This window comes from Salinispora cortesiana, assembly GCF_000484695.1.
In the GTDB taxonomy this organism is placed as follows: domain Bacteria; phylum Actinomycetota; class Actinomycetes; order Mycobacteriales; family Micromonosporaceae; genus Micromonospora; species Micromonospora cortesiana.
Window position 1 is genome coordinate 1 of sequence record NZ_AXVR01000038.1, and the last position, 48,952, is coordinate 48,952.

Here is a 48,952-nt window from a genome sequence, read left to right on the forward strand (position 1 = left end):
CAAGCTAGCCACCTGCACGCCGGTCTCCGTGGCGCTCCGCGCCGACCTGGAGCTCGTCGCCGCCGAGGGGCGCGCCGCCAAGGACCACCTGCTGGAGGCGAACCTCCGCCTGGTCGTCAGCATCGCCAAGCGCTACACCGGCCGTGGGATGGCCTTCCTCGACCTGATCCAGGAAGGCAACCTCGGCCTGATCCGCGCGGTCGAGAAGTTCGACTACACCAAGGGCTACAAGTTCTCCACCTACGCCACCTGGTGGATCCGCCAGGCCATCACCCGCGCCATGGCCGACCAGGCCCGCACCATCCGCATCCCGGTACACATGGTCGAGCAGGTCAACCGCATGGTGCGGACCCGGCGCGAGCTGTCGGTCACGCTGGGTCGCGAGCCCACCGTCGCGGAGGTGGCGCGGACGCTGGACATCCCGGAAATCCAGGTAATCGAGCTGATCTCCTACGACCGGGAACCGGTGAGCCTGGACCAGACCGTCGGCGAGGACGGCGAGAGCCCGCTCGGCGACTTCGTCGCCGCGATGGACTCGACGGCCAGGACCGAGGACACCGCCAGCCGTGGCGAGTTGCGCCAGGAGATGCGGGGGGTGCTCGCCACCCTCTCCCAGCGGGAGCAGGCGGTGATCCGGCTCCGGTTCGGGCTGGACGACGGGCGGCAGCGCACCCTGGACGAGGTCGGTCGGGAATTCGGCCTCTCCCGGGAGCGGATCCGCCAGATCGAGAAGGGGACACTGCACAAGCTACGCGCCCCGGAGCGGGCACAGCGCCTGGAGGCGTACGCCTGCTGACCCCGCGACCAGCTCCGGAACCGTCCGCTCAAGGCCACGCCGCCCGGACTCGGGTCAGAGCCGGCGGGGGCCGGTGTCGGGGCGGACGGTAGCGGAGACAAGCCGTACGGTGGCGTGCAGCACCGACAAGCCGTCCGGCCGGGCCAGCACCGGGTTCAGCGTCAGGGTGCGGGCCCGGGGCTGCTCGTCGGCGAGCCGCCCGACCCGCAGCAGCAACTCGGCCAGAGCCTTTCGGTCCACCGGCGCCGCCCCACGATGACCGCGTAGCAGTGGGGCCGCGCGGGGCTCGTCCACCAACTCCGCGGCGTCGCGGTCGGTCAGCGGCACCGCCCGCCAGGCCCGGTCGCCGAGCAGCTCGGTGGCGACACCCCCCACGCCGAAGCCCACCACCGGACCGAACGCCGGGTCCTCCACCAGCTCCACCACGCAGGCCACTCCGGGCGGGACCATCGGCTGGACCAGGACATCCACGCCAAACTCCGCCGCCATCTTGGCGTACGCGCGTCGTACCCGCGCCTTGTCGGGCAGGTCGAGGCGGACCGCGCCGAGGTCCAGCCGGTGCCGCAGACCGGGGGCGGCGGCCTTTATCGCCACCGGGTACCCCAGCTTTCGCGCTGCCGCGACGGCCTCCTGCTCCGACGCCACCAGCACCGACTCCACCACGTTGATCCCGTACGCGGCGAGCAGCCCGGCCGGGTCGAACGCCTCCGGCCGCAGCGCCGCCTGGGCCGCGTCCCGGTCCACGTCAGACAGCTCCGGGTGCGTGCCGGTGGGGCGACGCAGCCATCCGGCGTACACGGTCACCTGCCCCAGGGCACGCACCGCCTCCTCCACGCTCGGGTACGCGGGCACCCCGGAGGGGGCCCGTCCGGCCAGGAACGTCGCCACGGTGGGCTTGCCGCCGGCAAGCACCGCGGGCAGCGCCGAGGTGAAGTCCGTCTCGGCGTCGGGCAGCTGGCCCGGCAGCGGCGGGGCGAAGACCGCCACCAGCGCGTCCACCCCGTCGTCGGCCACGGCGGCGCCGAGAGCGGTGGCGAAGTCGGCCGCCCCGGCGTCCGGCCCGACATCGCGGGGGTAGCCGTCGGCGACGGTGAGCCCCACCGCGGTGGCGGCGGAGGCGGCCAATCCGGTCAGGGCCGAGGAGTTACCGACGACCCCCACCCGGTCGCCGGCGGGCAGCGGCTGGTTGGCCAGCAGCACGCCGACATCGAGCAGTTCGGCGACGGTGTCCACCCGAATCACCCCGGACTGGGCGAAGAGGGCACTGATCGCGGCGTCGTCCGGACCCGGCGCCTCACGGCCCACCACACCGGGATCCGCCGCGCCCAAACCGGCAGCGTACTCATCCGGGCCCGTTGCCGGGCCGGGACCAGGTGCGTGGGCCGACGGCGCCAGCGCAACGATCGGCTTCTCCCGCCCGATGCCGCGGGCCAGTCGGGCGAACTTGCGGGGATTGCCGAAGGTCTCCAGGTACAGCAGGATCACATCGGTGTTCGGGTCGTCCTGCCAGTACTGCAACAGGTCGTTACCGGAGACGTCAGCCCGGTTCCCGGCCGACACGAAGCTGGACAGCCCGAGTCCCCGCCGCTCCACCTCGGCCAGCAGCGCCACCCCGAACGCCCCGGACTGGCTGAACAGACCAACCCGGCCGGGGACCGGCAACCGCGGGGCCAGCGTGGCGTTCAGGCGTACCTCGGTGCTGGTGTTCGCCATCCCCAGGCAGTTCGGGCCGATGATCCGCATGCCCGCCGCGTGCGTCGCCCGAACCAGCCGGCGCTGGGCGACCGCGCCGTCCGCACCGGCCTCGGCGAAACCCGCGCTGATCACGACCAGGCCATGCGCTCCGGCGGCGGCCGCATCGGCGACGACCGTCTCCACCGCCGCCGGCGGCACCGCCACCACCGCCAGGTCGATCGGCAGACCCGCCGCGGCGGCCGACGGGTACGCGGGCAGCCCGGCCACCGTTCGCGCGCTCGGATGCACCGGCACCACCGCACCGGTGAACCCGTAGTCGCGCAGGTGCCCGAGGACCGCCGCCCCGACCCCCTGCCCGGTGGCGCTGGCCCCGTAGATGGCGACCCCCCGGGGCGCGAGCAGCCGGGCGACCGACCGGGCCTCGGTGCGATGCTCGCGGCCCCGCTGCACCTCAAGGGTCGCCTCGGTCGGCGCGATCGGGAAGCTCAGGTGCACGACGCCATCGGCGAACTGACGCCGCACCTGATAGCCGAAGTCGGCGAAGACCCGGAGCATCGCGTTGTTGGCCGGCAGCACCTCCGCCACGAAGGTCGGGATGCCGACCCGCCGGGCCGCGTCGGCGAGGTGTTCCAGCAGCACCGATCCGATGCCCCGGCCCTGGTATGCGTCCTCGACCACGAAGGCGACCTCGGCCTCGGTGGCGGCTGGGCCCAGCCGCTCGTACCGGCCGACCGCGACGATCTGGCCGCTGGCCAGCACGACGAACGCCTCCCGGTCGTGGTGGTCAACGTTGACAAACCGCCGCAGGTCGCGCTCCGGTATCCGGGGGTACGGCGAGAAGTAGCGCAGGTAGCGGGTGCGCTCGGAGAAGCGCGAATGCATGGCGACGATGCCCGGTGCGTCCGTTGGCCGGATCGGCCGCAACTGGACGGTAGTGCCGTCGCTGAGCAGCACGTCCACTGGCTGTTCACCTGTGGTCACGCGAGCGTCCTTCCTCCCGGCCGCGTTCGGGCCGGTGTCGTCGAAGGTCAGCGCGACCGGCGGGTGACTCGACACGGGCCCTAGTCGCGCGGGTCGTACGGGTCAAGCCCGAGCAGCGGGAACACCGCCTTGCGCGCGGCCACGATGGCCCGGTCCACCGAGTTCGGCTCCCCGGAGGGCTGCCACGGCTCGTACGACGGGTTGGCCTCGTCGGTCATCCGCAACGGCACCTCCTGCCCCGGACGGCGGAGCTGGGCGAGCTCGCGCCAGGCGGGCGGACAGAGCGTCGCCGGCGCGAGCGGTTCACCAGTGGCCACCGCGAGCAGGTGGGTCCAGGCTCGGGGCACGACCTCGACCAGCGCGTATCCACCGCCGCCGGTGGCGACCCAGCGGCCCTCGCAGAGCTCGTCGGCGAGCGCCTGCAAAGCGATGTAGGTGGCACGCTGCCCGTCTACCGACAGACGCAGGTCAGCTAGCGGGTCGAGCCGGTGCGCATCCGCGCCACACTGGGTGACCAGGATCTCGGGCGCAAACGCGCGCAGCACCGACGGCACGATCGCGTGGAACGCCCGCTGCCAGCCGGCGTCCTCGACCCCCGGTGGCAGCGGCACGTTGACCGCGGTTCCCTGGGCCTGCGCACCGCCGGTCTCGTCGGGAAACCCGGTGCCCGGAAAGAGCGCGAGTGGAGTCTCGTGCAGGCTCACCGTGAGCACCCGTGGGTCATCCCAGAAGGCCTGTTGCACCCCGTCGCCGTGGTGCACGTCCACATCGACGTAGGCAACCCGACGTGCGCCCAGGTCAAGCAGGTGGGCGATACCCACGGCGGGATCGTTGTAGACGCAGAAGCCGGCGGCCCGGTCGGGCATCGCGTGGTGCAGGCCGCCCGCCACGTTGACCGCCCGGCGTGCCGTGCCCTGCCAGACCGCCTCGGCTGCCGCGACGGTGGCCCCGGCGACCAACGCGCTGGCCTCGTGCATCTTCGGGAAGACCGGATTGTCCGGGGTACCCAGCCCGAACCCGGTAAAGAGCGGATCCTGCGGGGCAGCTCGTACGGCTTCCAGGTACGCCGCGTCGTGCACCCGGTTCAGCAGCTCGTCGTCGGCGGGTTTCGGCTCGACCAGCCGCACCCCGGGACGCCCGAGCACACCCAGTTCTCGGGCGAGCGCGACGGTCAGCTCGACCCGTACCGGGTCGAGGGGGTGGTCGCCGAGGTCGTAGGAGAGCAGTGTCTCGTCCCACACCACCACTGTGTCGTCCGACATGGGCCCTATCGTCGCACGAGGACTCCCCCGGCCTGTCGCACGCGCTGCCCACGCCGCCGGTGTCGGCGCGGCGTGGGCAGCCGGTACCCGAAGAACATGAGTGGCCACCCGTGGCGTGGGCATCACGCTGGTGACGTGGGACCTCGGGTCAAACCGGGGGCGGACCCGGGCTCCTGCACCGTCGCGACGGGGCGGGACGGATCGGCGACCCAGTTACTCCAGGACCCGACATAGAGGGCGGCATCCGGGCGACCGGCCAGGTGCAGGGCGAGAACGGCCTGCGCGGCGGTCACACCGGAGCCACAGTAGACCCCGACCGGCGCGGCGGCGTCCACTCCGGCGGCGGCGAACCGCTCCCGCAGCACGTCGACGGCGGAGAAGCGGCCCTCGGTCACGTACTCCGGTGCCGGCAGGTTGACCGCGCCCGGCACGTGCCCGGCAACCGGATCGACCGGCTCGGTCTCCCCCCGGTAGCGCGGTGCGGCACGGACATCGACCAGCGCCCCCGCCTCGGCGGCGGCCAGCCGGGCGGCCTCGGCCGCGACCAGCACCGGCAGGGCGCCGGAGCGCACCTCAACGTCGCCGGGGCGCGGGGTGGGTACGTCGGTGGAGGTGGGCAGCCCCGCCGCCACCCAGGCGGGGTGGCCGCCGTGCAGCAGGCGTACCCGCCGGTGACCGGCCCAGCGCAGCGTCCACCAGGCACGGGCGGCGGACATGCCGTCCCCACCGTCGTAGACCACGACCGGGTGCCCGGCCCGGACGCCGGCGGCCCGCAGCGCGGCCTGGAGGGCAGCGGGGTCGGGCAGGGGGTGCCGGGCGGGCCACACAGTTCGGTGTCCAGGTCGACGAAGACCGCCCCGGGCAGGTGCCCGGTGGCGTAGTCGTCACGCCCGGGTGGGCCGGTCAGGCGCCAACGGACGTCGAGCAGGGTCGGCGGGTCGTCACCGCGCATCTCGGCGGCGAGTTGGTCGACCTCGACCAGCAGGATTTCGGTACCGGACATGACGCCCAGTCAACACCATCCGCTTGCATAGAATCGCCGGGTGGATGTGGTGGCTGCCTGCCGGGCCTTCGTGGCCGTCAGCGGCCACGGCAGCTTCACCTCCGGCGCGGCTGCGGCGGGAATCCCGCAGTCGGTGGCCAGCCGGCGCATCGCCGCCCTGGAGGAACACTTCGGCGCCCGGCTCTTCGACCGGTCCTCCCGGGCGGTCCGATTGACGCCGTTCGGGCAGGACATGCTGCGCACGGCGCGCCGCCTGGTCGACCTCGCCGATGCGATGACCGAGGACGCCGAGCGGGCTCGGTTGCGCCCGCTCCGAGTCGCCGTACCCGACAGCTGCCCACCCCACCGCCTGGCCGCCCTGGTGGCCGCCGGGCGGCGGCAACGGATCCAGCTGGAGGTACGGCCGACCGACCCGGCGGGGCGCGAACAGCTCTGTCGGACCCTGGAGGTCAGCGCCGGGATCGTCGCGGTTCCGGCCGAGGCGTCGCTCTGGCGGATTCCGCTCGGGCTGGCCTCCCGGACCGTCTTCCCCGCCCGGATGGTGTTCCTGGAGACCCTGCGCGCCGGCCGAACCGGCGCGGCGGCGCGACGGCGAATCCTCATCCAACCCGAGGACGACGTTGCCCACCTGCGGGATCCGCTGACCCGCGCCGGCCAGTCCGTCGGTCTGGCACCGACCCAGGTGGCGGTCACGCCGTCTCTGGTGGATGCCGCCGCCCAGGCTCTCAGCTCCCCTGACCTGCTGCTCTGTTCAGAGCAACAGGCCGGGGACTTCGGGCTGCACTGGTGCACCCTGGCTGATCCCCGGCTCCAGCGCGGCTACGACGTCGCCGCCGGCGCGCACAAGGACCTCGAACAGCTGCGCTCTGCCCTGCACTCGGAGATCGCCCGTTGCCTGGGTGCCCAGGCCGACCCCCGGGAACCCACCGGGGGCCGGCTACCGGACCGGCCGCCGACCGGGGAGCCGAGGTGAGCGTCTCCGCTGTGCTGCGCAACGCGCGCGAACTCCTCGCGGAGGCGGGGCTGCACGGAGCCTTCCTCGTCCGCAACCTCGACACCGGCGACGAGATCGGCCTCGACGCGGACACCCCCTTTCCGGCGGCGTCGCTGGTGAAGGTGCCGCTGGCCGTAGCTGTCCTGGAACGGGTGGCGCGCGGAGACCTTGACCCGGCGACGCCGATCGACATCACACCTGGCCTGATCACCACACCGGGCACCACCACCGGGCTGAGCCGGTTTCGCCACCCGGCCCGGGTCGCCCTGGACGACCTGCTCTACCTGAGCATCGCCATCAGCGACGGGGTCGCCGCCGACGCCCTCTTCGACCTCACCCCACCGGCCGCGGTCGCCGCCGAGCTGCGGCGACTTTGCATCGAAGGCATCGCCGTCCGACACCGGATCAGTGAGCTCACCGACACGCCAAGGGAACGGCTCCGACCCGATGAGGCGCACCTGGCTCAGGCTCTCGCCATCGGCACCGCGACCGCCGGGAGCGGCCACCCGGTCGCCCAACTCGACGTCACCCGCGCCAACACCGGGTCGGCCCGGGCCTTCGTGGACCTGCTGCACGCCCTCTGGCGGCCCACGACGATCGGCGAGGCCACCGCCGCCCGGGTACGCGAGCTGATGGCCGACAACCTGCTCCGGCAGCGACTCGCACCCGACTTCACCTCCGACGCCGCGCGCTGGTCCTCAAAGACCGGCACTCTGCTGCACCTGCGACACGAGGTGGGGGTGGTGGACCACACCGACGGGCAGTCATACGCCGTCGCCGCGTTGACCGCCTCCCGCGTACCCGCCGTCGCGCAACCGGGCAGCGAGGCGACCATGGCGCATGTCGCGCGGGTGCTGCACGGCTATCTACGCACGGGCGCCCCGCCGTGGTGGGGTTAGATTCCCAGCTGGGCGATGACCACCTCGGTGGCCTCGGCGATGAGGGCGTTGTCGAAGCTGGCGTCCGGTTCGTCCCGGCTGGACAGCACGGCGAGGACGATCGGCGCGCGGTCCGGCGGCCAGATCACCGCGATGTCGTTGCGGGTGCCGTACCCGGCCGCTCCGGTCTTGTCCCCAACGACCCAGCCGTCGGGGACGCCGGCGCGGATCAGTTCCCCGCCGGTGGTGTTGCCCCGCAACCAGGCGTTGAGGATGTCCCGGTCGGTGGGTTCGAGGGCGTCGTCGACGGCGTACTCCCGCAGGTCCTCGGCCAGGACTCGGGCGGTGCTGGTGTCTCGCGGATCGCCCGGGGTCGCCTCGTTGAGATCGGTCTCGTATCGATCCGCGTCGGTGACGTTGTCGCCGATTCCCCTCAGTTCCTGCTCGAACCGCTCCGGCCCCCCGAGGTGGTGCAGCAGCAGGTTGCCGGCGGTGTTGTCACTGTAGCGAACGGCGGCATCGGCGATGGCCCGCAACGTCATGCCCTCGGCGACGTACTGCTCCGTGATCGGTGAATAGTCCACCAGGTCGTCCGCCGAGTACCGCACCACCTGGTCCAGTTCGGCGTCGGTGGTCGCGTCGAGGACCTCGGCAGCGGCCAGCGCCTTGAAAGTCGAGCCGTAGGCGAACCGCTCGTCGGCCCGGTAGCGGACCGTCCGACCGGTGACTGTGTCGACCGCGTAGATCCCCAGCCGGGCGTCGAACCTCTCCTCCAGCTGCCGGAACTCGTGGTTGAGGTACGCGGCGGCCGAGGTACCGACGGTCACCGCGCTGCCGGGCGACCGCTCCCCGGTCGGGTCCGCGGTGGCGCAGGCGGACAGCGGGATGAGTGCCGTCGCCCCGGCAACTGCGGCGATCACCCGCCGTGTCGAAATCGTCATCGTGACTCCCTACTTGTCGTTGACCCGACCACGAAGAGCACCGATCGGGCTGGACACGACCTTGACAGGGGCTTTGGGATGCCGTCGAAGACGGAAGGAGTGAACTTCATGCTGATCTGGCATACGTACTTCGCTGTCGTCCAGCCTCACGCCGATGGGTCCGGCCTCAGCGGCCGGCACCATCGGCGCGGGTAACATCGATGTGTCTCACGCCGAATCCGTGGGCCTAGTGACCGCGAAACCCCAGTTGGAGTCGGCGACCGCCATGGTCAACCACAACCTGCGGTAGCGGGTCACGTGGATGAGTGGGGGTCGTGCGTGAGACACTTGCCGTCCGATTTGTTTCTCGTTAACGGGTGATTGAGATCATCGCGCACTCACTGGTCGACACGACCGAGATGTACCTACGGACCATCCTCGAGCTCGAGGAGGAGGGTGTGCCGCCGCTGCGTGCCCGCATCGCCGAGCGGCTGCGCCAGAGCGGTCCCACGGTCAGCCAGACCGTCGCCCGGATGGAGCGGGACGGCCTGCTCACCGTTGAGGGCGACCGCCACCTCACGCTCACCGACACCGGCCGTGACGCGGCGGTCTCCGTGATGCGCAAACACCGACTGGCGGAGCTGCTTCTGGTCAACGTGATCGGCATGCCCTACGAGGAGGCCCACGAGGAGGCCTGCCGGTGGGAGCACGTCATGAGCGACGCTGTCGAGCAGCGGGTCTACGACCTGCTCAACCGGCCGACCCGCTCGCCGTACGGCAACCCGATCCCCGGGCTGGAAGCGCTGGGATCGGCGGGCCCTTCGGCCACGGAGCCCGCCGAGGGGGAACGCAACCTGGCGTTCCCCGGCCTCTCCGGCACGGTCGTCGTCCGGCGCATCTGCGAGAGCCTGCAGAGCAACTCGGACGTGTTGCGCCAGCTGCACGCCGCCGGGGTTGACCCCGGTGCCACGGTGACCGTCGCCCAGGAGCGGGACGGCGTGTCCATCGACCGCTACGGCGACCGCGTCCGCCTCCCCCGCGAGGTGGCCTCCCGGGTCTTCGTCGCCGCCAGCTGACCACGGCTTCCGGGCAGCCACGCACCGCACCGACCCGGCCGCCTGCTCCGCATCGAGGGCTCAGTCGAGGTACGGGCAGTGGCGGCAACCGCGACCGCAGCAGGTGCCACGACGGGCGAGAAAGCCGGCGGTAAGCACGAACAGACCGGTGGTCGGGTCGGGGTAGCCGGCCTGACCGGCCGCCAGGGCAGCGGCGTGGGCGGCGCAGATCCGCTCGCGTTGCGGGTCCTCGGGCGGCAACCGGGACGGGTGTGGCACGGTCAACGGCCGATTCGCCAACGGTTTTCGCTCCCCACCCACGCCGGGCAGTGTAGGGGCCTGGTGGCTAAGCGAACCAGGCCGCTGCCTGCCCGTGCGCCTGGGCCCACGCCAGTGGCTTGCCGTCGAGCGCGAGCACATTGTTGAAACCGGCACCGGGTGGGTTGGGCAATCCGTCGTAGGGCAGCGCTCGCGTCGACTCCGCGGCGATCCAGTTGCCGGGCAGCCCACGAACCAACTCGACGAAGGCGGTACGTCGGCGCTGCGGCACCTGGTACAGCACGGTCGTGTGGAACACCACCAGGGTCGCCTCGGGCGGGGCCAACGCGGCCACCGCCGGCAGGTCGTCCACCAGGTCCCCGCGGACAAGCAGCGGCGGATCGGCCGCGGCCAGATTCGCCGCTGCCCGCAGCCGTGCCCGCCGGTGGGCATGCTCCGGCCAGATGAGAGCGTCCAGCCAGGCAAGATCGTTCGCGTCGGTCACGTCCAGCGGATTGAGGTCCAGCCCGGCCCGCCACACCACGGTGGGTAGCCGGCTCGGGGGCAGGGTGCCGGTGAGCGTGCAGTCGAGGACGGGGCGGCCGTCGCCCAGGAGCTGGCGGTCGTAGCGGTACGCGTACCGGTCGGGGTAGAGACAGAGCCCCGCCGACGCACCAACCTCCAACAGTGCGAGCGGTTGGGGTAGCGCGGCGAGCAGCGGCAGCAGGACGGCGCACCGCCCCGCCTCGTTCGTCTGGGTCGCCCTGCGCCGGATCTCCACCTCGATCGCCGGCCAGTTCGCCAGAACGTAGGCGTGAAAGGCCGCCGGGTCCTCGACCGGACCACCGAGCAGCCGAACCACGCCGAAGAGCAGATTCGGTTGCCGTTTGGCCGGCGGAAGCCGCTCGATCAACGCGAGCAGATCGGCGTCACCGGACACCGCCAGCGCCAAGCGCTCGTACGCCGGTGACACGCCACACGCCTCCCGGGTGGCGAAGGTGCGATAGGTATCGGCTGCCGTCACGCCCTCAGGATCGCACCACAGCGGAGAGTCCGGTGCCCCGCACCGACCGCCGCCACGTGCGACCCCGGGCACCCTCGCCCGAGGTCACACGTGCACATATGTCAGCTACAACCGCTGGTGGAACCGCAGCCCTCGCAGACGTAGCAGCTGCCGGCCGGGCGCATCTTCGTACCACAGGTGAAGCAGAGCGGCGCGTCGGCAGCCTTACCGATCACCGCTTCCAGCAGCTCCGTGCTCGACCCCACGGACGGGGCCGGCTGCGCCGCCGCGACGTCGGCCAGCTCCTGGGCCGGCTGGGCGACCGGACCGACCTTCGGCTCCTCCGGCCGGGTCTCGACCGGGGCTGAGGAGGCCATCGCGGTGAGGTCCGCCGTGTTCGTCTCCGCCTCCGCCTCGGCCGCGAGCTGAGCGGCCCGCTCCTTGGCGGTGAAGATGCCCAGCTCCGCGCGGCGCTCGTACGGCAGGAAGTCCAGGGCCAGGCGGCGGAAGATGTAGTCCATCACCGAGGCCGCCATCCGCACGTCCGGGTCGTCGGTCATACCAGCCGGCTCGAAGCGCATGTTGGTGAACTTGCTGACGTAGGTCTCCAGCGGGACACCGTGCTGCAGACCGATGGAGATGGCCACCGAGAAGGCATCCATCACACCGGCCAGCGTCGAGCCCTGCTTCGACATCTTGAGGAAGACCTCGCCGAGGCCGTCATCCGGGTAGGACGACGAGGTGAGGTAGCCCTCCGCTCCGCCGACCGAGAAGGAGATCGTCTCCGACGGGCGCTTCTTCGGCAGCCGCTTCCGCACCGGCCGGTACTCGATGACCTTCTCCACGACCTTCTCGACCGCGGCCGGCGTCGCCTCCACCGGGGCAGGGGTGGCGGCCTTCTCCTTCTTCGCCACCGACAACGGCTGGCCCACCTTGCAGTTGTCGCGGTAGATCGCCAGCGCCTTGAGGCCGAGCCGCCAGCCCTCGAAGTAGATCTTCTCGACATCCTCGACGGTGGCCTGCTCCGGCATGTTGACCGTCTTGGAGATGGCGCCGGAGATGAACGGCTGGACGGCCGCCATCATTCGCACGTGGCCCATCGGGGCGATGGACCGCTCGCCCATGGCGCAGTCGAAGACCGGGTAGTGCTCCGGCTTGAGACCCGGGGCGTCCACCACGTGACCGTGCTCGGCGATGTGCTCGACGATCGCCTCGACCTGCTCCTCCGGGTAGCCGAGGGTGCGCAGCGCGCGCGGCACGGTCTGGTTGACGATCTGCATCGAGCCGCCACCGACCAGCTTCTTGAACTTGACCAACGCCAGGTCCGGCTCGACGCCGGTGGTGTCGCAGTCCATCATCAGGCCGATGGTGCCGGTGGGCGCCAGGACGCTGGCCTGCGAGTTACGCCAGCCGTTCCGGTCACCCAGCTTGTTGCCGAGGGTCCACTGCCGGGTGGCCTCCCGCTGCACCGCCGTGGCGACGGCACCGGTGGCCTTGATCTCGTCGTTCGCGGCGGCGTGCTTACGCATGACCCGCTTGTGCGGCTCGGCGTTGCGGGCGTAGCCGTCGTACGCGCCGACGATGCCGGCCAGTTCGGCGGAGCGACGGTACGCGGTGCCGGTCATCAGCGAGGTGATCGCCGCGGCCAGCGAGCGCCCCTGGTCCGAGCCGTACGGCAGGCCGGAGGCCATCAGCAGCGCACCGAGGTTGGCATACCCGATGCCAAGCTGCCGGTATGCCCGGGTGGTCTCGCCGATCTTCTCGGTGGGGAAGTCGGCGAAGCAGATCGAGATGTCCATCGCGGTGATGACCAGCTCGACCGAGCGGACGAACTTCTCCACCTCGAAGCCGCCGTCGGCGCGGAGGAACCGCATCAGGTTGAGCGAGGCCAGGTTGCACGAGGAGTTGTCCAGGTGCAGGTACTCCGAGCAGGGGTTCGACGCGGTGATCCGCCCGGTCTCCGGGCAGGTGTGCCAGTCGTTGATGGTGTCGTCGTACTGGAGCCCCGGGTCGGCGCACTCCCAGGCGGCCTGGGAGATGGTCCGGAACAGCGGCTTCGCGTCGATCGTGTCGATCACCGAGCCATCGAGCCGGCCACGCAGGTCGAAGGTGCCGCCGTCCTGCACCGCCGTCATGAACTCGTCGCTGACCCGGACCGAGTTGTTGGCGTTCTGGTACTGCACGCTGACGATGTCCGCGCCGCCCAGGTCCATGTCGAAGCCGGCGTCGCGCAGGGCGCGGACCTTGTCCTCCTCGCGCGCCTTGGTGACCACGAACTCCTCGATGTCCGGGTGGTCGACGTCGAGAATGACCATCTTGGCCGCCCGCCGGGTCGCCCCGCCGGACTTAATGGTGCCGGCCGACGCGTCGGCACCGCGCATGAAGCTGACCGGGCCGGAGGCGGTGCCGCCGGAGGAGAGCAGCTCCTTTGAGGAGCGGATCCGGGAGAGGTTGACTCCGGAGCCGGAGCCACCCTTGAAGATCAGCCCCTCCTCCTTGTACCAGTCCAGGATGGAGTCCATCGAGTCATCGACGGAGAGGATGAAGCATGCGCTGACCTGCTGCGGCGAGGACGTGCCGACGTTGAACCAGACCGGCGAGTTGAAGCTGAACACCTGGTGCAGCAGCATCCAGGTCAGTTCGTGGGCGAAGATCTCGGCGTCGGCCGGGGTGGCGAAGTAGCCGTACTCCTCACCGGCGGTGCGGTAGGTGGCCACCACCCGGTCGATCAGCTGCCGAAGCGACCACTCCCGCTCCGGGGTCCCCACCGCACCCCGGAAGTACTTGGTGGTCACGATGTTGGCCGCGTTGACGCTCCACTCCTGTGGGAACTCCACGCCGCGCTGCTCGAAGTTGATCGAGCCGTCCCGCCAGTTCGTCATCACGACGTCCCGACGCTCCCAGGTCACCTCGTCGTACGGGTGGACCCCCTCGGTGGTCCACACCCGCTCGACCTTCAGACCCGCTGCCGCCTTGCTCCGTGACTTGCTCGTTGTCACACCGTCCCCCGGCATCTCATCGCCCCTCGTCCGCGCCCCACGCGCGGCCCTACCGTCAAACCCGACCGCGCCCCACGCGCGGCCCTACCGTCAAACCCGTTCGCGTCCCACGCGCGGCCCTACCGTCAAACCCGTCCGCGCCCGCGGCCCGCTCTGGTGCGGCCAGCTGTCCCGACCGCCTCAGCCTCCCTCGCGGACCTGCGCCGCGGTCCGCAGCGTCTCGATCTCCCGCTCGAAGTCGGCGAGCGACTCGAACGACCGGTAGACGCTGGCAAACCGGAGGTAGGCCACCTCGTCCAGGTCCCGCAGCGGGCCCAGGATGGCCAGGCCGACCTCATGGCTGGGAAGCTCGGCAGCACCCTTGGCCCGTACGGTCTCCTCGACCTTCTGCGCCAGCAGGGCAATGGAGTCGTCGTCAACCGGACGTCCCTGGCACGCCTTGCGCACCCCGCCGATGATCTTCGTACGGCTGAAGGGCTCGGTGACCCCGCTGCGTTTGACGACTGCGAGGACCGCCTCCTCCACCGTGGTGAACCGCTTGCCGCACTCCGGGCAGGAGCGCCGGCGCCGGATCAGCTGACCGTCGTCGGCTTCCCGCGAGTCAACGACCCGGGAGTCGGGGTGCCGGCAGTACGGACACCGCATGGAGCCCGACCTCCTTCATCGGCCGTGGGGCCGAGCCGGCCGCATCCAGACACGCGTCACCACGGCGGAGCCGTCCTTTCGACGGTCTTCGCCGCGCTGGCGGATGGAGTGCGGTCCGTAGTCGAACCCAACCTATAGGCAACTAGCGCCCAATGACTACTACATCTAGGGGTTGACCGTATGCCGCCCGGGAACTGAGGTCAAGTTGGCGAGCCTGTCCGGCGCGTCACCCAGCGACCTAGGTCACCCCACCCGTGCGGCCGATATCAGCGCCACCGAGCATCCCAACCTCCCGCAACGGCAAATCACTACGGGTCATTCCGACCAACCACCCACACGAGCCCGAAATTAGAACACAAGTACGACCCGTCGTACTATTTACCAGAACAGGAGTGCGACCCAGGCAAGAACCACCCCGACACGCCGACCAAGGTCGTACAGATGTTTGAAGAAGGCTGATCTCGCCTATACGGTCAGGGACGACCGGCTCGCGACGGGCTTCCGCCGCGAACAACACCACGATTGACGGGGCACCCGAGCGCCGACCAGGGAGGACGGACGTGACCGAGGACCGGACCAACCGGCCGAAGAGCCCGCAGCAGATCACCGAGGCGGGCACGGCGAGCACCCGCCGTCGACGTGCCGCGCGGGGCCGCACCGGTTCGCCCGCTGTGCGTCCGGTCACCCCCGTCGTCAGCGCATTCCCCGAACCGGCAACCGTTGACCTTACGGCCCGGCAGCGGCGGATCCTGGAGTTTATTCGCACCTGGGTCGAGCGACACGGCTACCCGCCGAGCGTGCGCGAGATCGGCGAGGCGGTCGGGCTGGTGTCGCCGTCCAGCGTTGCCTACCAGCTCAAGGAGCTGGAGAAGAAGGGCTTTCTGCGCCGCGACCCAAACCGGCCACGCGCAGTTGACGTTCGGCCTCCCGGCGACGCCATCGACGACGAGGCGGCACTCGCGCAGCGGCCGGTCCCGGCCTATGTGCCGATGCTGGGCCGAATCGCCGCCGGCGGTCCAATCCTCGCCGAGCAGGCCATTGAAGATATTTTCCCGCTGCCCCGCGAGTTGGTCGGCGAGGGCGAGGTCTTCATGCTCCAGGTCAAGGGCGACTCGATGCTGGACGCGGCGATCTGCGACGGTGACTGGGTGGTCGTCCGACAGCAACCCACCGCCGAATCCGGCGACATCGTGGCCGCCATGCTCGACGGCGAGGCGACGGTGAAGACCTACCGGCGGCGGGACGGCCACGTCTGGCTGATGCCGCAGAACCCGGCCTTCGACCCGATCCCGGGCGACGACGCCACCATCATGGGCCGGGTCGTCACGGTGCTCCGCCGCATCTGACCAGTAACGGCCGCCGTGGCCACCGGATCAGTAGCGGCCGCCGTGTTGGCCGCGCCCACCGCCCGGCTCCGGCCCAGGTCCGCTCGGGCTGGAGCCGGACTCCCGGCGCTGACCATCGCGCGGCGCACCGCCGTCGCGACGCGGCGGTTGGGCACGCCCACCGCCGTACACGCCACCACCGGCTCCCCCGCCATAGACACCGCCGCCACGGCTCCCACCGGCCGCACGACCGGCACTGGCACCGGCACCGGCACCGGCACCGGCACCCTGACCGCTACCTGCAGCGGGACGGGGCCCACCAGCACCACCGACGGGTCGCCTGCCATAGACACCGGCAGCGGGACGACCCCCCTCCGCCGGGCGGCCACCGCCATATCCGCCCTGGTCGGCCGGAGCGGCCGCCCGGCCCGGCTCCCGACGCGCCCCGTGGACCCCGGCGACCGGTGCGCCGCCGTAGACACCCCCGCGGGGACGGTCGGCGGGGTCGCGCGAACCGTTGCCATCGGCCGGCCCGCCGGCACCCGTAGTCGTGGCCGGTCGCCGCCGGGCCCGTACGACGCCGGTCACACCCGCCCCGACCAGCCCCATACCGATCAGGCCCACAGCCCCGATGACCAGGTACGCGATCTCCTGCAGGGAGAGGCTGTCGAACCAGGAGGCCGTCGACTCCTCCGATCCGTCGGCGTTCGTCTCCGGGGCTGGCTCCGTCTTCGCCGTCGGCGTATACGACAGGACGTCGACCGGCTCGCCTTCGTCGAGCTGGCCGCCGTCGGATACGGTCAGAAAGGTCTTACCGTCCGGAGTGTAGGTAATCGCCTCACCGAACGGGTCCGCGAGCGGAGTCACCCGGGGTTCCGTCGTCGTCAGCGCCGTGACAAGGTCGCCGTCGGCGACGTCGTACTCGAAGGCGTCCGCATAGGTGCGCAGCACCACCCGCGCGCCATCCGGGGAACGGGCGGCCCCGGTGATCGCCGTTTGCCCGAGCGCCCCGAGCGCGTTCTCCGTCTCGGTCGTCGGCAGCTCCACCTCGCCGAGCTTCTTCATCTTCCCCGGTTCGGTGTCGCCGCTGGGTAGTTCCCCATCAACGGTGAAGATCTCGGCCTTGCCGGAGACGACCTTGGTGATGATCACCGGGACGCCGTCATCGTCGATGACCAGGGCCTCGGCATCCCGCGGCTTGTTGTCTGGGTAGGCGAGGCGGTGCAGCGTCAGCCTCTCGTCACCACTGACCGGCATGCTCCACACCGCCACCCGCTCCCGGTGGTTGCTGCTGGTCAGGTTGTCGCCGGTGTCGGCAACCCAGAGGGTCTTCCCGTCTGGCGACAACGCCAGGTCCTCGGTGTCCAGGGGGCCGCCGACGGAGTAGCGGACCGGGTCCCCGGCGATCTCGCAGTCGGCGTCCAGGAAGAAGACCCGCTTTTGGCTCTCGACGTCGGTGCTGTCGTTGATCACGATGTAACCGGTCTCGGTGGCCACCAGCCCGGACAGCTCCCGCAGCCGGTCGTCGGTGACGGTGCAACGCTTCTGCCCCTCCGCCGAAGCCGGCGACGGCACCATGACCAGGACTACACCGATGGCTACCGCGGCTGCCCCCAGCAGGCTGAGGGCACCCGTGGTCAGGGTGAAAAAGCGACGCATCCGCATAGTGTCGCATGGCGGCGGATTACCGCCGCCCACACTGAACGGCTACGAACGCACCCCGGAGCCCACCGCTGACGGCTCCGGCGCCTCGGTCGACTGGAAGGGCGCCAACTCGGCGGCGAGCGCCGCACTGACCCGGGCCTGCAGCAGGGTGCCCTCGGGCAGGTGCGCCGTGCTGAGCACCTCGCCCTGCTGGTGCGCCCGGGCCACCAGGTCGCCCCGCTCGTACGGCAGGACCGCGCGGACCTCCACGGCCGGGCGGGGTAGCTGGGCCTCGACCGCGCGGCGCAGGTCGGCAACGCCGAACCCGGAGTGCGCGGAGACGAAGATCGCCTCCGGCCAGAGCCGCTTGAGCCGGAGCAGGTTCTCGGCACCGGCGGCGTCGGTCTTGTTGACCACCAACAGCTCCGGCAGCCGGTCGGCGCCCACCTCGGCGAGAACGGCACGGACGGCACGAACCTGCTCTTCCGGGTCCGGGTGGGTGCCGTCAACGACATGCACCACCAGGTCGGCCTCCGCCACCTCCTCAAGGGTGGAGCGGAACGCCTCGACGATCTGGTGCGGCAGATGCCGCACGAAGCCCACCGTGTCGGAGAAGGTGAAGTGACGCCCTTCTGCGGTGGTCGCCTTGCGGATCGTCGGGTCCAGCGTGGCGAAGAGGGCGTTTTCCACCAGCACCCCGGCCCCGGTCAGCTGATTCAGCAGGCTGGACTTGCCGGCGTTCGTGTAGCCCGCGATGGCCACCGCGGGCACCGCGTTGCGATAGCGACGGGCGCGCTTGGTCTGGCGTACCGTGCGCATGCCCTTGATCTCCCGGCGCAGCCGGGCGATGCGGTGCCGGATCCGCCGCCGGTCGGTCTCCAACTTGGTTTCACCCGGGCCACGCAGGCCCACGCCGCCACCGGCACCACCGCCGCGGCCTGATCCACCGCTCTGCCGGGAAAGGGTCTCACCCCAACCCCGCAGCCGGGGTAGCAGGTACTCCAGCTGGGCCAACTCGACCTGCGCCTTACCCTCCCGGCTCTTCGCGTGCTGGGCGAAGATATCCAGAATGAGGGCGGTGCGATCGACGACCTTCACCTTGATGCGCTGCTCCAGGTTGCGTAGCTGGGACGGGGAGAGCTCCCCGTCGCAGATCACCGTGTCGGCGCCGCTGGAGAGCACGGCTGCCCCCAGGTCATCCACCTTGCCCCGGCCAACGTAGGTGGCCGGGTCGGGCCGTTGCCGGCGCTGGATCAGCCCCTCAAGCACCTGCGAGCCAGCCGTCTCGGCCAGCGCCGCCAGCTCCGCGAGAGAGTTCTCGGCGTCCTGCTGCGAACCCTCGGTCCAGACCCCGACCAGGACGACCCGCTCCAGCCGAAGCTGGCGGTACTCGACCTCGGTGATGTCGGTCAGCTCGGTGGAGAGGCCGGGGACCCGCCGCAGCGCCTGCCGCTCCGACAGCTCGAACTCACCGGTGGTGGCGTCGAGCTGGTCGCCCTCGTCGGGAAGGAAGGTCTCCTGCTCTCGCAAACCGCGCCTCCTGTCTGTTTACCGCCGGCTGGCTGTTTGCCCGCCGTGCTGCCGGGAAATTGCGGCCGGTTCCCAGCAATCCTGACATGTGACAACGCCACCCGCATCGGCAATATGCCCGGGCTACCCGCTGGTAACGGGGTCGGATGCGGTGCCGTAACCGGGGGCGAGTAGAAATGCGGGGCGAGTCGTTCAGCGTCATCGGAAGGAACTGTGTGGCCACCACCCGACTGCCGAGTGCCGGATTCTCGATCACGGTCCGGATCGCAGTAACCGCGGATGCCTCCTCCATCGGGCGGTTGACCACCACGGTCGGTGAGGCCGGGGCAATCGTCACCGCGCTCGACGTGGTCGACTCCGACCACACCCACGTCACCGTCGACCTGACCTGCGACACTGCCGACGCCAACCACGCCGACCAGGTGGTTGACGCGCTCACCGCGCTCGACGGGGTTAACGTGCGAAAGGTCTCCGACCGCACGTTCCTGCTGCACCTCGGCGGCAAGATCGAGGTCAGCCCGAAGGTCGCGCTGCGCACCCGAGACGAGCTGTCCCGGGCGTACACCCCGGGGGTGGCCCGGGTCTGCCAGGCCATCGCGGAGAACCCGGCGGACGCGCGGCGCCTGACCATCAAACGCAACACGGTGGCGGTGGTCAGCGACGGCTCCGCCGTGCTCGGCCTGGGCAACCTGGGGCCGGCGGCGTCGCTGCCGGTGATGGAGGGCAAGGCGGCGCTGTTCAAGCGCTTCGGCGGGGTGGACGCCTGGCCCGTGGTGCTCGACACCCAGGACACCGACGAGATCGTGTCGATCGTCAAGGCGATCGCACCCGCGTACGGCGGAATCAACCTGGAGGACATCGCCGCGCCGCGCTGCTTCGAGATCGAGGCACAGCTGCGCGCGGCGCTGGACATCCCGGTCTTCCACGACGACCAGCACGGCACGGCGATCTGTGTGCTGGCCGCGCTGACCAACGCGCTCCGCGTCGTCGGTAAGGAGCTGGCGCGGGTACGGGTGGTGGTCTCCGGCGCGGGCGCCGCCGGCACCGCGATCATGAAGCTGCTGCTGCGCCAGGGCGTGGGCGACATCATCGCGTACGACCGGCAGGGTGCGCTGCACCGTGGGATGACCGGGCTGAACCCGGCCTGGCAGTGGCTGGCCGAGCACACGAACCGGGAGAACTACTCCGGCGACCTGGCCGGGGCGGTACGGGACGCGGACGTCTTCATCGGCGTGAGCGCCCCCAACCTGCTCACCGGCGACGACATCGCCGCCATGGCCAAGGACGCGATCGTGTTCGCGCTGGCGAACCCGGACCCGGAGGTTGACCCGCGGGAGGCGCGCAAGCACGCCGCCGTGGTCGCCACCGGCCGCTCCGACCAGCCCAACCAGATCAACAACGTGCTGGCCTTCCCCGGCGTGTTCCGGGGGATGCTGGACGCGCACGCGGAGGGCTTCACGGAGGAGATGGCGATCGCCGCGGCCCAGGCCATCGCCGACGTCGTCGGCGAGGAGAAGATCAACCCGACGGTCATCGTCCCCAGCGTCTTCGACTCCCGGGTGGCCCCGGCCGTCGCCGCGGCCGTCCGCGCCGCCGCGCAGAACCCGGCGACCACCCCGCCGCCCGCCGCCGATCCGGGCCCGGCCGACCTGCCCGAGATCGCCGCCAACGCGAGCGCCACCCCCTAGGCCGCCCGCCACCACCCACCGCACCCGGATCACCGCGACCAGCAGGTGGTCCGGGCGTGGTTTGGGCCGCACCAGAGCTGGTAACCGGATCTCGCGCCGGTCCTCGGCAACCGCAGATGGTGGGATACCAAGCGATGACCAGCACACTCTGGCGACGCCTGCTGGCTGAGTTCACCGGCACCGCCCTGCTGGTCACCGCCGTGGTCAGCTCCGGAATCATGGCCACCACCCTCGCCCCCGACCAGGTCGGCCTTCAGCTGCTGGCCAACTCGATCACCACCGCCTTCACCCTCGGCACGCTGATCCTGATCTTCGGACCGGTCTCCGGGGCTCACTTCAACCCGGTCGTCTCCGCCGCCGACTGGTTCCTCGGGCGGCGTGCCGGCACCGGTCTGACCGCCGGCTCCCTGGGTGCCTACGGAGTGGCCCAGGTCCTCGGCGGGATCGCCGGTGCGGTGCTGGCGCACCTGATGTTCGACCTCGCCGCGATCGACTTCGCCGGCAAGGAGCGGGCCGCCTGGCACCTCTGGATCGGCGAGATTGTCGCCACCTCCGGGCTGGTCCTACTGATCTTCGCCCTCGCCCGGTCCGGGCGCGCGTCGGTGGCCCCGGCCGCCGTCGGTGCCTACATCGGGGCCGCGTCCTGGTTCACCTCGTCCACCTCCTTCGCCAATCCCGCGGTCACCATCGGCCGGGCGTTCTCCGACACCTTCGCCGGCATCGCCCCCACCTCGGTGCCCGGTTTCATCCTGGCCCAGTTGGCCGGACTCGCCCTCGGCATCGGCCTGCTCACCGCCCTCTACCCCGACGCCGGTGCCGCCGCCGACCAGGTCGTCGTCCCCGCGGAGTCGGCAACGACGGGAAGCCAGGGGCCACCGAACCGTCGAGCGGGCCGCCGCCGCTGCACGGGCAGGCCACCGCCCCGCTCGCAGCAGCTCGACGAGGAGGAACACCTCGGGGTTGCTCCGTCCGAATCCACAGCTCCCGGCAAACCCTCGGTGCTGTTCGTCTCCGTCCACGACGTCAGCGGCTCGCAGTTGGCCGCCGGTTGGCTACGCCAGCTCGCCGGCGACACCGTCGAGGTGCGCTCCGCCGGCTCCGCCCCCGCCGGCCAGGTCGACCCCGCCGCCGCGGTGGCCATGTGGGAGGTCGGCATCGACATCACCGGTCAGGTGCCGACGCTGCTGCGGCCCGCGACCGCGGCGTCCGCTGACATCATCATCACCATCGGGCGCCGCAGTGATCTTCCCGACTTTCCAGCTGAACGCCACGAGAACTGGGAGCTCGACGACTCCACCGGCCTGGGCATCGAGGCCATCCGCCCGGTCCGCGACGAGCTCCGGAACCGGGTACAGCGACTGCTCACGGAGCTGCGGCGCACACCGGGTAGCACCCCGTAGCGGATTGCGGGAGCCGATGCTCACGGCCATGGCGGCTGGCGCACCAACTCAATCACCCGCCCGGAGGGGCCGGGCCACTGCCGGCTGGTCAGACCAGCGCCCCGAGGGCAACCTCGCCGCTCGCCACCAGCACGGCAGGCCCCGCCAACCAGCAGCCCTGGGCGGTCTGGGTCACCACCAGACGACCACCGGGCACCTCCACGGCGACCACACCGGTGTCCCGGCCCGCGTCCCGCAGGGCGACCGCGGCCACCGCACACGCACCGGTGCCGCAGGAGCGCGTCTCCGCGCTGCCCCGCTCGTAGACCCGCATCCGCACGTAGCCATCGGCCCCGTCCGTCGGGATCCCGGAGGTGACGAACTCGACATTGACCCCGGCCGGGAAGATCACCGGGTCGAACTCCGGGGCCCGGGTCAGGTCGAGAGCCGCCAGTTCCAGCCCGGCCGGCACCGGGCAGACCAGGTGCGGGTTGCCGACATCAACCGCCGTACCGGGCAGGGCCAGCCCGCCGAGCACCGCGAACGAGGTGCCGGCCAACCGGGGCCGCCGCATCTCGACCGCCAGGTCCTCCCCCTCGACCCGCGCCCGCACGAGACCGGCGCGGGTGGCCACCGGCAGCGCCGCGTCCGACGGCACCACCAACCCGGCTTCCAGCAGGTAGCGGACGAAGACCCGGGCGCCGTTGCCACACATCTCGGCCACCGAGCCGTCGGAGTTCCAGTAGTCCATGAACCACTCGGCCGCACCGGCAAGGGCCGCCCCGTCGGGGTGCCGCGCGGCGCGGAGCACCCGCAGCACGCCGTCCCCACCGATGCCCTGCCGCCGGTCACACAAGGCCGCGACCAGGTCCGGGGTCAGCTCGAGGGCGCCGTCGGGATCGGGCAGGATCACGAAGTCGTTGCCGGTGCCGTGCCCCTTGGTGAACTCCACGACTCCCATCATCGCGCAGCGGGCCGGACCACTCGCAGCGCCTCTGCCACCAGTCCGGTTTCAGCCGAGTCGAGCCAGGTGATCCGCGGATCCCGGCGGAACCAGGACCGCTGGCGACGGACAAACCGGCGGGTGGCGCGGATCGTCTCCTGGTACGCCTCGGACTCGGTCAGCTCTCCGGCCAGGAAGCGCAGGACCTGCTGGTAGCCGAGGGCACGGCTGGCCGTACGCCCCGCGGCCAGCCCCTGGTCGGCCAGCGCCCGGGTCTCGGCCACCAAGCCGTCGGCCCACATCCGGTCCACCCGCAGCGCGATCCGCTCGTCGAGCTGAGCGGTGTCCAGGTCGACGCCCACCTGCACCGACCGGTAGTACGGGCTGGGGTCGGGCAGTGCGGCGGCGAAGGGCGCACCGGTCAGCTCGACCACCTCCAAGGCACGGACGATCCGCCGGCCGTTGCCGGGCAGAATGTTCGCCGCCGCGTCCGGGTCAACCGCGCGCAGTCGCTCGTGCAGGGCAGCCGGGCCAGTCTGCGCCAGCTCCGCCTCCAACCGTTGCCGGAGCACCGGATCCGTACCGGGGAACTCGAAGCGTTCCAACACGGCGCGGAGGTAGAGGCCCGAACCGCCGACCAGCAGCGGCACCCGCCCCCGGGCCAGGATGTCGTCAACCGCCGCCCGGGCGAGCCGCTGGTACTCGGCGACGCTGGCCGGCTCGGTCACCGGCCAGATGTCCAGCAGATGGTGCGGCACCCCCGCACGTTCGTCGATGGTCAGCTTGGCGGTGCCGATATCCATGCCACGGTAGAGCTGCATCGAGTCGGCATTGACGACCTCACCGTCGAGCTCGTGGGCGAGGGCGACGCTCAGGGCCGACTTACCGGCCGCGGTCGGACCGACCACGCCCACCACCGTGCCCGCCGGCGGAGGGCTACCGTCGGCCGGCACCGCGCCCGCTGCCCGGCGGGCGTCGGCGGCGTCGGCGGCGCTCACCGGGCCGCTCCCGTCGGTGCCCAGGAGGCGACGAGGTAGGTCACCCCGTAGGGTGCCGCGGCGTAGGCCAGCTCCCCACTCCAGGAGCCCCCGGCCGCCCGGACCGCGCCGGCCAGGACCTGCCAGGGCGCGCGGCCGGTGGCCTTCAGCCCCGCCGACAGCTCCGCGTCCAATGCACCGAGGGCACGTGTGTCCGCACCGGCCAGTGCCCGCGCCACCGCCTGGTCGTACGGCTCGGCGCGCGGATCGTCGGAGCCGGGTGACCACTCCACCCGGCAGGCCGACCCGTCACCCAGGACGAGCAGCCCGAGCCGGCAGGATGTAGCGCCGTCCGATGCGTTCCCGGGCACCGAGCCGAGCAGATCCGCGTTGATCAGGCCCGCATCGGAGAGGTCTCGGTTGAGCAGGCCCGCACCCAGGGCGGCGCAGCGGGCGGCAGGCTCGTCGGCGGCGACCGCCACCGCGGAACGGGGCAGCGCTGTACCAGCGCGACCGAGTAGCCACGCCCCGATCGTCAGACTCAGCGGCAGCCGCGCCGGCCCGGCAGCAGCCTCATCAGTGCGGTCGGCAGCGTCGGTCGGCGACAGCGGCACCCGCCGGTGGATCCCGTACCGATGGAACGAGCCATGCTCCGCGGCGCCGAAGGACATGGTCACCGACCCGCACCCGAGCAACACGATCCGGTCCGGCTCGGCGGCGAGCAGCCGGGCAACGACCCTGTCACAGGCGGCACGCAGCTCGGCCAACTCGGTGGACGCGGCGCCCGCCACCTCGGGAACGAGTAGCGGGGGGTGCGGGCAGACGGCGGCGGCGACCAGGGGCACGAGGGCCACGGTAGCGGCTGGTCCGAACGCACCGCCGCGCGCCTTCCCGCGGCCGGACCCCGGGATTCCGGCTACTGACGAGTACGTCCGAACAGAGGTTCCGACACTCGCCCCATCCGGGCCCGTCGGGGCGCTAGGACACCGTATGGTCACGGTCGGCGATAGGCGCTCGACGGGGGCGGGGGCACACCTGTGACAATGCCGTGGAGAACGTTGGGCTGCGCCGTGGCGGCGCTCGCGGGACTGACCCGTGACGCCGGGAGAACGAGGATGGGCACATGAGCGACTGGACTGCCTTCGGACGGGTGGACGCAGACGGCACCGTCTACGTGAAAACCGCTGAGGGCGAGCGGGTGGTCGGTTCCTGGCAGGCGGGTGCGCCGGAGGAGGGGCTGGCGCACTTCGCCCGCCGGTTCGCCGATCTGATCACCGAGGTGGGGCTGGCCGAGGCGAGACTGAACTCGGGCGCGGCTGATGCGAACCACTCGCTCAGCACAATCCGCCGGCTACGCGCCTCGCTGGCCGAAGCGCACGTCGTCGGCGACATCGACGGCCTCGCCAACCGGTTGGATCGGCTCGCCAACCTCGCGGAGGAGAAGGCCACCGAGGCTCGGGCCGCCCGCGACGCCGCCCGGAGCGAGGCCCTCGCCCGCAAGACCGCGCTGGTTGAGGAGGCCGAGAAGCTGGCCGCCGAGTCGACCGGCTGGAAGACGGCCGGCGACCGGCTCAAGGAGATCCTCGGGGAGTGGAAGTCGATCCGCGGGGTGGACCGGAAGACCGACGGTGAGCTGTGGAAGCGGTTCGCGGCGGCCCGGGATGGCTTCACCCGCCGCCGGGGCGCCCACTTCGCCTCGCTGGACGCGCAGCGGAAGCAGGCGCAGGCGATCAAGGAGGAGTTGGTCGTCGAGGCCGAGAAGCTCCAGGACTCGACCGAGTGGGCCCACACCGCCAGCCAGCTCAAGGAGCTGATGAACCAGTGGCGCGTCGCGCCCCGGGCGTCGAAAGAGGCCGAGCAGCGGCTCTGGGAGAAGTTCCGGGCCGCACAGGACGCGTTCTTCACCCGGCGCAGCGAGGTCTTCTCCGCCCGGGACAACGAGCAGCGGGCCAACCTGGAGCGCAAGCAGGCACTCCTGGCGGAGGCCGAGGCGCTGGACGTCGACGGTGACCCGAAGGGCGCGCAGGCGAAGCTCCGGGAGATCCAGGCGCAGTGGCACGAGGCCGGACGGGTGCCCCGGGAGGCGGCGGGGGGCCTGGAGCGTCGACTGCGCGCGGTCGACGACAAGGTTCGCGAGGTGATGGACTCCGCGTGGCGGCGCACCTCTCCGCAGGACAACCCCCTGCTCGCGCAGATGCGGGCGCAGGTCACCGAGGCCGAGGAGCGGCTGGCCCGGGCCAAGGCCGCCGGGGATGCCCGGCGGGTCCGCGACGCCGAGCAGGCCCTCAGTTCCAAGCGTCAGTTCCTCAGCCTGGCCGAGCAGTCCAGCTGATCCGTTAGGCCGCCCGCGGGCCCCGGTTCCTCGTGAACCGGGGCCCGCGGCGTGTTCAGCCCCGGGGCTGCGGGAGGCTCAGGGGATCAACCGCGCAGCGTCAGCCCCAGGGTCAGCGGGGGCAGGCCGACGAGGCCGCGGGGGGCGTCGGCGGCGGAGCGCCGACCGTGGGCAACCCGAGCGACACGCCAGCGGTACGGGATCGCTGCCCCGCCTCGGCCGCGTCGCCGGCCCGGGTACGCCGGTGCGCGAGCGGCTCACCGTCGGCGTTGAGGTGATGTGGGGCGGCGTAGGTGACCACGGTCTGCACGAGGTCGCCGGGGCGGATCTGCCCGGCGAGGCTGCCGGCGTCGAAGTGCACCAGCCGACCGTCGCGGGCCCGCCCGGACAGCCGGCCGGTGCGCTCGTCCTTGCGCCCCTCACCGACGGCCACCAACACCTCGACGGTCTTCCCCAGCAGCCGCCGGTTCTCCGCCCAGGTGATCTCCTCGACGCAGTCGATCAGCCGCTCGTAGCGCTCCTGCACCACCGCCTTCGGCAGCTGGTCGGCCATCGTCGCGGCAGGGGTGCCGGGGCGCTTGGAGTACTGGAAGGTGAACGCCGAGGAGAACCGCGCCGCCCGCACCACATCGAGGGTGCGTTCGAAGTCCGCCTCGGTCTCGCCGGGAAAGCCGACGATGATGTCCGTGGTGATCGCCGCGTCCGGCATCGCCGCCCGCACCTTCTCGATGATGCCCAGGAACCGCTCCGACCGGTACGAGCGTCGCATCGCCCGCAGCATGTCGTCGGAGCCGGACTGCAGCGGCATGTGCAGCGAGGGACAGACGTTCGGGGTTTCGGCCATCGCGGCGATCACGTCGTCGGTGAAGTCCTTCGGGTGCGGGCTGGTGAACCGCACCCGCTCCAGACCGTCGATGTCGCCGCAGGCCCGCAGCAGCTTGCCGAACGCGTACCGGTCGCCGAACTCGATGCCGTAGGAGTTGACGTTCTGCCCGAGCAGGGTCACCTCCAACACACCCTCGTCGACCAGGGCGCGTACCTCGGAGAGGATGTCGCCGGGGCGGCGGTCCTTCTCCTTGCCGCGCAGCGCCGGCACGATGCAGAACGTGCAGGTGTTGTTACAGCCAACCGAGATCGACACCCAACCCGCGTACGTTGACTCCCGACGGGTCGGCAGGGTGCTCGGAAAGACCTCGAGGGACTCCAGGATCTCCACCTCGGCGGCGGCGTTGTGCCGGGCCCGCTCCAGCAGCACCGGCAGCGACCCGATGTTGTGCGTGCCGAAGACCACGTCCACCCAGGGCGCCCGCCGGACGATCTCGCTGCGGTCCTTCTGCGCCAGGCAGCCACCCACCGCGATCTGCATCTCCGGGTGCTGGTTCTTGCGGGGACGCAGCTGACCGAGGTTGCCGTAGAGCCGGTTGTCAGCGTTCTCCCGCACGGCGCAGGTGTTGAAGACAACCACGTCCGGGGTGTCGTCGGCGGCCTCGGCCCGCAGGTAGCCGGCCTGCTCAAGGAGGCCGGAGATGCGCTCGGAGTCGTGCACGTTCATCTGGCAGCCGTAGGTGCGCACCTGGTAGGTGCGGGGGCTGCTCGCCGCTGCGGTAGTCATGACCACGACAGCCTATCCGGGCTGCCCGGATGGATCGGAATCGAGCTACCACTCACAGGTCGGGCAGAATCCCGGCTACCTGTTCGAGCACCTCCATGCTCGTGTCGAAGGGCGCCAACCCGGGGAACGGCACGACCAGGTCGGTGATTCCCACCCGGCGGTACGTGTCGACGGTCTCTCGAAACACGTCCAGGGAGGCGAGCGCCGGCGGCTCCCGGTTCACGTACATCAACAGCCGACGCAGGGTGGCCGGGTCACGGCCGACGGTCTCGCAGATGTCGGCCAGCTGACGTACCTGTCCCGCGACGTCGTCGGGTCGGGCCACCGGGGGAACGACCCCGTTACGCGGGGACCGGCCGTTGGTCACCCAGATCTCGCCGTGGCGCGCGGCGAGGGCCATGCCACGGGGACCGTAGGCGGCGATGGCCAGCGGAATGGGTACGGGCGGGGTGTCCACCGGCGTGATGGGCGCCTGTCGCGCCTGGTAGTACTTGCCGTCGGCGTCGGTGACGGCGTTGGACAGCAGCCGGGCCATCAACTCCACGAACTCGGCGAACCGCTCGGCGCGTTCGTTGGCGGTCCATTCCTGCTCCTGGCCGAGGGTGATGGCGTCGACTCCGCTCCCACCGGCACCGATGCCCAGGACGAAGCGCCCGCCGCTGAGGTCGTTGAGGGTGACGACCTCCTTGGCGTACGGCACCGGGTGGCGCAGGTTCGGCGACGAGACGAGCGTGCCGAACTGGATCCGACGGGTGACGACCGCCGCGGCGGCCAGGATCGGCACCGCCGAATACCACTCCTTACCGACCATGTCCTGCCAGCCGATGTGATCGTTCGTCCAGGCGTGGGCGAAGCCCAGCTCGTCGGCGGTTCGCCACATCTCCTCAGCCTGCGTCCAGGAAGCGGACGGCAGGATGAGTACTCCAACTCGCATGGTCAACAACCGGGACGGGTCGTCGGCGGAGCAAGCCTGAAGGTCCTCGACGTCCAGGCCGGCGCCGTCAAGCTGTCCCACCGGCCCGGACGGGCCGAGCAGGTACGGCTCGCGAGCTGCGGTAGTTGCACGACCCCAGCCTAGCGAGTCGCCCCACTTCGTGAGTGGGTCATCGTCTTCTCCGCGCGCGGGCCGCCGGCGGGCTCCGGGTCGGCCCGGTGTAACGCATCGCCAACACCGTGGGGCCCCCGCAGCCGCGCGGGTCAGGCGGCGGCGAGGGCGGGTAGCACCGAGTCCGGGGCCCAGCGGGAGCGGTGGCACCGGGACCAGCCGCGACAGCCCGGGTTGGCTTCGGTGCAGAGCCGTTGGCGGCTGAGCACCTCGCCGTCGTCGGTCTCCCGGACGTCGAAGTGCACCGGGCGGATCGTTCCGTCCGGCGCCACCAGCAGGTGCCGGGTCTCGTCGAGGGTGTCGTCCCGCAGTACACAGTTGCGGTCCAGCAGACGGGCCAGGGTCGCGACGCTGGGCAGCTCGGCGAGGGTGTCCGGCACGCCGTAACAGTCAACGATGGTGGCGAACTCTCCCGGCGCCTGCCAGATGTCACAGACCACGGCGTATCTCGGTAGGCGCGCCGGGTCGGCGACGGCCAGGGGCATCACCACCCGGCCGAGCGCCTCGGCCAGCGCTGGCCAGACCTCCGTCGGCCGCGCCTGGTCGATTCTCCAGTTCCACAGCTCGGTCATGCCGCCTCCTCGCTGCGATCGTCTCACCGGCCCCGGATCGGGCCTTACTGACGATGGTGGGGGGCATTTAACTCCAGTCGGGGGCAAGTTACCGGTCTGTGACCATTCCGGGCAAAATTCCCTCGAGTGATGGTGCGGTAACGAGCAAGAAGATGACACTTTATCGGGTATAGGGCGGCGCTCCGCCGTACGACACGGAGTAAACCGACCCCATGGGGGCCCACCGAGCGGTCAGAAAGCCGCCTCCCCAGCTCATCGCGGAAGGGTGTTACTGCTCCGTGACCATCTGAGCCACCCCACGCCACATCTCCCCGCCTAGAGTTTGCCAACCGGAGGTCATTCGGCCTCCCATCCGTGACGACAGGGACGGTGGACGACGTGACGACGAGCGAACCGCTCATCGTGCTGGAATCGGTCAACAAGTGGTTCGGGCCGTTGCACGTACTGGACAACGTCTCGCTGTCGGTCGGACGCGGCGAGGTCGTCGTGGTGATCGGGCCGTCCGGCTCCGGCAAGTCGACGCTCTGCCGCACCATCAACCGACTGGAGCCGATCACCTCCGGCACCATCACCTTCGACGGCCAGCCACTACCGGCCGAGGGCCGCGCCCTGGCCAAGCTGCGCAGCGAGGTCGGGATGGTGTTCCAGTCGTTCAACCTCTTCGCGCACAAGACCATCCTGGAGAACGTGACCCTCGGGCCGATCAAGGTGCGCCGGGAGAAGCCGGCGGCGGCCCGCGAACGCGGCCTGGCCCTGCTGGACCGGGTCGGCATCGCCAACCAGGCCGACAAGTTCCCGGCCCAGCTCTCCGGCGGTCAGCAGCAGCGGGTGGCGATCGCCCGGGCGTTGGCGATGCAGCCCAAGGCGATGCTCTTCGACGAGCCGACCAGCGCCCTCGACCCGGAGATGGTCGGCGAGGTGCTGGACGTGATGACCTCCCTGGCCCGCGAGGGCATGACGATGGTCGTGGTCACCCACGAGATGGGTTTCGCCCGACACGCGGCCAACCGGGTGGTCTTCATGGCCGACGGGCAACTCGTCGAGGACGCACCCCCGGCGGAGTTCTTCGCCAACCCGCGCAGCGAGCGGGCCAAGGACTTCCTTTCCAAGATCCTCACGCACTAAGCGTCCGTTGTGGGCGCGCCGCCCCGGCGCGCCCCGTCGAAGAAGGAGACAGATATGCGTACCAAGCGCACTGCGGTGCTCGCCGCGGTCGCCGCACTGGCGCTCGGCCTGACCGCATGTGGTGACGACGCTGGTGAGGAGACCGGCAACGCGGGCAGCGACAAGTCCTTCGCCGCCGGCAGCACCATGGAGCGCCTGAACGAGGCCCAGGCGATCACCATCGGCACCAAGTTCGACCAGCCGGGCTTCGGCCTCAAGGGCCTGTCCGGCCAGCCGGAAGGCTTCGACGTCGAGATCGCGAAGATCATCGCCGCGGAGCTGGGTATTCCCGAGGACAAGATCGAGTGGGTGGAGACTCCCTCAAAGGTCCGCGAGGACAAGATCGCCGATGGCAGCGTCGACATGATCGTCGCTACCTACACGATCAAGGACGAGCGCAAGGAGCGGGTCTCCTTCGCCGGCCCGTACTACGAGGCCGGCCAGAACATCATGGTGAAGAAGGACGACACCTCGATCACCGGTCCTGAGTCGTTCCAGGACGGCACGAAGAAGATCTGCTCGGTGACCGGCTCCACGCCGATCGAGGAGATCAAGAAGTACCTCAAGGATATCCCCTCCCAGCTGGTGCCGTTCGACACCTACGACAAGTGCCGGGACGCGCTCCAGAGTGGCCAGGTCGACGCCGTCACCACGGACAACGTGATCCTGCTCGGCTACATCGCGGACGACGAGGACGCCTTCAAGCTGGCCGGCGAGAACTTCACCAAGGAGCCCTACGGCATCGGGGTGAAGAAGGACGACACCGAGTTCCGCGACTTCATCAACGACATCCTGGAGAAGGCGTACGCCGACGGCAGCTGGCAGAAGGCCTGGGACGACACCGCCGGCACGTTCGGTGCCGAACTGGGCACCCCGCCGACCATCGTGCGCTACTGATCTGAGCCGGGCTGATCTGGAGGGTGGGGAGAGAGACCGACCGTGAGTGTACTCATCGACAAGTTCGACGTCTTCGCGAGTGGATTCTGGCTCACCCTCCAGATCTGTTTCCTCGCCGCGATCGGAGCCCTGATCCTGGGCTCCGTCGTGGCGGTGCTACGGATCTCCCCGGTTCCGCCGCTGCGGGCGCTCGGCACCGCCTACGTCAACACCTTCCGTAACCTGCCGCTGACCATCGTCATGTTCTTCGCCGCCTTCGGCCTCCCCGCGCTCGGTTCCAACGCGGACTTCCTCCGCATCCCCGGGCTCGACATCGTGTTCAGCCGGCTCGGCACCGACCTGCCATACTTTCGCTTCGCGCTGATCGCCCTGGTGCTCTACACCGCGGCCTTCGTCTGCGAGGCGCTGCGCTCCGGCGTGAACGCGGTGCCCGCCGGCCAGGCGGAGGCGGCCCGGTCCCTCGGGCTGACCTTCATCCAAAACCTGCGGCACGTGGTGCTGCCGCAGTCGTGGACGGCGTCGGTCGTTCCACTCGGGTCCGTGATCATCGCGATGATCAAAAATTCGGCGCTGATCGGCTTCTTCGGTGTCATCGGCGACCTGTCCCAGACCGCGGACCAACTCACCTCAGCTGGGGGCGAACCCTTCATTCCAGTCGCCATCGGCATCTCGATCGGATATCTGATCATGACTGTACCTCTGGGCGCACTCCTGGACCGGGTCGAACGGCGGCAGGCGGTGGCTCGATGACCCAGCAGAGCAGCGTCCTCTACGACGTTCCCGGGCCACGGCAGCGCCGAATCACCCTGTTCGGCAGCGTCGCCGCCCTCATCGGGCTGCTGGTGGGCGCGTACTTCCTGATCTACCAGCCGCTGGATGAGACCGGCCAGTTCTCGATGGAACTGTGGGGTCCGTTGATCGACCCTGGGAACGAGAACTTCGCCCTGGTCTGGGAACGACTCGGCGTCGGCATCAGGAACACCCTCATCGCGGCGGCGCTGGCCATCGTCACCTCGCTGGTGGTCGGCACCCTGCTGGCGGTGCTGCGGATCCAGCTCAAAGGCCTGGCCCAACGCCGCTACGCCGGGCTCGCCCCGCAACTGGCCTACCTGCTGCGCGGGCTGAACCTCACGCTGTCGGTCGTCACCCGCTTCTGCGTCGAGGTCTTCCGAGGTCTCCCCGTCGTCATCACGATCTTCTTCGTGGCGCGTGGGTTTCCCGAGTTCGGCATCACCTTCGACAATCTCTGGTACCTGGTCATCGGCCTCACCATCTACAACTCCGTGGTGATCGCCGAGATCCTCCGCTCCGGCATGCAGGGCCTCGCCGGCGGGCAGGCCGAGGCCGCCGCCGCGATTGGTCTCGCCCCGCTGCAGACCACCCGGATGATCCTGCTTCCGCAGGCATTCCGGATCATGCTTCCCGCGCTGATCAGCCAGCTCGTGGTGGTCCTGAAGGACACCTCGCTCGGTTTCATCATCAGCTATGAGGAGACGCTCAACATCGGCAAGCAGATCATCGGTGTGTTGGACAACCCCATCCAGGTCTACACCGTGCTCGCCGTGCTGTTCATCGCCGTGAACTACTCGCTGTCGAAGCTGGCCCAGGCCGTCCAGCGGCGGCTCTCCCGCGGCCGGCGGGCCGCCGACACGCCAGCACAGCCGCCGGCCGCCGCCCTCGCCTCCCAGGCGAGAATCTCCGAGGCTAACGGCGACAGTTAGTCGATCCCCGCGCGACGGCCGACCCGGCCACTCCGGGGCCGGCCGTCGCGCGGTCCAAGCCAGTAGGCGCAGCGCAGGCCAGGAGACGCCGAGCAGGCCAGGGGACACACCAGCTTCGGCCGCGCCCGGCTGCCACAGCCGGTGGCGCACCTGGCACAACACTGGCGCGGCCGGCGCGCCACACAGTCAGCGGGCGATCTCGGTGACCCGGGACTCGCGGACCACGGTGACCCGGATCTGCCCCGGATAGGTCAGCTCCTCCTCGATCTGCTTAGCCACGTCCCGGGCCAGCACGGAGGCGCTGATGTCGTCCACGTCGTCCGGCCGGACCATCACCCGGACCTCCCGGCCCGCCTGCATCGCGAAGACCCGCTCCACGCCGAGCTTGCCCCCCGCGATCTCCTCGATCCGCTCCAGCCGCCGCACGTACGCCTCCAGGCTCTCCCGGCGGGCCCCCGGCCGCCCCCCGGAGCAGGCATCCGAGGCCTGGGTGAGCACCGCCTCAACGGTCTGCGGCGGCACCTCGTTGTGGTGCGCCTCGATGGCGTGCACGACGTCCTCGCTCTCGCCGTACTTGCGGGCGACATCGGCACCGACGATGGCGTGGCTGCCCTCGACCTCGTGGGTGAGCGCCTTGCCGATGTCGTGCAGAAACGCGCACCGCTTGATCGTCGGCACGTCCAACCGCAGCTCAGCGGCCATAATGCCGGCGATGTGGGCGCTCTCGACGAGGTGTTTGAGCACGTTCTGCCCGTACGAGGTGCGATAGCGCAGCCGGCCCAGCAGGCCGACCAACTCGGGGTGGATCTCGGTGATGCCAACCTCGACCAGGGCATCCTCGGCGGCGCGCTGACAGAGCTGCGCCACCTCCTGCCGGGCCAGGTCGTGCACCTCCTCGATCCGGTGCGGATGGATACGCCCGTCCAGGACGAGCTTCTCCAGGGTGAGCCGGCCGACCTCCCGACGCACTGGGTCGAAGCAGGAGAGCAGCACCGCCTCGGGGGTGTCGTCAATGATCAGGTTGACTCCGGTGACCGATTCGAAGGTGCGGATGTTGCGCCCCTCCCGACCGATGATCCGGCCCTTCATCTCGTCGCCCGGCAGGTGCAGCACGCTGACCACGCTCTCCGCGGTCTGCTCGCTGGCCACCCGCTGGATCGCGTCAACCACGATGTGCCGGGCGCGCTCCTCGCCCGTGCTACGCGCCTCGGCCTCAATGTCCCGGACGAGCAGCGCGGCCTCCCGCTTGGCCTGCGCCTCGATCGCCTCGACCAACTCGCCGCGGGCCGCCTCCGCGGTGAGCCCTGCGACCCGCTCCAGCTCGCGGCGTCGCTGCTGCTCGGCCTGCTCCAGCTCCCGGTCCCGCTCGGCGAGCGCCGACTCCCGGGCCTCCAGGGCCGCGTTGGCGGCGCTGAGCTGCCGATCCCGCTCGGCGAGCCGCTCGACCTCCTCGGTGTGCAGCCGCTCCCGGTCGTCCATCCGGGCGGCCCGCCGCTCCACCTCAGCCGCCTGTTCCCGGGTGGTCACGGCGAGGACGGCGGCCTCCCGTTCTCCGCTGCGCCGGGCGGCGGTCCGTAGCTGTTCGGCTTCGGCCTCGGCCTGCTTGTGCACCCGTTCCAGGAGGGTGTCGGCTTCGGCGCGGGCACCGTCGAGCACCCGCCGGGCTTCGGCGCGGGCCGCCTTGGCCTCGGCGCGGGCGGCGGCGGCTTCGGTGCGGGCCGCGGCGGCGGCGGACTTCGCCGCGTCGATGGTGCTGTTCGCCTCGTCGGCGGCCGACCGCAGCGCGGCGAGGGATTGTTCCTGGCGGTCTTTCTCCGCGATGAAGGCCGGGTCCTCGGGCCGCGAGGTGCCGGCGATGCCGCGGACGGCCCGGACACCCATCAGCACCGCACCGACCACGATGACGGTGAGCAGCAGGACGGCCACGAGGAGGACCGCGTCGAGCCCGTTCATGGTGAACTTCCTGTCGACCCCTGCCGCCTCGCCATCGCGCGCCTCCCCTTGACCGTCGCGCCGCCGGCAACGTGCGGTGGGCGCGCTCCCGCGGCTCTGGACGCCCGACCGGAGCGGCTGACCGAAAGGGGAGCCCTCCCGTCGGCGGTGCCGCGGCGGCACTGCCGACGGCAGCTGCAGTTGTCGCGTCGGCTCCGGACCGGCCGGGTCCGGAGCTGACACAGGGCCAACGAATCGGCCGAAAGTGATGCGGTTCTGTTACACGATCTATGTTGTGCGCTTTGCCTGCGCTGGTCGGGCAATGTGAGCCTTATGGCGAGGCTAGGTCCCCGGAGCCGGTCCGGTCAAGGAAACCATGATCAATGCATCCGAACGGAGCGGATTTACAGCGTTACGCAATGCTGATCAATGATCGGGTGAAAGCGCACAAAAAGGAGGTAATCGTCTCTGGCCGACATGGCTGTGACCAAGCGGCCACGTAAGCCCTTGGTCAGGGATCGACCTCGGTGTCGCTGAGCGCCTCAGCGTCGATCTGCTCCGCGAACTCGGCCGCTTCGGCGCTCTGCGCCGCGAGGGCCTCCTTCACCGCCCGAATCGCCACCCCCGGCGAATAGCCCTTGCGGGCCAACATGCCGACCAGTCGCCGAAACACCGCGTCCGGCTCCCCCCGGGCGGCACGCAGCTTCCGCTCCGCCAGGGCACGGGCCGTCTCTGCCTCGGTCTCGTCGTCCAGCTCGCCGAGCGCGGCCTTCGCCACATCACCATCGACGCCACGCTGGCGCAGCTCGGTGGCGAGGGCGCGGCGGGCGAGGCCACGGCCGGCGTGCCGGCTGGAGACCCAGGCCCGCGCGAAGGCCGCATCATCGATCATGCCGACCTCGTCGTAGCGGTCGAGGACCGCGGTGGCGACCTCCGCCGAGATGCCCCGCCGTGTCAGCGCCCGGGCCAGCTCGGCCCGGGTACGCGGACGCACGGCGAGCTGCCGCAGGCAGACCTCCCGCGCCAGCTCGGCCTCGTCCGTGGGCGAGGCCGAGCTGGTCGCGGCGTCGGCGTTACGTCGGCCACGGCGGGGGGCAGCCGCCGCGGTGGCGTCACCCGTGCGCGGCGGGCTGGCATCCCACCCCCGCCCCGTACGGGCCCGTCGTGACGGCACCGGTATCCTGCTCAGAAGTCGACCGGCGGCAACTCCGGACCGCCAGCGGCGTCACCCGTGCCGGCACCGACGCCGAGCTTCTCCAGGATCTTCTTCTCGATCTCGACGGCCACGTCCGGGTTCTCCCGAAGGAACTCGCGGGCCTTCTCCTTGCCTTGGCCGAGCTGGTCGCCCTCGTAGGTGTACCACGCACCGGACTTCCGGATGATCGCCTGCTCGACGCCCACGTCGATCAGTGACCCCTCGCGGGAGATTCCCTTGCCGTACATGATGTCGAACTCGGCCTGCTTGAACGGCGCGGCCACCTTGTTCTTCACGACCTTGACCCGGGTGCGGTTACCGACCACGTCGGTGCCGTCCTTGAGGCTCTCGATGCGGCGCACATCGAGCCGGACCGAGGCGTAGAACTTCAGCGCCCGCCCACCGGTGGTGGTCTCGGGGCTGCCGAACATGACGCCGATCTTCTCGCGGAGCTGGTTGATGAAGACCGCCGTCGTGCCGGTGTGACTGAGCACACCGGTCATCTTGCGCAGGGCCTGGCTCATCAGCCGGGCCTGGAGACCCACATGGCTGTCACCCATCTCACCCTCGATCTCGGCGCGCGGCACCAGCGCGGCCACCGAGTCGATGACGATGATGTCGAGCGCACCGGAGCGGACCAGCATGTCCGCGATCTCCAGGGCCTGCTCGCCGGTGTCCGGCTGGGAGACCAGCAGGGCGTCGGTGTCAACGCCGAGGGCCCGGGCGTATTCCGGGTCGAGGGCGTGCTCGGCGTCAACGAAGGCGGCAATGCCGCCGGAGCGCTGGGCGTTGGCCACCGCGTGCAGTGCCACCGTCGTCTTACCGCTGCTCTCCGGGCCGTAGACCTCAATGACCCGCCCCCGGGGCAGGCCGCCCACGCCGAGGGCCACATCCAACGCGATGGACCCGGTCGGAACCACCGCGGTCTGCACGACCGGGCGCTCCCCCAGTCGCATCACCGAACCTTTGCCGAACTGTTTATCGATCTGAGCGAGAGCAAGGTCGAGTGCCCTCTCCCGATCAGGCACTGCCGCCATCGTCGCCACCCCTGCCTTCGCCGACTTCGCTGAGCTTCGCGTCACGCGGACACGCTAGGCGCATGGTCCGACAGAACACCAGCGACCATGCCGCGAGCTGTGGATAAGCTCCTCGCTGTGGACAATAGCCGAACAGGTGTACGAGCAGCGGCGCGACCCGCGAACGTAACGAAATGACTGCTCAACGGAGCCGCGCCGGCACCCGGTCCGGGTACGCGGCGACCACCGCACGCCACACGACGTGGGTCTCCTCCCCCGCAGCGAGCGCCTGCTCGATCGTCCGCTCGCCGAGGGGCGCCAGGACCTGGTCGCTGGCGATGCTGGCCGCGTAGCCCGGCCCGAACGTCTCCTCCAGCCGCGCCCAAAAGTCGGTCAGCCGCACGTGTCATCCTCCCGGTCGGGCGCCCCCGGTGGGCCCTCGACGTAACGCTAACGCCACCAACGGCACCACCACGATCGCCGCCAGCAGGGTGAGCACCGGATAGCCGGCCGCCCGCATGACGAACCCGCTGACCGCGGCGGCGCCGGCGCCGGCGAGCCCCATGGTCAGATCGGAGAAGCCCTGCACACTCGGCCGCACCGATGCCGGCACCGACTCCGACAGCAGGGTGGAGCCGCCCACCATGGTGCCGGACCAACCCAACCCGAGCAGGACCAGACCCACCGAGAGCTGCGGCGTGTGGTGGCCGGCGGTGCCGGCGACGGCGCACGCGGCGAGCAGCAGCCCAACCCCGCCGAGGATGACCGCCGGCCGGCCGAGCCGGTCGGCGAGCCAGCCCACCAGCGGGGACAGCGCGTACATGCCGGCGATGTGCAGGCTCAGCACGATCCCGACCACCCGTAGGACGTCCGCGTCGCCATGCGACTCGCCGAGCCGTACCGGGGTCATCGACATCACCGCCACCATCACCGCGTGCCCGACCGCCACCGCCGCGACGCCGAGCCGGGCCGCCGGGCGGTCGCGGACCACCTGCCAGGCCGCCCGCATCCCCGCGCCACGCCGGGCCGCCGGGCGCGGGGGCGTCATGGGCTCGGCCTCCGGATGCGGAGGCGTCATGGGCTCGGCCGCCGGACGCGAGGGCGTCGTGGACTCGGCCGCCGGGCGCGGGGGCGTCATGGACTCAGCCACCGACAGTCGCCGCGCGGTGCGCAGCGGGTCGGGCCGAAGCAGTGCGAAGAGCACGCCGGCGGCCAGCACGAAGGCGACGGCGCTGAAGGCGAACGGGCCGGCCAGTGGCGGCAGCCCCCACCCGCCGGCGACCGCGTCGGCGAGCCCCGCGAAGTTCGGGGCGGCCACCGCCCCGATGGTGGTGGCCCAGACGATCAGGGCGAGCTGCCGGCCCCGACGCGCCGGCTCGGCGAGGTCCACCGCGGCGTACCGGGCTTGGAGGTTCGCGGCGGTGCCGCCCCCGAACAGCAGACTGCCGAGGAAGAGCAGCGGCACGATTCGGGTGACCGCGGCGAGTACCACCAGCGCCGCGCCGACCGCGCCGACCAGATAGGCGACGACCAGCCCTGGACGACGCCCGTGCCCGTTCGTGATCCGGGTGATCGGGATGGCGAGCAGCGCGGCACCCACCACAGTGGCGCTCTGGGTTAGGCCGGCGACCGCGGTGCCGGCGATCCGGGCTGCGAGCAGCGCCCCGACCGCGATCCCGATGGTGACACCGATGCCACCAATGATCTGGGTGCCGAACAGCAGCCCCAGGGTTCGGCGTTGGATCGGCGCCACATCCGACCGGATCCGGGCCGGCGCGGTCAGCTCGGTAGTCACAGACGACTCCCGCAGGTAAGGGGTGAACGGCACACCTATCCTTGCGCATCCCGCCCAACCGACACCGCTGGGACCCGCCGGCGACCCACCGCCAGCACCCCAACCCGGCTAGCCCGGGATGATCACCGGCTGGGCGCGGGAGACCACATCCGCCAGGCTGTCGCGGGCGTCGGATATCGGGAGTTCGGCGGCGGGCTCACTCATGAGCCTTGCGTACAACTCGCACAAGTCGTACGGGTCAATCAGTGAGCCCGCCGATCCGCCGGCAGCGGCACAGCCGGCGACCCTCCACCTCGTCTAGCGCACGCCGTCCGGGTCAGGTGGCCTTGAGAGCGGCCTGGGCGTCGGCCGGCGGGTGCCCGTCGGGCGTCTCCTCGGTCACGGGGGACGCCTCCAGGTCGACCCGGGGCATGAGCCGGTCCAACCAGCGGGGGAACCACCAGTTGGCGCGGCCGAGCAGCACCATGATCCCCGGCACCAGGAACCCACGGACGACCACCGCGTCGAGCAGCACCGCCACGCCGAGCCCCACCCCGAACATCTTGATCAGCGGGTTGTCCTGGCCGGCGAAGCTGATGAAGACGCTGAACATGATCAACGCTGCCGCGGTGACGACGCGTCCCGCCGAGCCGAGCCCGGTCACCACCGCACGCCGGTTGTCCCGGACCGCGTGCCACCGCTCGGCGATCGACGAGACCAGGAAGACCTCGTAGTCCATCGACAGCCCGAACAGGATCGCGAAGAGGATCAGCGGGATGTAGCTCTCGATCGGCACCGGCCCGTCCAGCCCGAGCAGCCCCGTGAGGTGCCCCTCGGCGAAGGCGAAGGTGAGGATGCCGTACGCGGCGCCCACGGAGAGCAGGTTCATCAGCGCGGCGGTCAGCGGAATCACGAAGGAGCGGAACAGGACGACCAGCAGCAGCACGCTCAGCGCGATCACCACCGCCAACACCAGCGGCAGCCGCTCCGCCACCTGATCGGTGAAGTCAATCTTCGCGGCGGTCTGGCCGCCGACGTGTAGCTGCGTACCGTCGGTTGCCAGCGGCGGCAGGATCTCCTCGCGCAACTCGGTGACGAGGTCACCGGTGGTCGGGTCGCTGGGCGCGGTCGTCGGCACCACCTGCCAGAGCGCGCCACTGCCGTCGGTGGAGACCCGCGGCCCCTGGACGGACTGCACGCCGGGCACGTCCGCCAGGGCGGAGCTGAGGGCGGCGGCCTGCCGCTGCACCGTGGCCGGGTCGGTCTGGGCGGCGTCGCCCAGGTCGGCGACGACCAGCAGCGGCCCGTTCACGCCCGGGCCGAACGCCGACTCCAGCAGGTCGTAGCTCTGCCGGGTGGGCGTACCGACCGGGTCGTGGCCACCGTCCTGCTGGCCGAGCTCCAGGTCCGCCACCGGCGCGATGAAGACCGCCAGCACCATCAGCGAGCCGACCACTGCCAGCCACGGCCGCCGGGCCGTCCCCTCGCCGATCCGGTGCCACCAGCCCGCCTTCGGTGTCTTCTTCGAGCGACGCCGTGGCAGCGCCCCGGCGTCGAGTCGCGAGCCGACGGCCCCGAGAACGGCCGGCAGCACGCCGACCGCGGCCACCACCGACAGCCCGACCGCTACGGCGGCGGTCCACCCCAGCGCGGTCAGCAGCGGCAGCCCGGCCAGCAGCAGGCCGCCCAGGCCGACGGCGACGGTGGCGCCGGCGAAGAGCACCGCCGCGCCCGCGGTGGCCACCGCGACCCCCAACGCCCGCTCGTGTGACTGCCCCTCCTGCCGGGCCGTGCGGTACCGCACGACGATGAAGAGCGCGTAGTCGATGCCGACGCCGAGCGAGATCATGCTCGCCACCGTCGTCGCGATATCCGGGATCGCTCCTACCTGGCTGAGCAGCCCGATGCCGGCGAGCCCGAGCACCAGCCCGACCAGCGCGGAGAGCAGGGGTAGGGCCATCGCCGCGGCCGCGCCGAGGGCCACCAGCAGGACGACGGCGGCCACGGCCAGACCGATCAACTCGCTGCGGTGCCCCGGACCGCCGGCCGCCGCCTGGGCGAGCTGACCCCCGGGGAGCACCTCCAGCCCGGCGTCCACAGCCGGGCTGGCGGCGGCCAACACGCGGTCGGCCTCCTGCTCGCTGAGGGCGGCGGATGGCACGTCGAAGTAGACCTGCGCGTACGCGGTGTGCCCGTCGGCGCTGATCCGCGGCGCGGGCTGGCCGGGCTCCTGCGGGAATGGGGGCACCACCTGCGTCACCCCATCCACATCTCGCACCGCCAGCAGCGAGGCCTCGATCGCCGCCCGCCCCTCGGGCGAGGTGACCGAGGAGTCCGCGTCGTGGAATACCAGGGTGCCGTTGCCGAGCGCGGAGGCCGGGAAGACCGCATTCTGGATCTCCTGCGCGCGGCTGCTGTCGCTGCCCGGAATGGTGATGGCGTCGTCGATGCTGGTGCCCACCGTCACCCACGCGCCCACTACGGCCGCGGCCACCAGGAGCCAGGCGGTGAGCAGCTGCCAGGGCCGGCGGGCAGCCAGCCGGCCGTACGAATACAGGGCGTTACGCAAGGAAACCTCCGAAGGGAGTGGGGTGGGCCTCGGTCACTGGATCGAGGGGTGTCACGCGCGGCAGTCGCCCGCGGCGGCGGACGTGAGCTCGTTGGTGTCAAGGTTGGCATGCAGGGTCAGGCCGTCGGGGCCGGCGGCGACGCGGTCGGGCACCAGACCACTCGGGAGGCCCGGCAGGGCGACCTGGCGCGGCTCCAGCTGCCCCGCGAGCTCCGGATCGCGTCCGCCGAGAATCGGGGCGACCAGGTCCACCGGCAGCTGCTGCCCGGCCACCTCGACCGTGGCCGGGGTGAGTACCAGCTCCTCGCCGGCCACCGCGAGGTCCATCAGCACGCGAAGGTCACCGCCCAAGACCACGCCCGGCCGGACCACGGCGAGTTGGTCACCGGCGTTCTCGAACCGCTGCTGGCCCGCTTCGGCGCCGGGCAGCTGGTCGTACGGCAGGGTCACCGTCGCCTCGGCGCCGGCGACGTCCACCGGTTCGTCCGAGAACGGCCGGGCGTGCACGTCGCGCAGGGAGAGCTGAAGATCGGTAGGCCCGGCCGCAGTGTCGATGGCGCCCTGCACGGTCACGGTGCCCAGGTCCCCGGTCAGTAGCCGCGGGGCGATGAGCGGGCCGGGCAGCGAGGTGGTCAGCTCGGCACCGTCGAGCCGACAGCCGACCGCCGCGGACACCCGCCGTTCGACCGCGGCGGCGAGGAACCGGTCGGCGCCATAGCCCAGCACCAGCGCGACGACGACCAGCACCAGCGGCAACCGCAGCCGGCGGGCCAGCGAGCGGTCGGTACGGCGGGATCTGGTCCGGCTCCCGGCGGAGGTCCGGCGCGGTCGGCGGGCCTTGGTCGACAGATCAGTCCGGCTCATGCCCCAAGGCAAACGCACCGACCTGCCGGTCCCCTCCGGCGCACCTTCCCGTTTGCTGACGATCCGGATCGGGCGACTCGAACCCGGCTCCACCCGGGGCATTCAGCGGACGATCCGTCGGGTCTTCAGCAAACCGTCAGCCGTTCGGCAGGCGATTGGCAGGTTCCCGATACCCGCGCCGGAGATACTGACGCCATGGCCGGACCAACAGGACGTTCCGCCCGGCAACCACGGCCGGGGTCAACCGCCGAGCTGAGCTCGGTCTGGCGAGCCCGCGTGCTCGTGGTGGACGACGAGCCGGCGCTGGCCGAGCTGCTGCTGCGCACGCTACGGGTCGCCGGGTTCGACGCCCGGTCCGCCGGCTCCCGGGCCGAGGCGCTGGCGGTCGCCGGTGAGCTGGCTCCGGAGCTGGCGATCGTGGACGTGATGCTGCCCGACGGCTCTGGCTTCGACCTGGTCCACGACCTGCGCCGCGGGTTCCCGGAGCTCGCGGTGGTCTTCCTGACCGCGAAGGACTCGCTGGAGGACCGACTCACCGGGCTGAACCTCGGCGGCGACGACTACATCACCAAGCCGTTCAGCGTGGCGGAGGTGGTCGCCCGGGTGAACGCGGTGCTGCGCCGCCTCGGTGGGCGGCCCAGCGCGGCCAACCGGCTCACCGTCGCCGACCTGGAACTCGACGAGGACGCGCACACGGTCACCCGCGCGGGTATGCCGGTCGAGCTGTCGCCGACCGAGTTCCGGTTGCTGCGGCACCTGCTGGAAAACGCTGGCCGGGTCCTGTCCAAGCAGCAGATCCTCGCCCAGGTCTGGCAGTACGACTTCCCCGGTGACCCGGGGGTGGTGGAGAAGTTCGTCAGCCAGCTCCGCCGCAAAATCGACGTCTCGGATCCGCCGTTGCTGCACACGGTGCGCGGCTTCGGCTACGTCCTGCGAGAACCGCCCGAATGAGGTGGCCGGCCGTGCGGAGCCTCCGCGGCCGGCTGCTGGTGGGCACGGTCGCGCTGCTGGTGGTCGGGCTGCTCGCCGCCGATGTCACCGCCTACCTGGCGTTGCGTCGGTTCCTCGACGAACGGGTCGACAACACCATCGAGCTGGTCCTCGACCGGGGTTTGGCGCGGGCCCGCCTCGCCGGGCCGGCCCTGCCCACCGCCGGGATGGAACAGCTCGTGCCCGCCAACGCCTACCTGGCCCTCTACGACGCCGAGGGCAACCTGGTGCTGGCCCGGCTGCCGCTGCAGCACGGTGGCGCACGGCCACCCGTGGTGCCGCCGGTCAACGAGTTGCCGGCGCACCCGGTGACCATCGGTGATGATCCGGAGACGGCACTGCGGGTGCGCCGCGAGCTGCTTTCCCCCGAGCAGGCCCTCCCGTTGGAGATCAACGGGCAGGTCCGTCCGGTGACCGGACTGGTGGTCGGGGTGACCCTGGCGGACAATGCGGCGACGCTGCGCCGGCTGGTCCTGGTCCAGGTGGCCGCGGGGCTGCTCATCGTCGTCCTGGGGGTGGCGCTGGCCCGGCTGGTGCTCACCACCGGGCTCCGACCGCTGCGCGCCGTGGCGGACACCGCCCGGGAGATCGGCCGCGGCGACCTGCGCCGACGCGTACCCGTGGGCGACCCGCGCACCGAGATCGGCAGCGTCGCCACCGCGCTGAACGAGGCATTCGACCAGCGTGAACGCAGCGAGGGGCTGACCCGGACCTTCGTCGCCGACGCCTCACACGAGCTGCGTACGCCGCTGAGCGCGGTGCACGGCTGGGCCGACCTCTACCTCAACGACGGAATCACCGACTGGGACGGCGTGGACGAGGCGATGCGCCGGATCCGCACCGAGAGCACCCGGATGGGCGCCCTCGTCGAGCAGCTACTCACCCTGGCCCGGCTGGACGCGCACCAACCCCTGGCACACGACGAGGTCGACCTGGGCCGCGTCTGCGCCGACGTGCTGGACAGTCTCCGGGTCACCGCCACCCACCATCGGCTCACTCTCGCCGTAGCGGAGCGGGTGACCGTCACCGGGGACGCGACCGCGCTCCGCCAGGTGGTGCAGAACCTGGTCGGCAACGCGGTTCGGCACACCCCACCCGGCACGGCGGTCGAGGTCCGCGTCCACCACGACGACAAGGACGCCGTTCTCGTCGTGCAGGATGAGGGACCCGGGCTCGACGCCCAGGGGCTGACGCACGCCTTCGACCGATTCTGGCGCGCCGACCCCGGGCGGTCCGCACCCGGCGGCACCGGACTGGGCCTGGCCATCGTCCGGGACATCGTCGAAGCGCACGGCGGCACCGCGGCACTGGACTCGACACCCGGGCAGGGACTAACAGTCACCGTACGACTGCCAGTCGTTGCTGCCTGATCGGCCCGGGATCAAGAACAGCCAGGTCTGGGCCAGCAGGTGGCTCGTAAGTCAGGGCGCCTAGCCAGCCGCGCAAGCTTCCTTGAGCTGCTTGTGGGCAGCGCTGAATTCCGCCGTACTTGACGCCTCTTCCGGCCCCTTCTCCCAGGCTTCGGCGAGGTCACCCATCGCGATCACGAGATTGTTGATGGCGTGACTGACCTGGTCACTACTGGTGAAGGAATGATCGTAAATCCCCCCTACCCCGACCGCATAACCCAGGCTCACATCAAGGTGCCCGTCCGGCGGGCCAACCTTCTCCGCCTCGGCGACCCTCTTCAGGGTGGCGGTGATGCTCTCCTCCACCGCGGCGCACGCGGCCTTGGTGGCAGCATCGGAATCCGCCTCGGCGGTTGGCGCCGACGATGTCACTGTGGTGGAGGCAGCGGGCCCCGTTGGTTGCGCCGCCGACGACGGGCCATCGCCGGGGGCACACCCGAACATGAAGATCATCCCCGTGGCTACTGGGGCCAGCAGGATGCGTCGCGCTGAAATCAAGGTGCTCTCCTCATCTCCGCTGCAGCCGTCGTACTCTAGCTACTGGAGACGACGGCACCGCCACCGCAGCCGGCGGTTGAGCCCACTCCGCGCAGCGTCGAGGGCAGCTGCTGCGACTGCTGGCACCGACTGAACCCCAACCGGGCTACGGCCGGGTTGGGGTTCAGTGTTTACGGAGTGGTCGGGGCTGCCCGTGGGCGGGGTCAGGGCTGCCCGGGGAGTTGGGCGACGAACGCCCGCCACGCCGCTGGACCGAAGACCAACGCCGGACCGGTCGGGTCCTTGGAGTCCCGGACACCCACGACGCCGGGAAGATTGCCGGCAACCTCGACACAGTCGCCGCCGTTGTTGCCGCTCTTACTGCTCTTGCGCCACTGCGCACCGATCAGGTCCATGAACATGCCGCTTCCCTGAGCAGGTCTCGGGACTGCGCCCGGGAGAGAGCCTCCCCGCGGATGCGTTCCCACCGTCGACTCAGCGTAGCAATATCTGTGACGCCATCGACCAGTTGCGCCTTCGCCTGACTGTCCACATGGGCCACCACTGTGCCCTTCTCCAACTCGGCGAGGGTGAACGGACCGCCGAGACCGGGGTGCATACCGGCCGAGAGCGGCACGACATGGATCGACACGTTCGGTAACTCCGCGGAGGCCGCCAACTGCTCGCACTGCTCCCGCATCAACCCCCGGTCGCCATAGGCGGACCGGCGAAGGATCAGCTCGTCCAGCACCGCGATGAACATCAGCGCGCGGTCCCGGCGCAGGATCGCCTGTCGCTTGATCCGCACATCGACCAGCTCCTCGACCGCCTCGGGGCTGAGCGCCTCGCCGGCGAGGGTCGCCCGGGCGTACGCCGCGGTCTGCAGCAGGCCCGGCACCCACGCAAGTTGAAACGCGCGAAGCGACACCGCCTCGCGTTCAATGTCGGCCCACGGACGGAACCAGGCTGGCTCGCGTCGCCGCACCGCGTCCGGCCACAGGTCCTCCACTTCCCGCTTGAGGATCGCGGCCACCTTCGCGCGGTGCCGGGTCTGGGGAATCCGTCCACGGCTCGCCCACTTCGCGGCCGTCTTCGGGTCCACACCGATCTGAGCTGCGAGGCTTTCGGCGGTCTCACCCGCCTCCGCCATCGCCGCGATGACTGCGTGGTTCATGCTCCAACCTCCCTCAAACGTTCCAGACGTCCCAGAAACCTAGTACTACGCGGTGTGTTGGCCCCACAACTGTCGGAAAACTGCCCGTAGACGGCGTGAGCCGGTGGCGGCCCAACCCGCCGGAGGCGCTGCCGGACCGCCCCACCACCGGGAGGGGGGTGATGGGGCGGTCCATTCCACAACCAACAACCACCACACCCGGGAGGCGAGCCGTGCCAACGACCACCACCGCGCCAGCACCACTCCTACCGCGGCGGACGCGCCGCGCCGCGCTCGTCGACGCGATCAACCCCGGCCACCCGGTGGCTGTCTCCGACGTGGAGTGGGAGCGGCTGCTCTCCGGCGGCCTGGCGGTCGGCCGGGCCCGGGTCGTCCACACCGTTCCCGGTGACGACATCCTCGCCGCGGTGCTCGCGGGGCTACGGAGACTGTGATGGCCGACGACAACCCGACCGCCGACCAACCAACACACCGCGACCAGCCCGCGCACCCCGACCAGCCGGCGCATCCCGATCAGACCACGCAACCCAAGCAGCCGGCGCATCTTGACCGGCCGGCGCACACCGACCGACGCGTGTACCGCGACCCGCACGGGTCGCCGCCGCTGCCCGACGGCGACCGGGTGCGGCCGAGCACGCCGACCACACCCCCGCCGCCAGCCACTAACGATCACCAGGTGATCGCGGCGCTCATCCTGGTGATCGTCGTGGCCGCCATCGCGCTCCGGGTGCTGTGATGACGAGCAGCCCGAGGCCCCCACAACCGAATCCGGGCGACCCGGCCGCTGACCGACCACACCTGCCGATGCGCCCGCTGTGAGGATGCGGCAGCTGCCAGGCAGAGTGGCCCTGCCCGGCAGCCCAACACGCCCTGCCGGCCGAATACCGCAACGACCGCACCGCGCTGCAGGTCTACCTGGGCGCGCTCATGGCCGAAGCGGCCGAGCAGCTAGCCCAGGTCCAGACCCACCCGGCAGCCGACCTGTACCGCCGCTTCCTGCGGTGGGTTTAGCGCTGCTGCACAAGGTCGAACTGGAAGTAGTCGATGTTGAAGTTCTGGTACGCCGCCTCGTCCATCCGCACCGTGAACTCGTGCGCACCCTGAAGCAGGATGTGATAATCCTCGATCTCCCGCAGCTCGAAGGCGTTGTGCGAGGTCGTGCCCACCACATTGAACGGGCCAATCGTCGACTGGTCACCGAAGGTCATCGTGAACCGTCCCGACGGGAAGTACGGCGACGACATCCGGGCGCTCACTCGATACAGGCCCGACTCCGGCACCTCGACGTAGTACTTGACCCACTCACCACCGCGAATCCAGCACATCACTATCGCGCCCTGGTTGTCGCAGATGTCCACGCCCTCGTCGGGGCGGGCCACCGTACCGCCCCGGTTCTCGTCATCCAGGTCGTGGTAGCCGATCCCCTTACCCTCATCCGAGTAGTCCTCGGCCTGCACCTGAACCGTGCCCGCCGGCAACGACGGCCACTGGCTGTCGCGATTGGCCAACCAGCTGACCAACTGCTCCGGGTTGTCAGTCTGGATCATGTTTGCCTGGTGCTGATTTACCACCGCACCCCAGCCCTGCGCCGGGTCCCGCAACGACGTCTCATCGGTGTAGCGAGCAGCCTGGCCGTACCACAACGTGTTCATCCAGATCCGCGCGTGCGACCCCGCAGCCGCCAACGCCGACGGCTGCACCTGCGGATCAGTGAGCTGGTCAAAACCAATCTCATACGCCTGTGGAGCACGACCGGTGAAGGCACCGATCTCGTCCACGTTGTCGTCGTCCACCTTGTGGATGTAGAGAATCTCGGGGTCGGAGTTAAGGAACGCCTGCGCGTCCACCAGCGACGCCGGCCCCTTGAAGATGCCGTGATCAAGCGTGTCCGTCTCGACCAGGACGTCATACACCTCGTCCCGAATCTCCCACGCCTTGTCCAGGTTGACCATGGCGCGGCCCTTCACCTGCGCCATCGCCTCGGCCAACGTCGGCACCCGCTCCTGGGTCAACGGCGCCTGACTCCCACCCAGACCCCTTTTCAACCGCAGCTGCTTCACCTCGGCCAACGTCAACTCCGACACCGCACCCGTACCGTCCGTCGTCCGATCCACCGTGCTGTCATACATCAACACCAGATGCCCATCAGCCGTACGCCGCACATCGATCTCCAC

General features: G+C 70.8%; 41 protein-coding genes and 3 pseudogenes. 17 read left to right on the top strand and 27 right to left on the bottom strand.

From position 1 onward, the window contains the following. Positions 1 to 796, top strand: a 796-nt coding sequence (locus tag K228_RS0116590) for a sigma-70 family RNA polymerase sigma factor (RefSeq protein WP_025619447.1), incomplete at its 5' end; no start/stop codon positions are given. 54 nt (positions 797 to 850) lie between these two features. Here K228_RS0116590 and K228_RS0116595 read toward each other — a convergent pair. The 3 genes and pseudogenes from K228_RS0116595 to K228_RS25740 form a co-directional block, all read right to left on the bottom strand. After that, the gene (locus tag K228_RS0116595; RefSeq protein ID WP_080671619.1) at positions 851 to 3,523 is read right to left on the bottom strand and encodes a bifunctional acetate--CoA ligase family protein/GNAT family N-acetyltransferase; all 2,673 of its coding nucleotides are present in this window, start codon (positions 3,521 to 3,523) and stop codon (positions 851 to 853) included. Between the two features lie 29 nt (positions 3,524 to 3,552). Then, a complete protein-coding gene (locus K228_RS0116600; RefSeq protein ID WP_025619449.1) occupies positions 3,553 to 4,734 on the bottom strand; it encodes an acetoin utilization protein AcuC in 1,182 nt (393 codons plus the stop codon). A 122-nt stretch (positions 4,735 to 4,856) separates the two neighbouring features. Then, positions 4,857 to 5,737, bottom strand: a pseudogene (locus K228_RS25740) (sulfurtransferase). A 40-nt stretch (positions 5,738 to 5,777) separates the two neighbouring features. Between K228_RS25740 and K228_RS0116610 the strand changes: the two are divergent. Together K228_RS0116610 and K228_RS0116615 are read left to right on the top strand one after the other, a co-directional pair. Beyond that, positions 5,778 to 6,710 (top strand): LysR family transcriptional regulator, encoded by a 933-nt coding sequence (locus K228_RS0116610; protein WP_025619450.1) that lies wholly within the window; start codon positions 5,778 to 5,780, stop codon positions 6,708 to 6,710. Next, complete coding sequence (locus K228_RS0116615; protein ID WP_025619451.1) at positions 6,707 to 7,630, top strand: serine hydrolase; 924 nt, start codon at positions 6,707 to 6,709, stop codon at positions 7,628 to 7,630. The genes K228_RS0116610 and K228_RS0116615 overlap by 4 nt, the downstream gene beginning before the upstream one ends. Here the strand turns inward: K228_RS0116615 and bla are convergent. Continuing rightward, complete coding sequence (gene bla, locus K228_RS0116620) at positions 7,627 to 8,550, bottom strand: class A beta-lactamase (protein WP_029723662.1); 924 nt, start codon at positions 8,548 to 8,550, stop codon at positions 7,627 to 7,629. The two genes, K228_RS0116615 and bla, sit on opposite strands and share 4 nt — an antisense overlap. Before the next feature lie 356 nt (positions 8,551 to 8,906). On the opposite strand from bla, the gene K228_RS0116630 reads away from it, so the two are divergent. After that, on the top strand, positions 8,907 to 9,605 hold the full coding sequence (locus K228_RS0116630; RefSeq protein WP_025619453.1) for an iron-dependent transcriptional repressor DtxR: 699 nt from the start codon (positions 8,907 to 8,909) through the stop codon (positions 9,603 to 9,605). A 60-nt stretch (positions 9,606 to 9,665) separates the two neighbouring features. On the opposite strand, the gene K228_RS0116635 is transcribed toward K228_RS0116630, so the two are convergent. The 4 genes from K228_RS0116635 to nrdR form a co-directional block, all read right to left on the bottom strand. Then, positions 9,666 to 9,905: a DUF5522 domain-containing protein gene (locus K228_RS0116635; protein WP_033777004.1), complete on the bottom strand. Its 240-nt coding sequence runs from the start codon at positions 9,903 to 9,905 to the stop codon at positions 9,666 to 9,668. Between the two features lie 25 nt (positions 9,906 to 9,930). Beyond that, a complete protein-coding gene (locus tag K228_RS0116640) occupies positions 9,931 to 10,866 on the bottom strand; it encodes a DUF2332 domain-containing protein (protein WP_025619455.1) in 936 nt (311 codons plus the stop codon). Between the two features lie 101 nt (positions 10,867 to 10,967). Continuing rightward, complete coding sequence (locus tag K228_RS0116645; RefSeq protein WP_025619456.1) at positions 10,968 to 13,859, bottom strand: vitamin B12-dependent ribonucleotide reductase; 2,892 nt, start codon at positions 13,857 to 13,859, stop codon at positions 10,968 to 10,970. Between the two features lie 165 nt (positions 13,860 to 14,024). Then, positions 14,025 to 14,489, bottom strand: a complete 465-nt coding sequence (gene nrdR / locus K228_RS0116650; RefSeq protein WP_018724097.1) for a transcriptional regulator NrdR — start codon at positions 14,487 to 14,489, stop codon at positions 14,025 to 14,027. Positions 14,490 to 15,049: 560 nt separating this feature from the next. Between nrdR and lexA the strand changes: the two genes are divergently transcribed. Further along, entirely contained in the window at positions 15,050 to 15,835 is a 786-nt protein-coding gene (lexA, locus tag K228_RS0116655; protein WP_025619457.1) for a transcriptional repressor LexA, read from the top strand. A gap of 27 nt (positions 15,836 to 15,862) precedes the next feature. Here the strand turns inward: lexA and K228_RS0116660 are convergent, their stop codons facing one another. Continuing rightward, entirely contained in the window at positions 15,863 to 17,473 is a 1,611-nt protein-coding gene (locus tag K228_RS0116660; RefSeq protein WP_025619458.1) for an SMP-30/gluconolactonase/LRE family protein, read from the bottom strand. A 48-nt stretch (positions 17,474 to 17,521) separates the two neighbouring features. Next, entirely contained in the window at positions 17,522 to 18,988 is a 1,467-nt protein-coding gene (gene hflX / locus K228_RS0116665) for a GTPase HflX (RefSeq protein ID WP_025619459.1), read from the bottom strand. Between the two features lie 176 nt (positions 18,989 to 19,164). Between hflX and K228_RS0116670 the strand changes: the two genes are divergently transcribed. Beyond that, positions 19,165 to 20,676, top strand: a complete 1,512-nt coding sequence (locus tag K228_RS0116670) for an NAD-dependent malic enzyme (protein WP_029723663.1) — start codon at positions 19,165 to 19,167, stop codon at positions 20,674 to 20,676. 134 nt (positions 20,677 to 20,810) lie between these two features. After that, positions 20,811 to 22,076: an aquaporin gene (locus K228_RS0116675; protein ID WP_025619461.1), complete on the top strand. Its 1,266-nt coding sequence runs from the start codon at positions 20,811 to 20,813 to the stop codon at positions 22,074 to 22,076. Positions 22,077 to 22,164: 88 nt separating this feature from the next. Here the strand turns inward: K228_RS0116675 and dapF are convergent, their stop codons facing one another. Genes dapF through K228_RS0116690 form a run of 3 tightly spaced genes read right to left on the bottom strand, consistent with a single transcriptional unit; the run spans position 22,165 to position 24,829 of the window. Further along, a complete protein-coding gene (dapF, locus tag K228_RS0116680) occupies positions 22,165 to 23,007 on the bottom strand; it encodes a diaminopimelate epimerase (RefSeq protein ID WP_025619462.1) in 843 nt (280 codons plus the stop codon). A gap of 8 nt (positions 23,008 to 23,015) precedes the next feature. Further along, on the bottom strand, positions 23,016 to 24,020 hold the full coding sequence (miaA, locus tag K228_RS0116685; protein WP_025619463.1) for a tRNA (adenosine(37)-N6)-dimethylallyltransferase MiaA: 1,005 nt from the start codon (positions 24,018 to 24,020) through the stop codon (positions 23,016 to 23,018). Continuing rightward, on the bottom strand, positions 23,993 to 24,829 hold the full coding sequence (locus K228_RS0116690; protein ID WP_025619464.1) for a class III extradiol dioxygenase subunit B-like domain-containing protein: 837 nt from the start codon (positions 24,827 to 24,829) through the stop codon (positions 23,993 to 23,995). Before K228_RS0116690 ends, miaA begins: the two co-directional genes overlap by 28 nt. A 269-nt stretch (positions 24,830 to 25,098) precedes the next feature. Between K228_RS0116690 and K228_RS0116695 the strand changes: the two genes are divergently transcribed. Next, positions 25,099 to 26,307 carry a DUF349 domain-containing protein gene (locus K228_RS0116695; protein ID WP_025619465.1) on the top strand — a complete coding sequence of 403 codons (1,209 nt, stop codon included), beginning with the start codon at positions 25,099 to 25,101 and terminating at the stop codon, positions 26,305 to 26,307. Positions 26,308 to 26,419: 112 nt separating this feature from the next. On the opposite strand, the gene miaB is transcribed toward K228_RS0116695, so the two are convergent. The 3 genes from miaB to K228_RS0116710 all read right to left on the bottom strand — a co-directional run bounded on the left by miaB (position 26,420) and on the right by K228_RS0116710 (position 29,596). After that, entirely contained in the window at positions 26,420 to 27,919 is a 1,500-nt protein-coding gene (gene miaB, locus K228_RS0116700) for a tRNA (N6-isopentenyl adenosine(37)-C2)-methylthiotransferase MiaB (protein ID WP_029723664.1), read from the bottom strand. Positions 27,920 to 27,971: 52 nt separating this feature from the next. Continuing rightward, positions 27,972 to 28,853 carry an LLM class flavin-dependent oxidoreductase gene (locus K228_RS0116705; protein ID WP_025619467.1) on the bottom strand — a complete coding sequence of 294 codons (882 nt, stop codon included), beginning with the start codon at positions 28,851 to 28,853 and terminating at the stop codon, positions 27,972 to 27,974. A 263-nt stretch (positions 28,854 to 29,116) separates the two neighbouring features. Beyond that, positions 29,117 to 29,596, bottom strand: a complete 480-nt coding sequence (locus K228_RS0116710; protein WP_025619468.1) for a hypothetical protein — start codon at positions 29,594 to 29,596, stop codon at positions 29,117 to 29,119. Positions 29,597 to 29,965: 369 nt separating this feature from the next. Here K228_RS0116710 and K228_RS0116715 point away from each other — a divergent pair, with 369 nt between their 5' ends. Genes K228_RS0116715 through K228_RS0116730 form a run of 4 tightly spaced genes read left to right on the top strand, consistent with a single transcriptional unit; the run spans position 29,966 to position 33,378 of the window. Next, positions 29,966 to 30,721: an amino acid ABC transporter ATP-binding protein gene (locus tag K228_RS0116715; RefSeq protein WP_025619469.1), complete on the top strand. Its 756-nt coding sequence runs from the start codon at positions 29,966 to 29,968 to the stop codon at positions 30,719 to 30,721. A 54-nt stretch (positions 30,722 to 30,775) separates the two neighbouring features. Continuing rightward, positions 30,776 to 31,657, top strand: coding sequence for a glutamate ABC transporter substrate-binding protein (locus K228_RS0116720; RefSeq protein ID WP_025619470.1), 882 nt, complete (start codon positions 30,776 to 30,778; stop codon positions 31,655 to 31,657). 42 nt (positions 31,658 to 31,699) lie between these two features. Beyond that, complete coding sequence (locus K228_RS0116725; protein ID WP_018253565.1) at positions 31,700 to 32,407, top strand: amino acid ABC transporter permease; 708 nt, start codon at positions 31,700 to 31,702, stop codon at positions 32,405 to 32,407. After that, complete coding sequence (locus K228_RS0116730) at positions 32,404 to 33,378, top strand: amino acid ABC transporter permease (protein ID WP_025619471.1); 975 nt, start codon at positions 32,404 to 32,406, stop codon at positions 33,376 to 33,378. The genes K228_RS0116725 and K228_RS0116730 overlap by 4 nt, the downstream gene beginning before the upstream one ends. Positions 33,379 to 33,564: 186 nt before the next feature. Here the strand turns inward: K228_RS0116730 and rny are convergent, their stop codons facing one another. The 7 genes and pseudogenes from rny to K228_RS0116770 all read right to left on the bottom strand — a co-directional run bounded on the left by rny (position 33,565) and on the right by K228_RS0116770 (position 42,728). After that, positions 33,565 to 35,331, bottom strand: a complete 1,767-nt coding sequence (gene rny, locus K228_RS0116735) for a ribonuclease Y (RefSeq protein ID WP_025619472.1) — start codon at positions 35,329 to 35,331, stop codon at positions 33,565 to 33,567. Positions 35,332 to 35,821: 490 nt separating this feature from the next. Then, positions 35,822 to 36,484 carry a regulatory protein RecX gene (locus tag K228_RS0116740; RefSeq protein WP_025619473.1) on the bottom strand — a complete coding sequence of 221 codons (663 nt, stop codon included), beginning with the start codon at positions 36,482 to 36,484 and terminating at the stop codon, positions 35,822 to 35,824. 11 nt (positions 36,485 to 36,495) lie between these two features. After that, complete coding sequence (gene recA / locus K228_RS0116745) at positions 36,496 to 37,542, bottom strand: recombinase RecA (RefSeq protein ID WP_029723666.1); 1,047 nt, start codon at positions 37,540 to 37,542, stop codon at positions 36,496 to 36,498. Positions 37,543 to 37,723: 181 nt separating this feature from the next. Then, entirely contained in the window at positions 37,724 to 37,924 is a 201-nt protein-coding gene (locus tag K228_RS0116750; protein WP_018253570.1) for a DUF3046 domain-containing protein, read from the bottom strand. Beyond that, a pseudogene (locus K228_RS25750) lies at positions 37,915 to 39,316 on the bottom strand (MFS transporter). Before K228_RS25750 ends, K228_RS0116750 begins: the two are co-directional and overlap by 10 nt. Before the next feature lie 316 nt (positions 39,317 to 39,632). Next, positions 39,633 to 41,864 (bottom strand): MMPL family transporter, encoded by a 2,232-nt coding sequence (locus K228_RS0116765; protein WP_025619475.1) that lies wholly within the window; start codon positions 41,862 to 41,864, stop codon positions 39,633 to 39,635. 51 nt (positions 41,865 to 41,915) lie between these two features. Then, a complete protein-coding gene (locus K228_RS0116770; RefSeq protein WP_080671618.1) occupies positions 41,916 to 42,728 on the bottom strand; it encodes an LmeA family phospholipid-binding protein in 813 nt (270 codons plus the stop codon). Positions 42,729 to 42,923: 195 nt separating this feature from the next. Here K228_RS0116770 and K228_RS0116775 point away from each other — a divergent pair, with 195 nt between their 5' ends. Together K228_RS0116775 and K228_RS0116780 are read left to right on the top strand one after the other, a co-directional pair. After that, a complete protein-coding gene (locus K228_RS0116775; RefSeq protein ID WP_025619477.1) occupies positions 42,924 to 43,679 on the top strand; it encodes a response regulator transcription factor in 756 nt (251 codons plus the stop codon). After that, positions 43,676 to 45,088 carry a sensor histidine kinase gene (locus tag K228_RS0116780; protein WP_025619478.1) on the top strand — a complete coding sequence of 471 codons (1,413 nt, stop codon included), beginning with the start codon at positions 43,676 to 43,678 and terminating at the stop codon, positions 45,086 to 45,088. Before K228_RS0116775 ends, K228_RS0116780 begins: the two co-directional genes overlap by 4 nt. 60 nt (positions 45,089 to 45,148) lie before the next feature. Here K228_RS0116780 and K228_RS0116785 read toward each other — a convergent pair whose 3' ends face one another. The 3 genes from K228_RS0116785 to K228_RS0116795 form a co-directional block, all read right to left on the bottom strand. Further along, positions 45,149 to 45,580 carry a hypothetical protein gene (locus tag K228_RS0116785; protein ID WP_025619479.1) on the bottom strand — a complete coding sequence of 144 codons (432 nt, stop codon included), beginning with the start codon at positions 45,578 to 45,580 and terminating at the stop codon, positions 45,149 to 45,151. A gap of 248 nt (positions 45,581 to 45,828) precedes the next feature. Next, positions 45,829 to 46,020 (bottom strand): DUF397 domain-containing protein, encoded by a 192-nt coding sequence (locus K228_RS0116790; RefSeq protein WP_018800740.1) that lies wholly within the window; start codon positions 46,018 to 46,020, stop codon positions 45,829 to 45,831. Next, a complete protein-coding gene (locus K228_RS0116795) occupies positions 46,011 to 46,778 on the bottom strand; it encodes a DUF5753 domain-containing protein (RefSeq protein ID WP_025619480.1) in 768 nt (255 codons plus the stop codon). The genes K228_RS0116790 and K228_RS0116795 overlap by 10 nt, the downstream gene beginning before the upstream one ends. A gap of 212 nt (positions 46,779 to 46,990) precedes the next feature. On the opposite strand from K228_RS0116795, the gene K228_RS0116800 reads away from it, so the two are divergent. The 3 genes and pseudogenes from K228_RS0116800 (at position 46,991) to K228_RS27335 (ending at position 47,789) form a co-directional block, all read left to right on the top strand. Further along, the gene (locus K228_RS0116800) at positions 46,991 to 47,212 is read left to right on the top strand and encodes a hypothetical protein (protein WP_025619481.1); all 222 of its coding nucleotides are present in this window, start codon (positions 46,991 to 46,993) and stop codon (positions 47,210 to 47,212) included. Then, on the top strand, positions 47,212 to 47,514 hold the full coding sequence (locus K228_RS0116805; protein WP_025619482.1) for a hypothetical protein: 303 nt from the start codon (positions 47,212 to 47,214) through the stop codon (positions 47,512 to 47,514). Before K228_RS0116800 ends, K228_RS0116805 begins: the two co-directional genes overlap by 1 nt. Beyond that, positions 47,514 to 47,789, top strand: a pseudogene (locus K228_RS27335) (flavin reductase). The gene K228_RS0116805 and the pseudogene K228_RS27335 overlap by 1 nt, the downstream one beginning before the upstream one ends. Here the strand turns inward: K228_RS27335 and K228_RS0116815 are convergent. Beyond that, positions 47,786 to 48,952, bottom strand: a 1,167-nt coding sequence (locus K228_RS0116815) for a glycerophosphodiester phosphodiesterase family protein (protein ID WP_029723667.1), incomplete at its 5' end; no start/stop codon positions are given. The pseudogene K228_RS27335 and the gene K228_RS0116815 sit on opposite strands and share 4 nt — an antisense overlap.

Excerpts from the sequence above, each read along its gene's own strand:
- K228_RS0116600 (WP_025619449.1), bottom strand. The coding sequence starts at position 4,734 with ATGTCGGACGACACAGTGGTGGTGTGGGACGAGACACTGCTCTCCTAC.
- bla (WP_029723662.1), bottom strand. The coding sequence starts at position 8,550 with ATGACGATTTCGACACGGCGGGTGATCGCCGCAGTTGCCGGGGCGACG.
- K228_RS0116645 (WP_025619456.1), bottom strand. The coding sequence starts at position 13,859 with ATGCCGGGGGACGGTGTGACAACGAGCAAGTCACGGAGCAAGGCGGCA.
- nrdR (WP_018724097.1), bottom strand. The coding sequence starts at position 14,489 with ATGCGGTGTCCGTACTGCCGGCACCCCGACTCCCGGGTCGTTGACTCG.
- K228_RS0116660 (WP_025619458.1), bottom strand. The coding sequence starts at position 17,473 with ATGCGTCGCTTTTTCACCCTGACCACGGGTGCCCTCAGCCTGCTGGGG.
- K228_RS0116670 (WP_029723663.1), top strand. The coding sequence starts at position 19,165 with ATGCGGGGCGAGTCGTTCAGCGTCATCGGAAGGAACTGTGTGGCCACC.
- K228_RS0116675 (WP_025619461.1), top strand. The coding sequence starts at position 20,811 with ATGACCAGCACACTCTGGCGACGCCTGCTGGCTGAGTTCACCGGCACC.
- K228_RS0116695 (WP_025619465.1), top strand. The coding sequence starts at position 25,099 with ATGAGCGACTGGACTGCCTTCGGACGGGTGGACGCAGACGGCACCGTC.
- miaB (WP_029723664.1), bottom strand. The coding sequence starts at position 27,919 with ATGACTACCGCAGCGGCGAGCAGCCCCCGCACCTACCAGGTGCGCACC.
- K228_RS0116705 (WP_025619467.1), bottom strand. The coding sequence starts at position 28,853 with ATGCGAGTTGGAGTACTCATCCTGCCGTCCGCTTCCTGGACGCAGGCT.
- K228_RS0116710 (WP_025619468.1), bottom strand. The coding sequence starts at position 29,596 with ATGACCGAGCTGTGGAACTGGAGAATCGACCAGGCGCGGCCGACGGAG.
- K228_RS0116720 (WP_025619470.1), top strand. The coding sequence starts at position 30,776 with ATGCGTACCAAGCGCACTGCGGTGCTCGCCGCGGTCGCCGCACTGGCG.
- K228_RS0116730 (WP_025619471.1), top strand. The coding sequence starts at position 32,404 with ATGACCCAGCAGAGCAGCGTCCTCTACGACGTTCCCGGGCCACGGCAG.
- rny (WP_025619472.1), bottom strand. The coding sequence starts at position 35,331 with ATGAACGGGCTCGACGCGGTCCTCCTCGTGGCCGTCCTGCTGCTCACC.
- recA (WP_029723666.1), bottom strand. The coding sequence starts at position 37,542 with ATGGCGGCAGTGCCTGATCGGGAGAGGGCACTCGACCTTGCTCTCGCT.
- K228_RS0116770 (WP_080671618.1), bottom strand. The coding sequence starts at position 42,728 with ATGAGCCGGACTGATCTGTCGACCAAGGCCCGCCGACCGCGCCGGACC.
- K228_RS0116775 (WP_025619477.1), top strand. The coding sequence starts at position 42,924 with ATGGCCGGACCAACAGGACGTTCCGCCCGGCAACCACGGCCGGGGTCA.
- K228_RS0116780 (WP_025619478.1), top strand. The coding sequence starts at position 43,676 with ATGAGGTGGCCGGCCGTGCGGAGCCTCCGCGGCCGGCTGCTGGTGGGC.
- K228_RS0116785 (WP_025619479.1), bottom strand. The coding sequence starts at position 45,580 with ATGATCTTCATGTTCGGGTGTGCCCCCGGCGATGGCCCGTCGTCGGCG.
- K228_RS0116790 (WP_018800740.1), bottom strand. The coding sequence starts at position 46,020 with ATGGACCTGATCGGTGCGCAGTGGCGCAAGAGCAGTAAGAGCGGCAAC.
- K228_RS0116795 (WP_025619480.1), bottom strand. The coding sequence starts at position 46,778 with ATGAACCACGCAGTCATCGCGGCGATGGCGGAGGCGGGTGAGACCGCC.
- K228_RS0116805 (WP_025619482.1), top strand. The coding sequence starts at position 47,212 with ATGGCCGACGACAACCCGACCGCCGACCAACCAACACACCGCGACCAG.